We start from the raw sequence: 57671 nt of genomic DNA on the forward strand, positions 1-57671 counted from the left end.
TCATAAGTCTTACTTCGTTTCCGGGGAAAAGACGGAAGTACTTCTTGGGAGGCTCTTCCATAAAGTCTTCTCTCTCGATGTATAGTTCTCTTCCGAAAGGAATCTGTCTTGTGCCCATCTCGGGAACTTCTTTGTTATTCTCAATTTCAAGGTACTCGATCTGTCCCTCGGGATAGTTGTCGATTATAAGCTTAACGGGATTAAGAACCGCAAGCATTCTCTTAGCCTTGAGCTTAAGGTCTTCTCTTATGCAGTACTCAAGCATTGCGTACTCGGCTGTGGAATGAGCCTTGCTGATACCGCACATATCAACAAACATCTTGATAGACTCGGGTGTAAAGCCTCTTCTTCTGAGCGCTGCGATAGTAACAAGTCTGGGATCGTCCCATCCGTCTACTATTCCGTCATCTACAAGTCTCTTGATATATCTTTTACCCGTTACGACGTTGTTGAGATAGAGCTTTGCAAACTCGATCTGTCTGGGAGGATTGGGATATTCACATTCCTCTTTTACCCAGTCGTAAAGCGGTCTGTGATCTTCGAACTCAAGTGTACAGAGCGAATGAGTAATACCCTCGATCGCATCCTCAATGGGATGAGCAAAGTCGTACATTGGATAGATGCACCATTTATCGCCTGTTCTTGCGTGTGTCATGTGTGCAACTCTGTAGATGATGGGATCTCTCATGTTGATGTTGGGAGATGCCATATCGATCTTGGCACGGAGTGTCATTGCTCCGTCCTCGACCTTGCCGTTCTTCATATCCTCAAAAAGCTGAAGATTCTCTTCTACGCTCCTGTCTCTGTTGGGGTCATTCTTACCGGGCTCTGTGAGTGTTCCTCTGTACTCACGCATCTCATCTGCGGTGAGCTCTGAAACATATGCCTTGCCCTTCTTGATAAGCTTAACGGCGCACTCATACATCTGGTCGAAATAGTCCGATGCATGATAAAGATGCTCGCCGTAATCGGCACCAAGCCACTTAACGTCCTCGATTATGGAATCCATAAACTCGGATCTCTCCTTGGTGGGATTGGTGTCATCAAATCTCATATTGAACTGGCCGTTGTATTCCTTGGCCATTCCATAGTTAAGAAGAATACTCTTGGCATGTCCTATATGCAAAAAGCCATTGGGTTCGGGCGGGAATCTTGTGCATACGTGGTCGTATACCCCCTCCTGAAGGTCCTTATCAATAGCCTGCTCAATAAAATGCCTTGAAGGAGCAGCGTTTCCTTCCTCTTCTTCGTTTATATTCTTTACTGTTTCTTCTGCCATTTCCTCAATAAAACCAACTTTCTAATTTATTCGGTATTTTTAAGTATACCATAATTCTAAACACGAAAAAACTATCCCGGTCCCTAGTTATATACATACTTCTCTTCGAAGGCTGCGCGTCTCATGGGCTTATCATAGTAGAAGCCTTGCACGTACTTAACTCCCATGCCTTTTAGGGCATCGAGCTGGGCCTGTGTCTCAATTCCCTCAACACAGATATCTGCGCCGATAGCTCCTCCAAGCTGAGCCATCATTCGGATAAAGGCCTGAGAATAATCGTCTTCCGCAAGATCTTTTACAAAGTTCTGATCGACCTTTATTATGTCAAAAGGAAGAGCTCTGATACTGCTGAGCGCCGAATAACCCGTTCCGAAATCGTCGAGCGCAAGTCTTACGCCGAGCGCCTTTATATCAAGAAGCGTCTGCTTGGTTCTTGCCAGATCGTTGATAGCAAGCCTCTCCGTAAGCTCCAGAACAAGATTGTGAGGATTTATATTATTGTCCTCTATATTCTTTTTGATAACATCTACAATGTCGTTCTGCATGATCTGCACTACCGAGAGGTTTACGCTGACGGAATACTCTCCCGTGCCTGCTTCGTTCCACATTCTAAGACACTCACACGCCTTCTTAAGAACATGATTGCCGATAGGCGTGATTAGACCAAGGTACTCCGCAAGCGGTACAAACTCATCCGGATTAAGGAAGCCAAGCTTGGAGCTGTTCCACCTGACAAGTGCCTCCGCGCCAAGATGCTTATACTGCTTGACGCCTCTGTTGAAATCTATAGGCTCGCTGATAACGGGCTGGAAGAAAACTTCAAACTCGCTGCAGCTCTTTTTGATAGCATCATACATGCTCTTCTCAAGGTCGAGTCTGTGTACAGATGACGAATCAATATTGTCAGAGTACTCCGCGATCCTGTTTTTACCGGATTTCTTAGCTTCGTACATCGCAACGTCGGATTTTCTTATAAGCTCGGAAACATTGTCTCCGTGGTCCGGGAATTTAACGATACCCATACTCATAGTGCAGTAGTAATCGCTGTCCTTGAGGTACCACGGCGTAGCAAAGGTATTTTTTATCTGCTCAATTATAGTTTCCAGCAGCTCAAAGCTCTGCGGCGGAACAATAATAACGAACTCGTCGCCGCCCATACGATAACAGGAATTGGTGATTCCGTCTATCCTGCTGATCGCTTTCGAAATATCCTGAAGGAGCACGTCTCCATACTGATGTCCCAAGCTGTCATTGATATGCTTGAAATCATCAAGATCAAGATACATGAGCGCTCCGTGAGTGCCCTTCTGATGTGCCTCATCAACATACCTCGCAAGGTCTTTTTCGCAGCACATTCTGTTGTATAGGCCTGTCAAGAAGTCCGTATACGCTTGCTGCTCAATCCTTCGCTGGTAAAGCTTTTTCTCTGTAATATCATATATCGCGCACAAAGACACAGGGCGTCCGTCCACCCATTTGATCCTTGTGTAGTAGACGTCATACCACTTTTCTCTGTCTTTGTGATGAATCTCGTAGTTACCGCTCCTACTTCTGGGCGGAATATTTGATTCAAAGAGCTCTGCGATCGAATTCTCAGAAAGCTCTCTGCTAAAGTTCTTTTTAAAGCTTCTGTTTGCAAACAAGATCACGCCTGTGCCGATATCTCTTACGTAGATCGAGCTTCCGACATTATCAAGGACCGCTTCCAGCGAGGCAAAAGAGCTGGCTAAGGAATTCTTCTGAAGTCTCTTTGTGATAATACTCTGAAGCACCTTGATGGCGTCGTTGACGAATTTTACATCATCAATCGACCATATCCTGCTCTCATTGTTCTCAGTCACGCATACATAGAAAAGAGCTGAATCATTGACTATAACAGGCATTGAAACAAGTGCTTTTATCCCCAGTTCATCGAGCTGTTCACGTTCTCCGGCGTTCATCTGAGTATCGCTTGATACAACAACCGCTTTTTCGGAACCCATAAACCAGCACAAATCCTGATCGGTGGTCTCCGTAAACATCTTTTTTGCCCCGGGCGCAGTCCATTGAACGACTATATCCATGAGCGTATTATGATGCTCCTTGCAGGTAAAACCATTGCTTACTTCAAGGTAAGCGCAGAGCTTCTTAAGAACATCAGACATGATCTCTTCTATTCCGTCATCGCTGTCAAGGAGCGATACTATCTCGGTCATGGTCTCCGCACGCCTGAACGAGTTGGTCATCTCAAGCTCCTGCTGCTTACTCTCTTCACTTATGGCAACAGCCTGAGACCTTGATGTCTCAATGTTGATAAGTATATTAAGTGTCTCCCTGAGAAGGTCCAATGTCCTATAAAATTTAGTCTCTGTGGTCTTATACCCAAAAGAATCTATGGGCGGAAGATGAAAATATTCTTTATCATAGTCATAGTCTGAGAAAATACCGCAGACTATCCAGACTGCCGACGTTCTTTGTCCGTCTTTGACAGCTACGGCGGCAAGCTTAAGATTTGGAACTTCCGTAAGTTCCACTGCCTGATCTTCCAGATCGCTTTCCGACACTCTTCTGAATATTTCCTTTATTCTGGCGTCGGTAACGTACTTTTTGATTATATCTACTTCACTCGGATTGCCCGAAAAAGAAGTAAAGGGATTGCCCGTATTGTCGAGACAATAAGCGTAGACTCCTGCCATGGCGCAAAAATCGTCCTGCCATCTTTGCATTTCTTCGGCATTTTTGAGCGCAAAATCACCAAGAGCTCCACTTGCTGTTGAAGAAGAGCCCTTGGCTGCTGCATTTATAGATTCCGCTTCAATAATCGTCTCTTGCAAACTTCCCCCTCTCTCAAGAGCAATTACAATTAATGGTCATCTACGCTATAGTTAGGTGCTTCTTTTGTGATCTGAATATCATGAGGATGTGACTCACGAAGTGCTGCTGATGTCATCTTGATGAACTTGCCGTTCTCCTTAAGCTCTTCGATAGAGCCGCATCCGCAGTAACCCATTCCTGAACGAAGTCCACCCATCAACTGGAATACTGTATCTTCAACTGTTCCCTTGTATGCAACACGTCCCTCAACGCCCTCGGGAACAAGCTTCTTGGCATCTTCCTGGAAGTAACGATCCTTAGAACCGTTCTCCATAGCTGAAATAGATCCCATTCCACGATATACCTTGTATTTTCTACCCTGGAAGAGTTCGAAGTCTCCGGGAGCCTCGTCACAACCTGCAAACATTGATCCCATCATAACGAGGTTACCGCCTGCTGCGATAGCCTTGGTAATATCTCCTGAATACTTGATACCACCGTCTGCGATGATCGGGATGCCATACTCCTTGGCAACATTGTAGCAGTCCATGATAGCTGTGATCTGAGGAACACCGATACCTGCAACCACACGTGTTGTACAGATGGATCCTGGTCCGATACCAACCTTAACGGCATCAGCACCTGCTTCGATAAGATCCTTTGTAGCTGCTCCGGTAGCGCAGTTACCGGCTACAACCTGAAGATCCGGGAATTTCTCTTTTATCATTCTGAGGCACTTGAGTACGTTCTCGGAATGTCCGTGAGCCGAATCAAGTACGATAACATCAACCTTAGCATCAACAAGGGCTGCAACACGGTCAAGGCAGTTAGCTGAGATACCAACGCCGGCGCCGCAGAGAAGTCTTCCCTGATCATCCTTGGCTGCAAGGGGATATTTAATAGTCTTTTCGATATCTTTTATAGTGATAAGTCCAACAAGATTATAGTCGTCGTCAACGATAGGAAGCTTTTCCTTCTTTGACTTAGCAAGGATGCTCTTTGCTTCCTCAAGAGTGATGCCTGCTTTGGCTGTGATGAGGTTCTCGCTTGTCATTACATCCTTGATCTTCTGAGAAAAGTCTTTTTCAAACTTAAGATCTCTGTTAGTAATGATACCTACAAGCTTTCTGCCCTCTGTGATGGGAACACCCGAAATACGGAACTTAGCCATAAGTGAATCTGCATCTGCAAGTGTATGCTCCGGTGAAAGTGAAAAAGGATCTGTAATAACACCGTTCTCAGATCTCTTAACCTTATCAACCTCTTCTGCCTGAGCCTCGATCGACATATTCTTATGAATAATACCGATTCCGCCCTGTCTTGCCATTGCGATAGCCATTCTGTGCTCTGTAACAGTGTCCATTCCGGCACTCATCATAGGAATGTTAAGTCTGATCTTCTTGGTAAGCCATGTTCCTACATCAACCTGATTAGGAATAACCTGTGAGTAAGCAGGTACCAACAACACGTCATCAAAAGTAATTCCTTCGCCTATAATCTGTCCCATTTCAAAACTCCAATCTACTATAATCTTGTTTACTAGGTATATTTATTAAAAAGAAAAAATTAATCCGTGAAAACCTTACGGGGAGCCACGTTCTTGATTGCCTGAACAAACTCGCTTGAAGGCTCGATGATTATCTTTTCTTTTCCGTCATAGATAAATGTATAAGTCGGATCAGGTTGCGCATCTTTGTTCCTTGAAGAATAATCGTGAACATTGAGCGTCCTGTTTTTATACTCATCAAGATGATAGGATTTAGAAGGTGCGAGCACCTCTATCTTATCAACAGAATAATTGCAGATATGCTTACGGGAAGCTTTATTAAGAACTTTATCAACCGTGATCTCTCTGTCACAGTACTGATACTCGAATTCGATGTCGGCATTGAGCTTAAGGAAGTAATAGCCAACGCATGCGGCTATGAAAAGAATCAGTCCGATAATTCCCATATTTACCAATACAGATCCTGCCAGAAAAAAGATTGCCAGAGCAAAACAGACGTACTTGCCGATAACAACAAGGGGTGAAGCCTTGCTTGGAACCAGGCACTCTACATAATTAGCATCGTTAGACATGTCAGATATCATCCTCCTATAGTCTTGGCTTCTCGCCATTTTATCGACTATCTTATATTAATATTTCAAATCTTTCAAGGTGTTTTTTAAACAAAAAAATTGACAATTATACCCCAACGTTTATATCATTTAATAATCTGAAAAACACCTATTTTCATTATATATGCTTTTCAGGGCAAAAAATATTATTTTTCTGTTAATTTAAGGAGCAGTCATGTCAATTTATGAGGAAATAAGAGATCAGCAAAAAAAGCTGAAAGATAAGGATTTTAAGACCAAATGGAATTACTTCTGGGATTATTACAAGATTCACGTTATAGTCGGTCTTATAGCCCTCATAGCTATAATTTTGACCGTAAGGAGCTTCATCCTTACCAAGCCGAATGCAATATATGCGGTCATGTTAAACAGCGGATACGAGGTTTCCTCACAAGATCTGGAAAACGGTTATATGGAGTACGCTGACGTCGATCGTTCCGAATACAGTTGTCTTATAGACGCCTCTTCATCATTCGATCAGACTCATATTGACCAGATGACGCTTGCAACAAGCCAGAAGATCATGGCCAATGTCGCAGCACAGGAGATGGATGCACTTGGTGCCGACGTTCCTACATTTGCTTATTATGCCGCACAAGACGTCTTCAAGGATCTCAGAACCGTTTTTTCCGAAGACGAGCTTAAGGCATTCGGAGATGACATCTTCTATATAGACGGCGCATACATGGATTACATTGCGTCCGACGAATACCAGAAAGACATTATGGACGGCAACTACAACAAAGACAACAAATACGCCGTCATCGCACACGAAGCAATGACCGAAGGCAAATTCGACATCATACCGAAAGAGGAAATGGAACGCCCCATCCCCATCGGAATTATCATGAAAGATTCCAATGTATTAAAAAATGCCGGTGCTTATGAAAACAGTGTTCCGGTTGTCGGAATAATTGGAAATACCACTAGATTAGATAACACAATAACATTTATTAATTATCTTTATGAATAATCATTATTACCGGATAATGGTATTTGTCTATAATTTCTTTAATATGCACAATTTTAACGGAGCGGCCGAGCATGCATTGGTCTAAAATGCATGCTCGGCCGCCCTGATCACAACTGTACCGTTACAAAGATATCATAGATGGCACGGATCGCCTTTTCGAAGTCGCGATTCTCTACACCGATGATGATGTTAAGCTCGGATGAACCCTGATCGATCATACGAACGTTTACATTGGCATGAGCAAGAGCCGAGAAGATTCTTCCCGCTGTTCCTCTTGTTGACTTCATTCCGCGTCCAACAACCGCGATAAGCGCAAGATCCGACTCAATCTCAAGCATATCCGGATGAGCAAGTCTGTGAATCTCTGATACAACCGACTGCTCTTTCTCAATGAACTCATCCTGCTGAACAAATACAGTCATCGTATCGATTCCTGAAGGTACGTGCTCGATCGAGATCTCCTGGTCTTCAAATGCCTGAAGAACCTTTCTTACAAATCCAACCTCGGAGTTCATCTGATCCTTAAGGATATTTACGCAGCAGAAGCCTTTTTTACCTGCAATACCTGTGATAACGAACTTTGACTTCTTGGCTGTTGATTCAACGATCCATGTTCCGGGATCCTCGGGCTTGTTGGTATTTCTGATATTGATCGGAATACCCTCTTTACGTACAGGGAAGATAGCATCTTCATGAAGAACCGATGCTCCCATGTATGCAAGCTCTCGAAGCTCTGTATATGTAATGGTCTCGATGTGAGGAGGTGTGTCGATGATCCTGGGATCCGCTACAAGGAAGCCTGAAACATCAGTCCAGTTCTCATACACATCAGCCTTAATAGCTCTTGAAACAATAGATCCTGTAATGTCGGATCCGCCTCTTGAGAATGTCTTAACGCTTCCGTCGGGATATGCGCCGTAGAATCCGGGCACAACGGCCTTAGGTGTATTCTCAAGCTTTTTAGCCATGAGCTTATTGGTCTTCTCACCGTCAAACTCACCGTTCTTATCAAAAGCAACTACTGTAGCCGAATCGATAAACTCATATCCGAGGTAGTTGGCCATGATGATACCGTTAAGATACTCTCCGCGGCTTGCTGCATAATCGTTACCCGCTTTTTCCTTGAAGTTCTTTTCGATAGTCTTGAACTCATCGGAAAGATCGAGCTTGAGCTTAAGGCCGTCTATGATCTCATCGTAACGCGCCTTAATATCGGCAAGCTGCTTCTTAAAGTCCTTACCGGCTTCAGCAAGAGCATATGTCTTGTAAAGCATATCGGTAACCTTGGTATCTTTTGAATTTCTTTTTCCGGGTGCGGAAGGAACCACATAAACTCTGTCGGGATCTGCCTTGATGATCTCTCCGACCTTCTTGAACTGCTCTGCACTTGCAAGTGAGCTTCCGCCGAATTTAACTACTTTTTTCATTTCATTTGATCCTTTTCTACATTAAATTTATTAGACAGACCGTTATCAATACAGTCTTAAATATCCCTTTACGCTGTCAAGCTTCCAAAGCTTCTCTTCAAAGTCTTTCTCTGAAGTAAGGTCTGTGATAAATGCAAACTCTCCTACCACTTCCTCACACTCTATGATCTCAACATTGTGTCCGAACACTTCAAGAGCCTGATCCTTAAGATCCTCGGTAACTCTTACAAAGAACTTTCTTACAGCGTTGTCCTTTGATGTAAGAACAGCCTTCTCTGCGTTAAGATTAACTTCGATATGCTTACCTTTGTGCTTTAAGATATCTACAACATCTGCAACTACGGCACTTGCTGTAGCATTCTTGCCGGCACCCTTTCCGTAGAACATAACGTCGCCGAGCATGTTTCCGTGAACATTGATAGCGTTGAATACGCCGTTTACATTGGCAAGAGGATTCTCATAAGGGATCATGAAAGGAGCAACGAGAGTAAAGAATCCGTTCTCGTTCATCTTGCACATTCCAAGAAGTTTGATCGCCATATTGAGGCTCTTTGCATAAGCGAAGTCTTCAATATTTATCTTGGTGATACCCTCAGTGTAAATATCCTCATAATTAACGTGCTTTCCGCTCATAAGGCTTGAAAGGATAGCGATCTTACGGCACGCATCATAGCCTTCGATATCGGCCTCAGGATTTCTCTCTGCATATCCCTTATCCTGTGCTGCCTTTAATACTGTAGCAAATCCAATACCTTCTTTATCCATCTTGGTAAGGATATAGTTTGTAGTTCCGTTTAAGATACCTGTGATGGCATCGATCTTCTCGTGCTTAAGTGAATCGTTGATGCTGCGAAGAACGGGAATACCACCGCCTACGCTCGCTTCAAACAAGTAGCTCACGCCGTTTTTCTTGGCGATCTCTACAAGCTCGGGGCCCTTTGCAGCTACAAGCTCTTTATTTGAAGTACATACGCTCTTGCCCTTCTCAAGTGCCTGCTTTTCAAATGTAAATGCAGGCTCGATTCCTCCCATTGTCTCACAGATAACATCAATCTCGGGATCATCTAAAATAATGTTGATATCATGTACTACCTGAGCTTCATGCTTATCCCCGGGAAAATCGCGAAGATCGAGAATATATTTAACTTCAACCGCTTCTCCCGCGCTCTTTGCTACTTCTGCGGCGTTGGTGTCGATAACCTCAACTACTCCGCTTCCTACTGTTCCATATCCCAAGACTGCTATTTTTGCCATGATTTCCTCCAAAATGTGTATTTATTCATAATGCCTACATATAGATCACGCTATATGCGGCAGATCATTCATTAGAATGATGCACTTCTTCCTGTGATGTGCACCTTATGTATACCCTCTTTTCCCTCCATAATGGAGATCATCTCCATTATGTCCTTTGTAGCTTCCAAAACCTGAATTGTGATTGATATGGATGCCACTCCGTTAAGTGGAATTGATTGGTGAATCGTAAGAATGTTGGCTCCGAAATCCGCTATCAGATTAAGTACATAAGAAAGAAGTCCGACCTCGTCGTTCATCTGGAATGTAAGCGTGAACGTCGTTCCCTGCAAACTGTCATGAAATTCATAAATATCTTCTTTGTACTTATAAAAAGAGCTACGACTGATCCCAAGCATTGCTGCCGCTTCGTTGACCGTCTTGACCTTACCGGACTCAAGCAGCTTCTTGGCTTCGACAACCTTAAGCAACACTTCCGGAACGGCCTGTCTTCGCAGTACATAGTAAGCTGTATCCTGTTGCATGTTCTACCTCTTTTTGTCAAAAACGTGTATCTCTGCTGCGGACATTTGTGTGCACCGTAAAGAATTTTAGCATGGTAAAGTTATGAAGACAAGCACAATTTTCTATAAAAAAACGCATTCCATGCCACTGTACTTTGGTAAACATGCTATAATCGCAATTGACTGCGGAATGTCTTTTCCGCCTCATAATATGCCCGGTATCGATACTTCCATACCGGATGTCGATTATCTTATAGAAAACTCAGATAAACTAAAAGGTATCGTTCTCACTCACGGACACGAGGATCACATAGGAGCAATCCCTTATATTATCGAGTCATTAAACGTTCCCATCTACGGAACTCCGCTCACTATTGCTCTTGTTGAAAAAAAGCTTAACTATCTCAATTATTCAGAGGACGTTCTTATAGATATAAAAGACGTTCCTACTTATGAGAGTAAAGAAATAATCTTCCTCACCACCGGAAACCATGGCGAACCCATCAACTGTCTTACAGAAATTGCCGAAGGAACACATGATGATATAAAACTTCTTCCCGGCGATACCGTTTTATTCAGTTCAATCGCCATTCACGGAAGCGAAAATCTTTTTTCAAAAACAATGAATCTATTGGAGGAACAAGGTGCAAATATTATCTTCCAGGACATTCATGCAACAGGCCATGCCTGCATCGATGAATTAAAGCTCATAGATCATATTTCGTTAAAAGAAGTCCTTATAGACGGTCTGGGCATTGGTAATATCGGAAAAAATATCATAAGTGATAGAACCAAGATGGGAAAGAACGGTGTCGTTATAATTGAGACCTGCTTCGGTGCGAGCTCCGGACGACTCGTAGCCCCCACACGCATCACCACAAGAGGTTTTGTAAACACCAAACTTTCAACAGATATCCTTCCGGGACTTGAAGATGCCGTTAAATCTGAAATAGCAAGACTTATCGCTCAAGGAGTGACCGGTAATAAATTTGATTCTCTTGTACAGAAGGCTGCGGAAAAATATATTATAAATGAGTGTGATCAGCGCCCTCTTGTCATTGTACTAACTAATGAAATTGTGCTATAATACGGGCGATGTAAGACTTATTTACATCGGTGATCTACCAATCACATAATGTTGTATTTGTTGTTTGTTTCAGCCAATACGGTTAACGCTTTTATATCGCTTCCGTGGTCATGGGCATATTCTTGGGATCAATCCTTGAAAAAGTCATGAGACGTTAGCTTTGTGAAAAGAAATGATATCAAGCGGCAGAATATGAAATTTAGGCATCTTTAGATGTCTGTTTTTCACATTCTGCCGTTTTTTTATTGGGAGAATTATGAGAGATTATTTTAAAAAAAATTGGCATTTCATTATTGTTTTCGGAATTATTATTGCGGAACTGATAACCTTTCTCTGCGCAGGCGAGATGGGGACATACATAGGTGTACACGATAATCTTGATATACACATCACGGATTACAAACTTCTTAGGGATAACCACGCTTTCTTTTCCCACGGACAGATAATTCCTCTTCTTGGCGGTATAGACAGAAATTTCCTCCTATCGGAGTTCTATCTTTATTCATTACTCCACGCCGCGTTACCGACTTACACCGCATATATCGCGGGACATTTTATAAAAATACTTATAGCACTGTTCTCGGGCATTCTTTTGGGAAAAGACATCCTCAAAGATTCATACAAAAAGTACGATAAGGCCGTTGTTCTGTTTAGCTTTATCTATGGTCTTTTGCCGCTTTATCCCGCCTTCTCCTTCTCTTTTTCATCAATTCCGCTTCTTGTGTGGCTCATAAGAAAAATCGAAAGGCGCGAAGGTAGGCTTTATTATTTACTTTTATTCTTATATCCGACGCTGTCTTACTTTACGTTCTTTGGGCCTTTCATTCTCGGATATGTGTTTATTTACTTTGTTTACAGATGGATCGTGTCAAAAAAGATATCGCTCCCGCTCTTATCATCAGTATTCATCCTCGCTTCCGGCTATGTCCTTATTGAATACAGGCTTTTCCTTATCATTTTCACATCCGGGCAGGCGACAATACGAGATACGATGGTTGTCGATAATGCTACGCTACCTGAAATACTGTCAACTATCGCGGATGTTTTCGTAAACAATATGTTCCACTGCGACGACCTTCACAGATTCTTTGCTTTGCCGGTCACAATAGCAGCTTTCTTTGTGATCAACTTTCTACACATAAAAAACAAAGAATTAAAACAGCTTATTAAAGATCCGTTTAATCTCGTCCTTTTGTTTATACTCCTTAATTGCACTGTGTACGGCCTTTACAACAGCTTTTTTGTACGCACCCTATTTGAAAAAATAGTTCCTCCGCTTAAAGGCTGGCAATTTAGCAGAACTTTGTTCTTCAACCCTTTCTTATGGTATCTGGAAGTATTTATCGTTATAAAAAGGTTGATCGATGACAAAAAGAAGAAATTTGCCGTAACACTGACCGCATTTACCCTTATCTCCGTCTTAGGTGTTCAATCTCTTTACAATGACTTTTTTAACACTCTGTACGTCAACGCCTGGCAGCTTGTTAAACACGAAAAATCCGAGACACTCTCTTACGGTGAATTCTTCTCGGAAGACCTCTTTACGGAGATAAAAAAAGACATTGGCTATAGCGGAGAATACAGCATAGCTTACGGTTTCCATCCCGCCGTACTATCTTACAATTCGATCTCCACACTAGATGGGTGCCTAAGCTACTACTACCAGTCCTATAAAAACTCTTTTAGGAAGGTAATAGAACCGGCGCTGAACGAATCTAAAGAAGCCAGAAAATACTATGACGAATGGGGCGCAAGAGCATATATCTTCTCAGGAAGTGTAGAAAGTATCTGGAATCCCGAGCGAACCAAAGATCCCGATGACAAACGCCTTCTGATCGATACCTCTTCGATGAAAGCACTGGGCGGCAAATATATCTTTTCAAGGATAGAAATATCCAACGCAAAAGAGCTGAATGCAAGCCTGATAGGAAAATATAAAAACGATTCATCACCATATAGCATATGGGTTTATGAAATTTAACACTTGGAGAAATAAAATGAAGAATTACATTAAAATAGCAAGACCCGATCACTGGATAAAAATCTGTTTATTTTGCCCGGAACAATAATAGCCGTGCTTCTTACGAAGCATTCTCCGGCCGATATCAACCTACTTTATCCGTATTATACAGCCATGTCACTGGACCCTGATTCGGCTGTTCAACGCCCCGAAAAGCTCTATAAAGAGAAAAAACTAATGTTTATTCTGCTTATTATGCTCATTGTATTTATCATATTTACATTCATAGACGTTGAATTTCTACATATCCTCACGTCTAATGCCCTTGTAAGCATCCCGATTGAATAATTTTTCAACAACATATTTTTAAGCAAGCGAAAGACCGTGGTATGGGGAAATACCACGGCCTTTCTTAACGCTTATAAAAGGAAAGAGTATCTCCTCCCGTGTTGCCACGGAAGAAGAAGAGTAAATAACAAATTCAATTATCCCTTAACACCGCCGAGTGTAAGACCACCAACGATATTCTTGGATAGTATCAGATATACAATTATAACAGGAAATATGGAAAATGCAATCATCACATAAACCTGTCCCATATCAAACTTAAGCCAGTCAGCACTACGCAGCTGAGCTATAAGGATAGGAAGTGTCTTCTTGCTATCTGTATGTAATACAAGTGCCGGAGTAAAGTAGTTATTCCAGCTTGTTACAAAACTAAATATTGCCTGAACCGCAATAGCAGGTTTCATAAGAGGAACCACTATTGAATTAAAGGTTCTAAGCTCACCCGATCCGTCAATTCTTGCAGCCTCAACAAGTGAAAGCGGAAGAACGGAATCCATGTACTGCTTCATATAGAAGAATACTGCAGGTGAAGCAATTGCAGGGACGATAAGAGGTGTAAACTTATCGTCAAGTCCCATTTTACCAATGAGCTGGATGAATCCAAGAGCAGTTACCTGAGTTGGTATCATCATTACCATTAGTATAAATGTAAACATGAATTTTTTCAATTTAAAATCGTAAGCATGTATAGCATAAGCAGTCATTGTCGAGAAATAAGTCGCAAGAGCTGCTGTTAAAGTTGCCACGATTAATGAGTTTACCATACCTGAGAAGATTGGTAAAGTACCATTTTTAAGATTTATCCAGTTTGTTTTTAAATATGTACTTGGGAATGGTGTAAATCCCCTTGTAAGCTCTGCATTTGATCTGGTTGAGTTAATAAAAAGAAGATAAAACCAGAACAGACACAAAAAAGATACCAAAACAAGTACTGTATATGCAAGAACTCTTCTCGCATGTACGGAAGCACCGTTGTTCTCCGTACTCATCATATAATTATTCTGATTGTTCGCCATATTCTCTCTCCTTATCTCAATTCTTCTCGCCGGAATTGGTGAACTTAAACACTATAAGACTAAGAATACCTGTAATAATGAACATAAATACGGAAAGCGCTCCGCCAAGTCCATAGTTCTTACTATATAAGTGTTTGTTCAAATACATTATCAGTGTCATTGATGATCTCATAGGATCACCTGTTCCGTTAGTTAAGATCTGAGGAACATCAAACATCTGCAATCCGCCGATAAGAGATGTGATCATAACATAAATAAGAATAGGTCTGAGAAGTGGCAATGTGATCTTATAGAAAATCTGAGTAGCCGTAGCACCGTCAACCTGCGCTGCTTCAAAAAGCGAAGGATCGATACCCATCATACCGGCCATCAGAAGAATTGTCGTATTACCAAACCACATGATACAGTTCATGAAAGCAACAAGCCAACGAACTGACCAAACGTGTGCCATAAACTGGTACGCTTCCTTGATCACTCCGATCTGTAAAAGAATGGAATTGATAGGTCCGGAAAGCGAAAACAAAGTAAAGAACAACATCGCAAAAGCTGATGCCATAATAAGGTTGGGAAGGTACATTACTGTCTTGAAGAATGCCTGTCCCTTAAGTCTGAGTGATGGATCTGTGAACCATGCACCAAGTACAAGCGAAATGATGATCTGAGGAACAAATCCCATTATCCACATGATCATTGTGTTCTTAAAGTATGTCGGAAGATCTCCGTTTGTAATAATAGTTATGAAGTTCTGTATACCTACAAAATTAGGTCCGATTATCTTAAGGCCCGATCTGTAGTTTTCAAAGAATGAATTATAAATAGTTGTTACTAAGGGTATCATCTGAAAAACCAAATATATTACAATAAAAGGTATCAGGAAAATATATCCCCACTTATTGTATCTAACTACTTTGCTTGTTTTCTTCATAAGCGCTCCCTTTTCTTAATATATGGGGCGCACTAACCCTAATGCGCCCCGTAATACCCTCTAATAAGAAATAACTTAATAGATTACCTCTAATCTATAGATTAGTCTGTTGTTACGTCAGGATACTTCTCTTTGATAGCTGTCTTGAATGCTGCAAGTGCCTCATCAAGAGTAGCGTTTCCGTCGAAGTAGTTCTTCATTGCTCTCTGGAACTCTTCGTTACATCCCTGATCGTATGCGCACTGATTTGAAAGATCACAGCTCTCAGCGCCCTTTGCGAACATTGCAAGAGGATTCTGTCCACCAAGTACATCAAATGCGAACTCATCCTTGCCTGCTGCCTCTTCCATAGCAGGCTTGTTGTTTACGAAATCACTGTCAGCTGTAACGATATCAAGCATGATATCCTTGTTTGTTGTAAGAGCCTTCATGATGTCTGCGATAAGAACAGCGTTATCTGTTCCCTGAGCTGCGCAGATCCATGTTCCGCCCCAGAAGAAGCCCTGAGGTCCCTCTGTTGCTCCCCAACCACCTGCATTAGCGATTGAGCCTGCCTTGTCAGCAGCCATTGAGAAGTTGATCATCCAAGCGGGTCCAAAGTAGCAGAATACCTTTCCGTCAGGATAGAATCCCTTGTTCCAGTCTTCGCTCCAAAGGTCTGAAGTTGAAGCAACCTCACCCTTGTCAGCCATATCCTTAGACATCTCAACCCACTTCATGATGTTCTCGTCGATAACAACCTTGCCATCCTGTACCCACTTACCTGATACGTTGTTAGAGAATACACGATAAGCATCGTTTGTTGTAGCTGTCATGCTGTATCCGGCCTTCTTCATCTCAGCAGCTGTCTTTGAGAATGCATCCCAATCAGCTACAGCCTTCTGAACTTCTGCAGGATCGTCTGATCCGAGAACTTCCTTAGCAGCCTCACGGTTGTAAATAAGAACACCGGGGCAACCCTGCCATGAAAGTCCCTTAAGAACGCCGTTAGAATCTGTCATAACATCCTTTGTGTATTTGTACTGATCAGCGATATCAGCATCTGTGATACCAAGATCAGCTACAGGCAATGTAACGTCTTCATCTACATATTTAAGAGCATAGTCTGCTTCTACAAGGAATATATCAATCTTATCATCTGCTGCTGCATCAGCCTGCTTGAGAAGGTTCTCATCGAGGTTGTTCTGATAAGCATTGTCCTGGTTAGGAGTAATGTTCCACTTTACAGTTACATCACCGATTGTACCTGTGGTAGCATCTACCTCAGTATATCCCGGATAGTGATCCTTAACTCTTCTCTGGAACTCGTCATTCCAACAATAAATGTTGAGTACCTTTCCCTCATCTGCTGCAACTGCTGTTGAATCAGCTGCAGTTGTTTCTGCTGCGTCTGTTGCTTCTGCTGCAGGTGCATCTGATGTAGGAGCTGTAGCAGCTGTGTTACCACATGCTGTAAGCATTCCGGCTACCATAGTTGCAGAAAGAACTACGCTAAGAAATTTCTTCTTCATAACCTTTAATACCTCCCTCTTTATTTGAGTTTGTCATTGTATGTATTTAAAACAGCTCTCCGCCGTCTTAAACCTTAATTAAGTTTTTTGACCGAAGCTCCCGGTTCAAGTGTTCCCTTAACAACAATCTGTTCTATAAGTGTTCCCTTAGGATTGTTGATAAGATCTATAAGCTTGGTGGCTGCGATCTTACCGATCTTCTCACTGTCCTGAACAATGGTTGTCATCTTGGGTGTGAGGCGGCTTGAAATCTCAAGTCCGTCGTATCCTACAACGGATACATCATCGGGGATCTTAAGTCCTCTGTCTCTGATGGCATTGATGCCACCGAGCGCGGCAAAATCATCCGGGTAAAAAATACATGTCGGAGGATCCTGCAGATTCAACAATTTATTGGTAGCTTCATAAGCTGCATCCGTATCACGATACGGAGCTATTACTACATATTCATCGGGAATATCTATTCCGTGTTCCTGCAGTGTCTTATAGAAGCTTGCAAGTCTGCTCTGTGTAACGGATGATTCAACGCCTCTTACATATGCTATCTTCTTGTGTCCCTGACTGCACACATATTCGGTGAGTTCTCTCATACCGTTAACATTATCCGATATAACTGCGATTCTGTTATAAAAGATATGGTCGATAGTAACAACGGGAATACTACTCTTGACCAGCTCGTCTACTTCCGGATCGAAGAAATCCACACAAGCGATCACCACTCCGTCAAAGCCTCTGTATATTGCATGAGACAAATATGACATGTTGTTAATCCTGGCCTTACCTCCATTGATGAAGGTAATATCAAATCCATTCTCCTCGGCCGTGTTCTTAAAGCTGTTAAGAACGTGATTAAAGTAATCATGAGTAAGACCACTGTTAGCCTCATCCACAAACAGCACTCCGATATTGTTGGTCCTGTTCGTCTTAAGAGCCTGTGCTGCAGCGTTGGGTCTGTACCCCAAACTCTCGGCAACCTGTCTTATATGTTCCTTAGTTTCCTGACCGATGTCATGATGATCATTAAGTGCTTTCGAAACAGTCGCAACCGACACCCCGCAGGCTATGGATATGTCTTTTAGTGAAACTTTCCTCTTAGCCATATCAATTTCCCGTCTCTGTACTTAATCGTTTTCGTGAAATCAATATACATCATTTTCCCGTCAAAAGCAATATGAACGGCTTGCTTTTTTGTGCATCTTATACATTTTTGTCTGATTCTACCAAAAAATCTTTTGGTTTTTTATCTATTATTACGATTCCTTTTTATGTTCATCCCCGTTTTACCACCATTTTAATTAAACGTTTTCGTATTCATTCCCTGTAATCCTCATGGTTGACGGCATTTTCGGAGTGTTTTCTGTAACATTCAGTATCTATGCGGTTTTCAAGCTCTGTTTTTTATCAATTTTTATGTTGCATTACTGCAGATTACCATATATAATGTGCGTATATATTTCCGAAAACGTTTAAGTTAACTGGAGGGTAAGTATGAAATACGGATTTTTTGACGATCAGGCGTGTGAGTACGTCATCACAACGCCCAAGACTCCTCTTCCTTGGATCAACTATCTCGGAAACAAGGAGTTCTTTACACTTATTTCCAACACTTGTGGCGGATACACATTCTTCAAGGATGCCAAGCTTTTAAGACTTACAAGGTATCGTTACAACAATGTTCCTTATGACAACAACGGTAAATACTTCTATATTAAGGATACAACCGATTCATCTAATGAAGTTATTTGGAATCCGGGATGGCAGCCCGTTAAGACTGCTCTTGACAGCTATGAGTGTCGTCACGGACTTGGATACAGCAAATTCACTTCTACCAAGAACGATGTTAAGGCAGAACTCCTTACTTTCGTTCCCATGAATGATAACTGCGAAGTTTCCAAGATCACTGTAACCAACAACAAGAACACTGCTGCTAAGCTTTCTCTTTTCTCTTATGTAGAATGGTGTCTCTGGAATGCAGACGATGATATGAAGAATTTCCAGCGTAACCTCAGCATCGGTGAAGTAGAGGTTGTAAACGGCGGTTCTGCAATTTTCCACAAGACAGAATACAGAGAGCGTAGAAATCACTATGCCGTATACGGTGTTAACACAGCCGTTGACGGATTTGATACAAGCAGAGACGCTTTCCTCGGTGCATACAACGGTCCCGACAGCCCTGATGTGGTTGCTGACGGCAAGTGCACAGGTTCAATCGCAAGCGGATGGTCACCCATCGCTTCACAGCAGATCAACATTGAGCTTGCTCCCGGCGAGTCCAAGACATTTATCTTCACTCTCGGATACATCGAGAATCCTCAGGATGAGAAGTGGGAAGCCCCCGGCGTGATCAACAAGAAGCGCGCATTCGAGATGCTTGACAACTACAAGACTGTTGAAGCTGTAGACAAGGCTCTTGCAGAGCTCAACGATTACTGGAAGAATCTTCTTACTATTTACCATGTATCATCTTCCAATGAGAAGGTTGACCGTATGGTTAATATCTGGAACCAGTATCAGTGCATGGTAACATTCAACATGTCACGTTCTGCTTCTTATTATGAGTCAGGTATCGGTCGTGGAATGGGATTCAGAGATTCTTGCCAGGATCTTCTCGGATTCGTTCACCTTATTCCCGACAGAGCAAGACAGCGTATCATTGATATCGCTTCAACTCAGTTCCAGGATGGTAGCGCATATCATCAGTACCAGCCTCTTACCAAGAAGGGTAACTCCGACATCGGTTCAGGCTTCAACGACGATCCTTTATGGCTCATCGCAGGTACAAGTGCATATATAAGAGAAACAGGTGACCTTTCTATTCTTAAAGAAATGGTTCCTTTCGATAACGATATGAGTGTTGCCAAGACACTTATGGAGCACCTTAAGTGCTCATTCAACTTCACCGCTACTCACAAGGGTCCTCACGGTCTTCCTCTTATCGGACGTGCCGATTGGAACGACTGCTTGAACCTCAACTGCTTCTCAGAGCATCCCGGAGAGTCTTTCCAGACATTCGGTCCTTCAGAAGGTCCTGTTGCCGAATCAGTATTCATCGCAGGAATGTTCGTTAAGTACGGTGAAGAGTATGCTCAGCTCGCAGAACTCCTCGGCGACAATGCAGAGGCTGAAAGAGCTCGTGCTGAAGTTAAGAAAGTTTATGATGCTACATGCACAGCCGGATGGGATGGCGAATGGTTCGTAAGAGCTTATGATGCATATTCCAACAAGGTTGGTTCAAAAGAATGTGAAGAAGGTCAAATCTACATCGAGCCTCAGGGCTTCTGCGTACTTGCAGGAATCGGTGTTGAAGAAGGTCTTGCAGCCAAGGCTCTTAAGAGCGTTGAAGAAAGACTCGATACCAAGTACGGTGTAATGATCTTCCAGCCCGCTTATACCAAGTATCACCTTGAACTCGGTGAAGTTAGCTCATATCCACCCGGATACAAGGAGAACGGCGGTATCTTCTGCCACAACAATCCTTGGGTATCAATTGCCGAGACTGTTCTCGGACACGGTAACAGAGCATTCGAGATTTATAAGAAGACATGCCCTGCATACATTGAAGATATCAGCGAGATTCACTGCACAGAGCCTTATGTATATTCACAGATGGTTGCAGGTAAGGATGCTAAGTTCTTCGGTCAGGGTAAGAACAGCTGGCTTACAGGAACAGCAGCTTGGACATTTGTCAACATATCACAGTATATCCTTGGCGTATATCCCACACACAACGGTCTTTCAATCAATCCTTGTGTGCCTGCTGACTTTGGTGATTTCTCACTCACAAGAAAATACCGTGGTGCAACATACAACATCAGCGTTAAGCAGAACGGTGCCGAGAAGGGCATCAAGAAGCTTGTCGTAAACGGTAAAGAAATTGAAGGAAATATCATCCCTTACGATGAGAGCGTTAAGGAATACACTGTAGAAGCTATCATGGGTTGATCTTAACAACCGGTATTTCGATATTTTTACTCTTGTTTAATACATTTTGCCCTGTCGGATCTCATAAATTCGGCAGGGTCTTTTTTTGCCCGTAAGCCCGCTAAAATACGCCTTTCCGCGGCCTTCTCTTTTGACCCGAAGAGTCCAAAAGTTGCGAACACCCTTTCAAATATGGTAAAATACGTTGTTGAGTCGGAGGTGAATATGAGCGCAGATATGACTAAGCCCAGAAAACACAGACACAGAAGAAATTATACTTTTATGGTTATTTCGGGAGACTCAGATGGAACGACTAAGCGTCTCCATTTAGACCATTTCAAGACTCAGGTTTTGGCTTACTCAGCCTTTGCCATCGGTCTAATCTTGATCTGCTATATAATTTTTTCCGCGATGACCATCAGCAACCTCAGATCGATCCAGGTCGATCAGAAGTCACAGATTCAGACTCTTACTACAGAGAATGAAAGACTTACAACCACCAATGATACTCTCAGCAATGAGGCAGAACAGCTTCGTGCAGCACTGAACATGAGACTGGAAAACGAGCAGCAATCCGCTGAAGAAGCTGAGAACAATGCCATCCCTTCAGGCTTCCCTCTTACAGGAAAAGCTAACATGGATCTGGCTGTCGATAACGTTGATTCCAACAATATCACTAAATTCGAAGACAGAGCTTCCAATGAAGAAGAAGGCAATCCATTGGTTCTTTTCTCCGCTGCAGAAGGAAACAATATTATCGCTGCAGGAACGGGAACGGTGCTGAGTGTCACATCAGATGCCAAATTCGGCAATTACGTATCCATAGATCACGGCAACGGATATATTTCCATCTATCGCAATTCAGGTACACCGATCGTTTCTGAAGGCGATGAAGTTGATCGTGGCGATATACTTTTTGTTATAGACGGTAACAACACCAAACTGGGTTATCAGATCCAGAAGGATGATAATTATATAAACCCGGAGGAGCTCATAGAGATAAACGGTTAAAATGGAGGATTTACGAATGTTTGGAAATGCAAAAAAAGAAACTGACATACCTGAGAGCACATTACTTGAACAGGTTGGAACCATCATCGGTCCCGGTGCTGTGATCGACGGTCCGCTTACCACGAAGGACTCTACAAGAATTGACGGAACAGTCAAGGGTAACGTTACAATAAGCGGTGCTCTCATAGTCGGACAGACCGGCAAGATCATCGGCACAGCTTCAGGTGTAAACATCTATGTCGCAGGTGAGATAAACGGAAACGTATCTGCACCCCAGGGCAAGGTTGAGATCAGTGATACCGGTAAAGTTATCGGAGATATCACATGTAAGGGTATCATCATTGATGAAAACGCTATCTTCCAGGGAAGATGCGATATGACAGGCCTTGATAAGAGCTCTGCAGAGATTGCAAAAGAAAGAATGGCATCCGATAAAGAATCATCAGATGAAAACTCTTCAGACGATGAGAACAAGGATAAATAATAAAGATATCAGAATATAAAAAAACGCCGCTATGGAATATATCCACAGCGGCGTTAATTATTAGCTCAATCCTGTAATCTTCCGAATACCAACTCATATCCGTCATCGCCATAATTAAGTGAGCGATTGACTCTGCTGATAGTTGCGGTTGAAGCACCTGTCTTGTCGGCAATCTCAAGATATGTCTTATGCTCTCTGAGCATCGAAGCAACCTCAAATCTCTGTGAAAGAGACAGGAGCTCGTTTACCGTACACAAGTCTTCAAAAAAGCTATAACATTCCTCTTTATTCTTTAGGCATAAGATTGCGTCAAACAGGTGATCTACTGCATCTGTTCTGATTTTTTTATTCATATCTGCCGTTTCCTCCAAATTTGGTTTGTGAAATTAACTATATTACGTTAATAAAACTTTCACACATAAACATTTTATCACTCTAAACTTTTAAAGTAAATAGGGGAAGATTTATATTATCTGCTTTACTTTTGTACATATGTTTGATATTATAAATTTGTTGTCATAGACAACTGAACGATTATTTTTTTATTTTTATGTGGAGGTATTACAATGAACAAAGGTACTGTTAAGTGGTTCAACAACCAGAAGGGTTACGGTTTCATCTCAGACGAGGCTGGAAATGATGTATTCGTACATTATTCAGGACTCAACATGGAAGGTTTCAAGTCTCTTGAGGAAGGCGCTTCTGTAGAGTATGATGTAATCCAGGGTGAAAAGGGACCTCAGGCCGTAAACGTAAACAAGCTTTAATTCGAGATTTAAAGCTTAATTAATCAGACTACAAAGTGCCTTATTTAAAATAGATTTATTTTGAATTCGCAAGATTGTAACAATGATTAATCATCAGAGCCATCCGACAAATGTCGGATGGCTCTTTTGCGTTCTATATTTATTCAATAAAACGATAAATCTTTAATATCAATCAGCACAAGCATTAATAACATCTTCAAGCTTGAGGTTGCCACCGAAGAGCTCCAGTGCGCTTCCCACGGTAACATCGACCTTGCCGTTACCGATCTTATTAAGCTTCTTTATATCGTCTATACTCCTTGCGCCTCCGGCGTAGGTTACGGGTATCTTGCTCCAGTCTCCGAGAACCTTAGCAACGTTCTCTTCTATACCATTTTGCTTACCTTCCACGTCAGCAGCATGTACCAGGAATTCGTCGCAGTACTGCGAAAGTTCATCAAGTGTATCCTTGCATAGCTCAACATCTGTAAGCTTCTGCCATCTGTCGGTAACTATATAATACTTACCTTCAGATAATTTACATGAAAGATCCAGAACAATCTTTTCTTTTCCTACAGCCTTGACCAGTTTCTTCAGATTGGTATAGCTGATCTTGCCGTTCTTAAATACATAAGATGTCACGATCACATGTGTTGCTCCGGCTTCGATAAACTCTGCTGCGTTATCGGCAGTGATACCGCCTCCTATCTGAAGGAAACCGGGACAGGCATTAAGTGCTTCGATTGCTTGCTTTTTGGTATTGTTGTAAAAAGGACTTCCCACGGGGTTAAGAAGGATAATATGTCCTCCCGTAAGTCCGTGTTCTCTGTACATTCTTGCATAAAAGACGGCATCCTTGCTTGATACGTAGTTTTCGGAAGCAGAGTCTTTTTCATCTCTCAAACTACTTCCTACTATCTGCTTTACTTTTCCGTTGTGAATATCAATACAAGGTCTGAATCTCATAGCTTAACTCCTTACGCAAGTACATCTGCCATATCATACATTCCGGCAGGTTTTCCTGCAAGGAACTTGGCAGCCTCAATGGCGCCCTTTCCAAATACCGCTCTTGAATATGCTCTGTGAGAAAGAGTTACTACCTCATCGTGACCCGCAAAAATAACATCGTGGTCACCTACAATAGTACCACCTCTGACAGCAGAGATTCCTATCTCCTTCTTGGGTCTCTTCTCTCTTCTCTGACTTCTGTCATATACGTAATCGTACTCATTGGAAAGAGACTCGTTGATGCTGTCTGCAAGTGCAAGAGCTGTTCCGCTGGGTGAATCAAGTTTCTGGTTGTGATGCTTCTCTACTATCTCAATATCAAAGCCTGCTGCCGCAAACAACGGAGATACCTCGCTGAGCACCTTAAGAAGAGCGTTGATTCCGACAGACATATTTGCTGATTTAAGAACAGCTACCTTAGCCGAGCTATCTTTTACCTTGGAAAGCTGCTCATCCGAAAGTCCTGTAGAGCACAGAACAACAGGTACGTTCTTAGCTACGCAGTAATCAAGAAGTCCGTCCACTGCTGAAGCATTTGAAAAATCTACAATAACGTCGCAGTCCACATTGCAGTCGGAAAGGCTCTTGAATGTGGGGAACTCATAATTGTTCTCGCCGAAAGCATCTATTCCTGCAACTACTTCTATATCATTATCTTCTTTGACAAGGTCGATGATAACTCGACCCATACGGCCGTTGCAGCCGTGCATGATCATCTTAGTCATCTTGCATTTCCACCTTTATAAACATTATTCAGTACCGGTATGACCGGCAAAAATCAATCTCAGATAAGTCCGTATTTCTTCATCTCAGCTTTGAGCTTCTGGACATTCTCGGGCTCCATCTCTGTAAGAGGAAGGCGAAGAGAGCCTGCATTGAAGCCGATAAGCTTAAGTGCGCTCTTAACGGGAATGGGATTAACTTCAGAGAAAAGAGCTTTCACAAGTGGATAAGCCTTGAACTGGAGCTCTCTGGCAGTCTCATAGTCACCCTCAAAGCATTTAGCACAGATCTCGTGAGTCTGTCTGGGTGCGATATTGGAAAGAACAGAAATAACACCCTTACCGCCAACTGCCATAATGGGAACGATCTCATCATCCTCTCCGGAATAGAGATCGATGCAACCCTCAGCAAGCATCATCATCTTTGTTGTCTGAGAAATATTACCTGTAGCATCCTTGATACCAACGATGTTCTTATTCTCCTTGCAGAGCTTAACGGCTGTCTCGGGAAGAATATTGCATCCTGTTCTGCTGGGTACGTTATAAAGAATGATAGGAATATCAACAGCATTGGCAATAGCTGTGAAATGTGCAATAAGTCCGTTCTGAGTCGCCTTGTTGTAGTAAGGTGTAACAACAAGAAGTCCGTCAGCGCCGTATTCCTGAGCAAGCTTGGAAAGCTGAATTGCTGTCTCAGTGCAATTGGAACCTGTTCCTGCGATGACAGGTATTCTCTTTGCAACCTTGTCGATACAGTACTTGATAACGTCCATATGCTCTTCTTCTGTCATTGTTGCGGACTCACCTGTAGTTCCGCATACGATGATGGCATCTGTTCCGTTCTCGATCTGGAACTCAATGAGTCTTCCAAACTCCTCGTAGTTAACTTCTCCGTTGTCTTTAAATGGTGTTGCGATCGCAACGCCGGCTCCCTTAAATATAGCCATATAATCCTCCTTCTTGGCTAGGTTCTGAACGCTTTTATCCGTGTTTAGATAAAAAAACCGACTCAGAATGAGTCGGTAACATAATCTCTTTTGATAATAAAAGAAAAATGTTGATAGCGCCCCATCCTAATGATGACAGTTATGCAGCTCTTAACTGCATACCCAAGGCCTCGGTTATCAGGTCCCCGACCCTTTCGGCGTATTCTCCTTTCGCTTAGCTTCTCCTGTGCCTGACACATCCGCAAAACTACTGATAAAACACGCAACCTCTATCTAACTTGCTTAACCTATACTACACCAGCGAGAATGCTATGTCAACAATATACATTACAATAAGAAGATATCTCTCTGAGTAATTTTATATTGAATATGAAAAAAACGCGTGTTATACTTTTTTAGTTTGAAAAGTAAACGATATGTTTTTTCTTATATAAAGGAGTTATTTATGAAGCAAACGAGAAATGATGTAAGAAACGTTGCAATTATCGCCCACGTTGACCACGGTAAGACAACGCTCGTAGACGGTCTTTTGAAGCAGAGCGGTGTTTTCCGTACAGGTCAGGACGTTGTGGAAAGAGTTATGGATTCCGGCGATATCGAGAGAGAACGTGGAATTACCATCATGTCCAAGAATACAGCAATTACATATAAGGATATCAAGATCAATATCATTGACACTCCCGGTCACGCTGACTTCGGTGGAGAGGTTGAGCGAGTTCTCAAAATGGTTAACGGTGTTATCCTTGTTGTTGATGCTTTCGAAGGCCCCATGCCCCAGACTAAGTTCGTTCTTGGTAAAGCAATGGATCTTGGACTTCCCGTTATCGTATGTATCAACAAGATCGACCGTCCCGAGGCTCGTCCCAACGAAGTTATCGATGAGGTTCTTGAGCTTCTTATGGACCTTGGTGCAGACGACAATCAGCTTGACTGTCCTTTCGTGTTTGCTTCCGCAAAGGCCGGAACATCTTCACTTAGTGTCGACGAGCAGGGCACAGATATGAAGCCCCTTCTTGATACAATTATCAACTATATTCCCGCTCCCGTGGGTGACCCCGAGGCGAGCACACAGGTTCTTATCAGCACCATCGACTACAATGAGTACGTTGGACGTATCGGTGTAGGTAAGGTTGATAACGGCGTAGTTAAGGTTAACCAGGAGGTTGTTGTTGTTAACCACCACGAGCCCGAGAGACGTATCAAGACCAAGATCAGTAAGCTTTATGAGTACGACGGACTCGGAAGAGTTGAAGTTCAGGAATCCAAAATCGGTTCTATCGTTGCCATCTCAGGTATCGAAGATCTCAAGATCGGTGATACACTTTGCTCTGTTGACAATCAGATCGCCATTCCTTTCCAGAAGATCTCAGAGCCCACTATTTCAATGAACTTTATAGTAAACGACTCTCCTCTTGCGGGACAGGAAGGTAAATACGTTACATCACGTCACCTTCGTGACAGGTTATATAAAGAGCTTAACACCGACGTTTCACTTCGTGTCGAAGACACGGATACAACAGAAACCTTCAAGGTTTCAGGCCGTGGTGAGCTTCACCTTTCCGTTCTTATTGAGACAATGAGACGTGAAGGCTTTGAGTTTGCGGTAAGTAAGGCCGAGGTTATCTATCACACAGATGAAAACGGCAAAAAGCTTGAGCCTATGGAGAAGTGCTACATCGATGTTCCCGACGAATTCTCGGGAAGTGTTATCCAGAAGCTCGGCGAAAGAAAAGGTGAGCTTGTAAACATGGGTGCCGGAAACGGCGGATACACTCGTATCGAGTTCAACATTCCTTCCCGCGGACTTATCGGTTACAGAGGCGAATTCATGACCGACACCAAGGGTAACGGTATCATCAATACTATTTTTGACGGATATGCTCCTTACAAGGGAGATATGAACTACAGAAAAACAGGTTCTCTTATCGCTTTCGAGACAGGCGTAGCTACAGCATACGGTCTTTTCAATGCTCAGGACAGAGGACAGCTCTTCATAAAGACAGGCGACAAGGTTTACTCAGGAATGGTAATCGGTACCAGCGGTAAGACTGAGGACGTTGAGGTTAACGTATGTAAGACCAAGCATCTTACCAATACAAGAACTTCTTCATCGGATGAAGCACTTCGTCTTGTTCCGCCTAAGATCATGTCTCTTGAGCAGGCAATCGAGTTTATTGATAACGACGAGCTTTTGGAGGTTACACCTACAAGCCTTCGTATCCGTAAGAGAATCCTCGATCCCACTCTGAGAAAAAGAGCCGGTTTCAAAAACAAACAACAGTAAAAAATTAAACACGTGGAAAGATTGATCCTTCCACGTGTTTTTTATATTCATCTTTGTCAGAAGATATAATATCCTTTATCTCCTTCTGTTATCTTTATTCTTCCTTCGCACTTCTGCGTGAGGCCGTCTTTTATCCTATCAGCATCCTCTTCTTTTACACAGATATCATACTGTACGTTTTCGGCATATCTAGGTTCATTTATCTTGATATCGTTCTGCGTTAGATAATACTGAACGTTATTTATCATATTGTAATCGACCTCGAGAGTAAGTAGCTGCGAGTATATCATCTCTCCTACTTCGGATGCCGCGATCCCTGCTTGTGCCGCCTGTGTGTAGGCTCTTACAAGTCCGCCCGTTCCAAGAAGCACTCCGCCGAAATATCTGGTCACGATAATGAGTGTATCCGTAAGCCCTGCGCCCGTTATAACTTCCAATATCGGTTTGCCGGCCGTTCCGGAAGGCTCACCGTTATCGCTACATCTCGTGTTCTCACTGTTCTTTCCTATAACATAGGCGTAGCAGTTGTGACGCGCATCCCAATACTTCTTGGAAACCTCTGCGATCTTCTCTTCCGCCTCGGAAACCGACTTAACTCCGAATACGTGCGCTATGAATCGCGATTTCTTTTCAACGATCTCTCCCGTGCCGTCTTTAGTTGTGATTTTATAGGATTTTATCTCGCTCATAGGTATCAGTATATCATATTTGTTCTCATTTCTTTATTATATGTGGATTTCATGGTATAATTACCAAGTTAAATTGGATTTACAGAGAGGTTATCATATGAACTATGGAAAGAGAGGTATCGTGAATCAGGCGAAAGCCATCAGTTCAGGTACCAATAGATGGGGAAAAAAGTTCAGTCTTTTCGGATTTTGTTTCCTCTTGGCAGCAGTAATAGGAGTAATGATCATTGGAGCAAGTGCCGGCATAGGTATGTTTAACGGCATCAAGGATACTGCTCCCGATGTTGGTGATATCGACGTTTCTCCGAAGGGAATGTCTACTTTTGTTTACGATAAAGACGGTAATGCCACTCGTAAGCTTGTAGCAAAAGATTCCAACAGAATTCCAATCGGCAGGGAGCAGATTCCCGACGATCTGGCACACGCTTTTGTTGCGATCGAGGATGAAAGATTCTACGAGCATAACGGTATTGATATTCAAGGTATCATTCGTGCCGGCTTTAAGGTAATTACTTCCGGTAATGCTTCACAGGGTGCGAGTACCATTACTCAGCAGCTCATTAAGAATAACGTATTTACGGATTGGGTTACAGAGACCAATCTTCTTCAAAAAGGAAAACGTAAGATTCAGGAACAATATCTTGCTATGCAGATTGAGAAAGAATATAGCAAAGATGAGATTCTTACCGAATACTTAAATACGATCAACCTTAGCCAGAACTGTCTGGGTGTTGAGGCGGCAGCAAGAAGATATTTTAATAAGCACGCGGAAGAGCTCACTCTTTCTGAGTGTGCTGTAATTGCAGCTATTACCTCTGCTCCCACAAGATACAATCCTATCAACAACCCGGATAATAACGCCGTAAGAAGACAGATCGTTCTTCAAAAAATGGTTGAACAGGGTTATATCACTCAGGTTGAATACGATCAGGCCAAGGCCGACGATGTTTATTCACGTATTCAGACCGTAAACGAAGAATCTAATGAAGACAACGCGGTTAATACCTGGTTTGATGATGCTCTTATCGATCAGCTCCTTAAGGATTTCCAGGATAAGCTTGGAATGACCAAAGAGCAGGCTACAGCCAAATTGTACAGCGGCGGTCTTAAGATCCTTTCAACACAGGATCCTCATATTCAGGAGATCTGCGACAGAGTATATGCAAACGAAGAGATCTATCCTGCGGGAACCAAATATCTTCTTAACTATGCTCTTACAGTACAGAAGGCAGATGGCTCTACTCAGAATTACAGTTCTGAAATGCTTGAAGTTTACTTCAAAGATGAATCACATGATACTCCATATACAAGCAAAGGCTTTAACAGACTCTTTGACTCAAGAGAAGCTGCACAGGACTGTGCTGATTATTACCAGGAATGTGTAGTTGAAGAAGGCGATGAAGTAGTAGGTGATCCTCACGTAAGAATTATTCCTCAGCCTCAGGTATCGCTGACCATTGAGGATCAACATACAGGTCATGTAGTTGCTATCATCGGAGGAAGAGGTGAAAAGGAAGATAACAGAGCTTTCAACAGAGCAACCGCTTCTCCGAGACAGCCGGGATCTACATTTAAGATCATGTCAACTTATCTCCCCGGTATCGACAGCGGTAAAATCACACTTGCTTCTGTATTCCAGGATGTTCCTACGGCATACTCCCCCGGCGGAAAAGTTGTAAGAGACTGGTGGGGATCCTCAAACGGTGAATGGTACACTGCAAGACGTGCGATCGCAAGATCCGCGAACGTTCCGACAGTTCAGATGTATGCAGTTGTAACACCTGAGCTGGGATATGAATATCTTAAGAAATTAGGCTTCACTACAATAGTCGGAGAAGAAGGCTATAAGGGTGATAAAGCCGTCAACGATATTCACCTTGCAACCGCTCTCGGAGGACTTACCAAAGGTGTCCTTAACGTTGAACTTAATGCCGGCTTTGCTACTATTGCTAACGGCGGTGAATATATTAAGCCTAAGCTTTATACAAAGGTATTACAGCCTGATAAGAACGGCGGATATGAGGTTCTTCTTGATAATGAAGCTCCCGAATCCACACGTGTAATATCAGAGGCAGCCGCATACATACTTACCGACGCAATGAAAGGCGTTGTATCGGGATCTCAAGGTACCGGTACTTCAGTTAATTTCGGAACTACTCCTATAGCAGGTAAGACGGGTACAACAACCGATTATAACGATGTATGGTTCGCAGGTTATACAAACTATTACACCGCAACTACTTGGACCGGCTTTGATAATAATGAAAAGCTTAAATCTTCAAAAGAAAAGAACTTTTCTAAGGAGATGTGGAGAGCTGTAATGGAAGAGATTCACAAAGATCTTCCTTCATCAGATTTCCCTCAGCCTTCATCAGGCTTGGTTAAAGCAACCGTTTGCTCCGAATCCGGAAAGCTTCCTATTCCCGGCGTTTGCGACGGAACACTCACTACCGAGTTGTTTGTAGAAGGTACAGAGCCTACGGAAACCTGTGATGTTCACTATCAGGGCGAGATATGTGCTTTCGATGGTCGTCCCGCTTCAGAATGGTGTCCGTTTAAGACTCAGGGTGTTGTTGCAACTCACCCTGCTCCTCCACCGGAAGTTGCAAGGCTGTATGTAAATGGCGTTCAAGATAACTCTGCATATACTACAACAACTGATGAAGAAGGTAACACGGTTCAAGTTCCGAACACTTGTCACCACACGCCTGAGTTTATGCAGCAAGATGGTATAGACGGTATACTCGCAGGTGAAAGAGCCGAAATGGAGCGAAGAGCCGCAGAAGCAGCCGCTGCTCAAGCCGCAGAAGGCGGAGATCCCAACGGAGCTCCTCCGGCACCGCCCGGACCCCCCGGACAACCTGCACCCGCACCTATCCCTGAGGATGTTGCCGCAGGTAACTAAAAAGCTTTAATTTCAGTTGCAAACATAGTTCAATCTATGTATAATCAAATATGTTGTCGCCCGAAAGGGCGACAATGAGCGGATGTGGCGGAATTGGCAGACGCGCTAGATTTAGGTTCTAGTGTCTCCGACGTGCAGGTTCAAGTCCTGTCATCCGCAGTAAAGTGGAAAGCATATATACAGCTTTCCACTTTTTTGTTACAATTCTTTATTACAGACACCATTGTTTTTTCAATGAGTCGGGGAGATTTCTTTTATGAAAAAATCTAATAACAATCAGATAACTCAAGGCCCTATTTTTAAGGGGATGCTTGTCTATTTCGTAACCCTTTTGGTTGGCGCTTTTTTTCAACAATTTTACAATACGGTCGATGCCGTTATAGTAGGTAACGTTGTAGGCCCGGACGGACTGGCAGCTGTTGGCGGATCGGCAGCAACTATCGTAAATATATTCGTAGGCTTTTTTATGGGACTGTCTTCGGGAGCAACCGTTGTCATCGCTCAGTTTTTCGGTGCCAAGCAGGAAAAAGAGGTTGAAAAAGCCGTTCATACCGCCATGGCAATTGCAATCGCCGGCGGCATTATAATAACGATTGTCGGCTTTGCTATCACCCCAAATGTCATCTCGCTTATGAAGACCTCAGAACGAATAAAAGAGCCTTCTATCGTTTATCTAAGGATCTTTTTCCTGGGTATGACCGCAAACCTTGTCTACAACATGGGAGCCGGTATCTTAAGAGCCGTAGGCGATTCCAAAAGACCGCTTATAGTTCTTATAATCAGCTGCTTTACCAACGTAGGTCTTGACCTGTTCTTCGTTGTTGTCCTTAAAATGGGCTATATGAGCGTCAAAATGGGCGTTATCGGCGTTGCCGTTGCAACTATACTATGCCAGCTCCTTAGCGCCGTTATTGTCGTTACAATGCTAATAAGGAGCAATGATATTTATAAGCTGACCTTGCACAAGATCCGCTTTGACAGACAAATGTTCACCAAGATAATCAGGATAGGGCTTCCGGCAGGCTTTCAGTCAACAATGTACACTTTTTCAAATGCACTTATACAGACTTCGATCAACGAACTCGGAATTGATTATACCGCTGCGTGGGCAGCCTACGGCAAGATTGATGTTGTATTCTGGATGGCTGTAAATGCGATCGGAACTTCCGTTACAACCTTTGCGGGGCAGAATTTCGGAGCCGGCAAATACGACCGTGTAAAAAAGAGTACGGGATACGCCTTTGTCATTGCTCTTCTTATTACCATACCGCTAAGCACAGTTATGTATTTTTACAGTGAGATACTGCTTAGGATATTTATTAAAGACAGCGCCGAAGTCATCCGGATCGGAATTCAGATGGTCAGATTCCTGGTTCCTTTCTATGTAACGTACATATCTGTTGAGATATTCTCAGGTGTACTCAGAGCCATGGGTTCGGCACTGATTCCAATGATAATTACGCTCAGCGGAATATGCGCACTTCGTGTTATATGGATATTAACGGCCTTCCCTATATTCAAGACGGTTGAAACGGTCGAAGCCAGCTATCCCATCACGTGGATCGTAACTTCCATACTGTTCCTAATTTACTACCTTTACTTTACAAAAAAGCGCATCAAAAACGCGGCATAACGAAGCGCAAAAACTGAGATATTTAAGTCATAAAGTAGTTAGTGCTTTCTTTCTTCTTTTGGTACAATGGATAAATGAGAAGCATTCTCATAATTTTATTTACTGAAACAACACCGCACAGACAGCGGTCTGAAAGGAGAAAGCATGAAAATATATAATGTTACTGATCCCGAGTTTACAAACTACGGAAGGATCATCGAGGGTTACGAAGAAGAAAAGAAGCAGATCATGGAGGCTTTAAGAGATAAGACTCCTATCCCGGAGGGCACAGATTATGTTGCTGAGGAGCCCGCTCTTCAGTCACTTCCTGCTGCAGATGTCATCACAAACAGCCTTTTCGGCGGATCACCCATGCAGTTCGGATGGTGCAACGGACACAACACAAAGCTCAACTGCCTTGAGTATCATCGTTCAAGCGAGATCAACATGGGAACTACAGATTTCATCCTTCTTCTTGCAAAAAGAGAAGAGATCGTAGACCACATGATCGATTCAAGCAAAGTAAAAGCATTTCTTTGCCCTAAGGGAGTTATGATCGAGGTATACGCAACAGCACTTCACTATGCTCCTTGTCAGGCAAGCAAGGATTCCGGTTTCCAGGTTCTCGTAGGACTTCCTAAGGGAACAAACGTAGGAAAGCCTGATTTCAAGCCTGCAAATAAGGAAGATGCTCTTCTTACAGCTACAAACAAGTGGCTCCTTCCTCATCCTGATTCATCTGAGGCTAAGGGCGGCGCTGTAGTTGGTATCACAGGCATCAACATCGATATCGCTGATGATCTTAAATGATCAGTAGCTGAATATAGCATAAAAGCCTTGAGAACATAATGTTCTCAAGGCTTTTTTATGTAATAGGGATCAATTTCCCATTAAACAAAAACGCCCGATCATAAGATCGAGCGTTAAATCATGAGACATGGGGGATTCGAACCCCCGACAACTTGATTAAAAGTCAAGTGCTCTACCACCTGAGCTAATATCCCATATATTATGCAATTGCGCGACGAGATTCGACGCTAACTGGGCTAGCGGGATTCGAACCCTCGTATGCAGCAGTCAAAGTGCTGTGCCTTACCACTTGGCGATAGCCCAATGTTGTAAAAGCATAGTAGCATATTCCGCTGTAGCAATTACAAGCGGGTGGCTAGAGGGACTCGAACCCTCGGTCTCCAGAACCACAATCTGGCGCGTTAACCAACTACGCTATAGCCACCATGTATGGTCACACATGGTTTACTGCAATGTCATGTGTTCAATTTGGAAACATATAATGCTCCCTGTTTAATAAAAAAGAAGTGTGCCCGAAGGGATTCGAACCCCCGACCCACGGCTTAGAAGGCCGTTGCTCTATCCAGCTGAGCTACGGACACACGGTAAAAGAGCAATGCTTGCTCTGCATTGGGATTCTCACTAAACTCGGCTGCGCCTCGTTAAGTGTTCACCCATGGCTCACACTAGGCTCGAAAGAACCTCGCCAAGTGTTCTGCGCAAGCGGGTGATGGGAATCGAACCCACGTATCTAGCTTGGAAGGCTAGTGTTCTACCATTGAACTACACCCGCGTGTATTCTGTCTGCGATACGGTGGCTTCCTAATCGGGGTGACAGGATTCGAACCTGCGACCCCCTGCTCCCAAAGCAGGTGCTCTAGCCAAGCTGAGCCACACCCCGTCTCTTTCGCCGTTGTGGCTTAAGCCGTAACGCGAGATTTATTATATAATGATTCTCGATAGCTTGTCAACAACTATTTTATCAATTATAAATATTTGATTTCAGCGTCAATTCGGTCTCCGTCTATGGTTAGGATGATGTAACTCGGTCTCCTTCCCTCCTGTCTCGGATAAGACAAACTTCCGGGGTTAAAGACGTAAACTCCGCCCATAGTCTTGGCTACAGGCTTATGTGTATGCCCAAAGCATATTATCTCCGCTCCGCGCGACAAACCTTCAGCTCTGATATTCTCAAGATCCATGGATACAAGGTACATATGCCCGTGTGTTAGGAATACTCTGTGCCCATCCAGCGTAAAATCAAGCTCTCTCTTAAGCGTAGAGAAAAAGTCGTTATTGCCGGATACGAAATACACCGGACAGTCTGCGGCGATGGCAAACTTGCCCTCTGAGCCTTCAAAATCGCCGCAATGGATTATCCCGTCAAGATTCTCCTCTATATCAAGGACCTTATAAAAATTGTCATCTCTTCCGTGAGTATCACTCACCATCAAATACTTGTGCATACCGTTCTCCCGTTAAGGATCTTAAGCAAGCTCCGCCTTCAAAAGCTCAGCCATCTCTCTAAGTGCTTTTCCTCTGTGGCTTATGGCATTCTTTTCATCAGCAGATATCTCTGCGCTTGTCTTTCCGTACTGCGGAAGAAAGAATATCGGATCATATCCAAATCCGCCTGTTCCGGCGATTTTGTGGCCGATTATGCCTTCCATGTTGCCTATTGTAGACAGTTCTTTTCCTCCGGGTAAAACCGCTGATATCGCGCATACGAATCTGGCTGTGCGCTTCTCATCCGGCACTCCGTTTAGTCTTTCGATAATATTGTTGTTCTTCTCGGTATAGGAAGTATCTCTTCCCATATATCTGGCCGAATAGATACCGGGCTCTTTATTGAGATAGTCAACCTCAAGTCCCGAATCATCTGCAAGAACTATAGTCTCCTGCGCTGCCTTGGCATCCGCATTTTTAATAAGCTCGTACACTCCCCTAGCTTTTATCATTGAATTTTCTGAAAAAGTCGTGCCGTTTTCCTCTATATCTCCGTCAACACCGGCCTCTTTCATCGAAAGGATCTCTGCTCCAAGTCCGCCCAAAATCCCACGTATTTCTCTCATTTTTCCTTCATTTCCGGTCGCAAATACTATTCTCATTCCATCTCCTCAAATGCTTCCAAAACGGCATCATATATGCCTTCTGCAGCTTTTTTCTTATATCCTGCGGATTCAAGGAACTTGCTGTCCATGGATCCGACTTCTATCCTAGCTCCCGGGACGGTCGATTCCATCAAGAATCTGTCGTCATCCTCGAGGGCGAATATACCTATGGCTTTCGCACCTGTTTTTTTGGCGCAGTTTCTTTCAAGCTTATCCGCAAATGCAGCGTTGTTTAATCCTCTGGTAAAAAAGATATCGTTGTACCTGGAGATAACACCCTCTTCCGCATAATCTCTGCCTGTTCCGATCTCAACGACCAGATCTGCTTCCGAAGCCTTTATCGCATCAATTCTTTTCTGCTCGGTGGCGGCAACATCTGCCGTTCTTGTAAAAAAGAATTTGATATTATTATCACTGTCTTTTTCAGAAAGCTCCTTAAGTGTCATAGCAACATCAAGTGCAGCGTCCGAAGAGGAAGTATTCGATGTACTTTCCTTGCTTTCTCCGTCATAAACAGGATTGACCAGAACTATCTTATCATATTTCCGCGAAGGCCTTGCAAACTCAATCTCTATAGTGTTTGACTCTGTGAGTGAGCTTTCATTGACATAAAAGTCATCCAGCTTAAAATCAAGGCATACACTGCCCGTATCGTTCTCTTTGTAGCATATCGCACTTTCAAAGATATCCAGATCCGTCACCACAGCATTATCCAGGTAGAAACCTTCCTCCCTGCTGTCGATGTGTATCAAAAGCTCGTGATCCATGTATCCGTCCTCAAGCACGATATCATCGGAGCTTACACTCTTAGAAAGAGGAATCGTAAGCTTTCCTTTTTGAGAATCCGAAACATTCCTGTCAACAAGTATCTTATAGGCATCCTTGGCAGTTCCGCGGTCAATCGTCACACCTGACGCATCGGTTATCATAATGTGCTTGGTAGCCGATCTCTGAAGCATGACCGCAATGGATATAACGCCGAATACCGTCGCCTTTATGGCAAACCTTTTCATCGCTGCATTATCCATAGCTTATCACTCGCTTCTTCTTGGTGGCTTGGGCCCCATGAACTGATAAAAATATGTCTTCAACATTCCGTTATATATCTTTCGATTCTTATCGGCTTTCCTTCCGATATACTTTTCCGCCTGCTCATATCCGCTGATAAGATACATTGACCACGAATCAAGGCTCTTGTATCGCTCGCCGATTGTCTTATAAAGCGCAGGAAGCTCGCCCCCTTCACCGATTCTTTCGCCGTACGGAGGGTTTGTTATGATAAAGCCGTATTTCTTCCTGTGACTGAGATCCGCTATATCCCTCGCCTGGAAGTGGATCATATTCTCAACGCCTGCCTTAGCCGCGTTTATCCTTGCTATATCAACCATTGCCGGATCAAGGTCATATCCCTGAATATCGGTATCAATATCGGTTATGATCTCATCCCTGCACTCATCTCTTACATCCTGCCAGTTCTGAGGCGTAATGATATGCGTCCAAGCCTCGGCTGTAAAATGCCTGTTCATGCCGGGCGCGATGTGCGCAGCCATCATAGCCGCCTCGATAGGAATAGTTCCGCTTCCGCAGAAAGGATCAACCAAGATCCTGTCTCCGTGCCATGGTGTAAGCATGATAAGCGCAGCCGCAAGATTCTCCGCTATGGGAGCCTTGGACTCAAGCTTTCTGTAACCTCTTTTATGAAGTGAATCTCCGGTCGTATCAAGCGCCACCGTCACTTCGTCTTTCATCAAAAAGACTCTGATTGGATAGCTCTCGGCATCCTCCTTAAACCAATCGGTGTGGTAGCTCTGCTTCATTCGCTCAACAATGGCTTTTTTTACAATTGACTGAATATCGGAAGGGCTAAAGAGCTTACTCTTAACACTTGATGCCTTTTTAACCCAGAACTTACCTCTTTCGGGAATGTATTCTTCCCACGGGAGTTCTTTTACCCCCTGGAAAAGTTCTTCAAAAGACTGCGCTCTAAAGCTTCCTACCTTTATAAGTATCCTCTCGGCAGTTCTCAACCCAATATTGGCACGGCATACCGCGTCCGGGTCTCCCGCAAAGGTGATCCTACCGTCGGAAACCTCTGTTATATCGTATCCGAGATCTATTATTTCTTTTTTAAGTACTGCCTCCAGTCCGAAATGGCACGGGGCTATCAGTTCAAATTTTCTCATAGTTAAAAGTATACCATATTTCCTATCACATAATAAAAAAGAGAGAACAGCAATCTGCTCTCTCTTAGCTTAGATGTGAGTGACAAGATTCGAACTCGCGACCTTCTGGTCCGTAGCCAGACGCTCTATCCAGCTGAGCTACACTCACATAATGTCGCCTGCGGCAACAAAGTATATTATATGCACCGCAGGCGAAGTTGTCAACACATTATTATTGTTTGCGCGATGTGCGCGTTTACTGTCAGCTACTGTACGGAGAATAGCTTCCCTTCATAGCAGCTTCAGCTGCTTTGGTCTGAGCTACAAGCTTCTCCATATCAGGTCTTGCAAACTCAAAGCACGCAAGTAATGTAGGTGAAAAGACTCCGCACTCGCCGTTCTTTATCATCTCATAAGCCTTATCAACAGGATAAGCAGATTTATAAACACGATCACTTACAAGTGCGTCATATACATCGGCAAGAGCCGTAAGCTGAGCACCGATCGAATTGTCTTCTCCTACGAGTCCGTCGGGATATCCGCCACCGTCATATCTCTCATGATGATGCCTGCATATATCAAGACACATCTCATAGTACTCCTTGTCCTGAATATCCTTGAGCATCTCTATTACTTCGCAGCCCCTTGTAGTGTGAGACTTCATTACCTCAAATTCTTCGTTTGTAAGTCTTCCGGGTTTCAAAAGAATGGAATCCGGAACAGATATCTTACCTATATCATGCATAGCCGATGCCTGCGTGATAACGTCTATCAGATGAGGAGTAAGCCCAACCTTGGGGTAGTTATTCATTGCGGTAAGGGCAAGAATTCTTACAAAGCCCTTGATCCTCTTAAGATGATAACCTGACTCCATATTCCTGAACTCAACGATAGTCGCAATGGTATCTATAACTTTTTCATTGCTGTAACGAAGCTTTTCTTCCTGCTTTTTGAGATAGATAAACTGTTTCTTTAAGACTCTCGTCTGATCGTCAGTCTGCTTCTCAAGATTATTCTTGCGGTCGAAAAGTTCAACCGTTCTAGACACTCTCCTGTTTACGATAACAGGATCAAAAGGCTTGTGAACAACGTCAGCCGCTCCGTACTGGTAGCTTGTACGTTCAGCTTCCGTAGAAGTGTCCGCCGTTATCATGAGAACGGGAATAGTCTCATTGAGATTATCCTTTTGCGCCATTGCTTCCAAAACCGCATAGCCATCCATTTCAGGCATAATGATATCGAGCAAAACAGCGGCAAGATTGTCCTTGTTTTCCTCAATCATCTTCATAGCTTGCACGCCATCTCCGGCTTCAAGGATATTATATTTATCTTTGAATATTTCTCCCAGTATTCCTCTGTTGATCTCGTTATCATCAACGACAAGGATTGAGCGTTCTGCCATAAATCCTCCTAAAATAGGGATATATTAATTGCTGTATTTTTCTACAATTGCTGCGCAGCCCATTCCACCGCCTACACACAATGTTGCAAGTCCTTTTTTGGCATCTCTTCTCTGCATCTCATAAAGAAGAGAAACAAGAATTCTGTTTCCTGAGCATCCAACGGGATGTCCGAGTGCGATAGCACCACCGTTTACATTAAGAACATCATTGGAGAATCCAAGATCGTGCTGTACAGCTACAGACTGTGCGGCAAATGCCTCGTTAGCCTCGATAAGATCAAAGTCTCCGATTGAATATCCTGCTTTTTTCATTACTTTATTGGTAGCAGCTACAGGTCCGATACCCATGATGCTGGGCTCTACGCCTGCAAGCTCACCTGCGATCCATGTTCCGAGCGGCTTTACTCCAAGCTCTTTTGCCTTCTCTTCACTCATTACGATGATAGCTGAAGCAGCATCATTGATTCCTGATGAATTGGCTGCCGTAACCATACCGTCTTTTTTGAACGCGGGCTTAAGATGTGAGATTCCCTCTGCAGTTACTCCGCTTCTGGGGCCTTCATCCGTATCAAAAATAATTGTCTCTTTCTTTTTCTTGATCTCTACGGGAACGATCTCTTCCTTGAACTTGCCGTCGGCAATAGCCTTCTCAGCTTTGTTCTGAGACCAAGCCGCAAACTCGTCGAGTTGCTCTCTAGTAAGATGCCACTGCTCCGCAATATTCTCGGCTGTGATACCCATGTGATATCCACCGAAAGCATCTGTGAGTGCGTCCTTGATCATAGCATCCTGAAGCTCTCCGGAGCCCATACGATATCCGTAACGTCCCTGCTGCATAAGATAAGGAGCCATTGACATATTCTCCATACCGCCTGCTACGATGATATCAGCGTCGCCCATAGAAATAAGCTTAGCTGCAAGGTTTACACAATGAAGTCCCGATCCGCAAAGTACGTTGATTGTTGTTGCGGGAACTTCTACGGGTATTCCTGCATTTAATGCAGCCTGTCTTGCGGGATTCTGTCCAAGTCCTGCCTGGATAACGCATCCCATATATACTTCATCAACCTGCTCGGGTTTAACTCCCGCGCGATTTAATGCTTCCTTGATTACAATTGTTCCGAGTGCCGGAGCGGGTGTTGTGCTGAGTGCACCTCCCATTGTTCCTATTGCTGTTCTGCAGGCACCTGCAAGTACTACTTTTCTAGCCATTCTTACCTCCGATTTTATACACTATACCAATTATTATTTTATCACTTTAATGATTAGTGCTCAACGTATTTGTGTGAACACAATTTCTCATTAAAGGCCGTGAGCCTCTAGTAGTTCACTGTTTCCAAGGACATCTTCAGTCCTTCCGTCCGCGACAATCGTTCCATTGTCCAAAAGAATCGTTCTATCACAGGTCTTACTGACAAAATCAAGATCATGCGATGCAATTATCTTAAGTCCGCCGATGCCCTTTAAAACCAGAATCAGATTTCTTCTGTTCCTCGGATCCAAGGCCACTGAAGGCTCATCCATGATTATTATATCAGGTTTCATCGAAAGAATCGTAGCAATTGATGCAAGTTTCTTTTCTCCGCCCGATAATTTGTACGTCTTATTATCTCTAAGATTCTCTATTCCGACAAGTCTTAAAGCTTCGGAAACTCTTTCTTCCACCTCTTCTTCCGAAAGCCCGTAATTACGAGGCCCGAAAGCCACGTCGTCTTCGACTGTTGTTAAAAAGAGCTGGCTGTCGGAATCCTGAAAAACATATCCGATGTGTTCTCTTATGTGATCCAGATTCTTTTTGTTCATCTTATGCCCGGCAACCGTTATATCACCTGTATAATCAAGAAACAGACCCACCATCAATTTCATGAGTGTGGATTTTCCTATTCCGTTTGCGCCGACAAGCCCGATACTTTCACCGTAATTCGCGGTAAAAGAAATGTCTTTTAAAACAATAGAATCTTTTTCATATGAAAAACTAAGTCCTGAAATATTCAGAAGTTCTCCGCTTACTCCGGTCTTCATAAAACACCTCTTCCCGCATAAAATCTAATAAACAAAAGTATAAGCACCCACACTATCGGATAGATAACGTCGATCTTTTTTACTCCCTTTTTCTTGGGAATGAAATCTCCTTTGAATCCGCGAAGGTGCATGCTCTCATACACAATCCTCGCTTTATCCATGCTTCGAAGAAGCCACTGTCCGACGAGCGTTCCCCACGATCTGTATTCTATTCCTTTTTGCCCCGGAGCTCTAAGCCTGTAAGCTGTATATATCCTGTCCGCTTCGTTCGACATAACATCAATGTACCTATATATCAGCATTATGACAATTACAATTATCTTGGGAACTTTGACCGTTCTTAGTGCGTAGCAGATATCGTCTATGGATGTTGTTGCTATGAGCGCATATACCGCCAGCACGGTGTACAGGCCTTTTATCATAAGAGTAAGCATCGAGACCATTCCGCCGCTTACCGAATATCCCGCGATCATAACCGTATTCTTATCCAGGAATGGATTAAATATTCCCACAAAAAGAACCAGCGGAAGGATCAATCGCATTCTATAGATTCCCTCTCTAAAAGAGAGCTCACCTATGATATAAGTAAAGATAATATATACAGACAAAAGAATCAGCGGAACAATCTCATACTTTCCGACTGATGTGACCAGAAAAATATATATAACGCTAATAAGCAGCTTCCCCAAAGGATGAAGGTTATTCATCCAATGGGAACGCTGCTGAAGATCCTGAAGTTTATTTAATTCAACAAGTCTTTTTTCAATTGAATTCATTAAGCTGTTTTAGTCTCTGTCTTTTTCCTAAAGAATCTGAAAACATAGCAGAATACAGCTGAAAGTGTTGCAACAAGGATAGCTCCCACTATGCCGGAGAAGCTTGTTCCTACGGCTGCTTCACTGTCAGGGAATGCATAGTCGGGTAAAAGAGATGTCGTCTCCTGAATGGATTCCGCAGTCTCATATACCGTTCCTTCCGCCTCAAGCTCTGATGTTCCGGCAACCTGCTCCATAGACCATTCAAGTCCGTCAGGGAATGCCGATGCATAAAGTGATACAAATCCTCCGCAGATAAGCGCTGCCACTGCCAATACTATGATTGTTTTCTTTAAGGATAACTTTGCTTCCTTCTTTTCCGAAGCCTCGCCAACGCCCCAAAGAAGCTCAGGTCTTGCTTCATATATAAAAATAAGAACTGCTGATGTAATAAGTCCTTCAACAAAGCCGATAGCAAGGTGAATCGGCTGCATTGTTGCTACAAAAGTCGAAAACGGAAGCTCCGTAATTCCCGATATCAATGTTTCAAGTGTAACCGAGAATGCACCAAGCTGCAAGGTAAGAACGCATCCCAATATCGATGCGAGAATTATCTTGGCTCTCGAAGCTCCTTTCTTCATTATCGGACGCCATATGAGCAATGCTCCTATAAAGCACCCGTAAAAAGCCATATTCCAAACATTACATCCCAGCGCCATAAGTCCGCCGTCAGCAAACAAAAGACACTGGACCAGAAGTACTCCTATCATAGTAAGGAATCCCGCATAGGGTCCCAAAAGTGCGGAAAGCATCATTCCTCCGCAAAGATGTCCCGAAGAACCTGTTCCGGGAATAGTGAAATTAAGCATCTGTGTTGCGAACACAAAGGCTCCCATGACGCCCATTACAGGAATCTTGGATTCGTCGCTTTCCTCTCTTACTTTCTTTACAGAAACGCCTGCCGCTCCCGTAGATAAAACATACATTGTTCCGGCAACCGCAGGAGCAATTAAAGCATCCGCCATATGCATGATATTTTTCCTCCAAATACTTTTCTGAGTTTAGTTTTAATCTCATCAAAAGTATAGTTATAGAAAAATATCGCCGCAACCCCCCTAGGGGGATTGCGGCGCTATAAAAATCACGCTAAGTGATTACTTTTTTGCTGCAAGAGATTCTTTGATCTTCTTTGTAAGAGCGGGAACGATCTTGTTAAGATCTCCTACTACACCATAATCAGCTACATCAAAGATAGGAGCATTCTCATCCTTGTTGATAGCGATGATGATGTCTGACTCTTCCATACCTGCTACGTGCTGGATAGCACCTGAAATACCGATAGCAAAGTAAAGTGCGGGACGAACTGTCTTACCTGTCTGTCCAACCTGAAGATCCTTGGGCTTCCAGCCTGAATCTACAACTGCACGTGAGCAGGAAACTGTTCCGCCAAGTGCCTCTGCAAGATCATCAAGAAGCTTGAAGTTCTCTGCTGAACCAACTCCACGTCCGCCTGATACAAGGATCTTAGCTCCCTGGATATCAGCTACGCTTGAAGCCTCCTTAACGATCTTAAGGATCTCTGTATAGCAGTTGTTCTCTTCGAATCCGGGATTGAACTCAACTATCTCAGCCTTAGCGCCCTTGATAGGATCAATCTTCTGCATAACACCGGGACGAACCGTAGCCATCTGAGGACGGAAGTCAGGGCATGCAATTGTAGCGATTGTGTTTCCACCGAAAGCAGGACGTGTCATAAGAAGCTGTTTGTGCTTCTGCTCCTGTCCGGGAACAGCATTAAGCGGGAAATCACCGATATCAAGACTTGTACAGTCAGCTGTAAGTCCTGTATGTACTCTTGAAGATACTCTGGGGCCAAGGTCTCTACCAATGGCTGTAGCACCTACAAGAAGGATCTCAGGCTTAAACTCGTTAATAACAGATGCAAGAGCGTGTGTGTAAGGCTCTGTTCTGTAATCTTTAAGAGCAGGATCGTCTACTACGATTACTCTGTCTGCGCCATACTCGGCAAGCTTGTCTGAAAGTCCCTTCACACCGCTACCAAGTAATACAGCAGTTACTTTTTTCTCATCAAGATCTTCTGCAAGATTCTTTGCTTTGCCCAGAAGCTCAAGTGCAATGCTTGAAAGTTCATTGTCTACCTGCTGAGCAAATATAAATACACCTTTATATTCTTCTAAAGACATGACTCTTCTCCTTATCTTTTAATAAATATTAGATTACGTGTTTCTCTGTAAGTTTACCTACGATATAATCAACTGCCTCATCAACTGAGTCGGGAGCAACCTTTTCGCCCTGTCCCTTCTTAACCTTATCTGAAGCCTTTGCGATCTGTGTAGGTGAACCCTTAAGACCAAGGTTTGAATCGTCAACGTCCTTAAGGTCATTTCTGCCCCATACTGTAACTTCCTTCTCGAATGCATCGAAAATTCCGCCGGGAGTCATATATCTGGGCTCGTTAAGCTCTGAAAGAGCTGTTACAAGGCAAGGCATCTTAGCCTTAACGATGTGATATCTGTCCTCGAACTGTCTCTTAACTTCAACAGTCTTAGCCTTCTCGTCAACTTTGATCTCTTCTGCGTATGAGATAACAGGAAGGTTAAGGTGCTCAGAGATCTGAGGTCCAACCTGAGCTGTATCTCCGTCGATAGCCTGACGTCCTGTGATGATGAGATCATACTCAAGATTTCTGATAGCACCTGCGATTGTAGATGATGTTGCCCATGTGTCGGCACCACCAAGTACTCTGTCTGTTACAAGGATTGCCTTGTCGGCACCCATTGCAAATGCTTCTCTAAGTACAGCGTCAGCCTTGGGAAGTCCCATTGTAAGAACTGTAACCTCTGCGCCATACTGATCTTTTAATCTGAGGGCTGCCTCAAGTCCTGCTTTGTCATCAGGATTCATGATTGCAAGCATAGCACCTCTATCCAATGTTCCATCGGGTTTGAATTTAACGCCGCCCTTTGTATCGGGAACCTGCTTAATGCAAACAACAATTTTCATTATTCTTTTCTCCTTATATTTTTCGTCAAATAATTACTTCAAAAGAGCTCCAGAGATAACCATTCTCTGAACTTCGGATGTTCCCTCGTAGATCTCTGTGATCTTAGCGTCACGCATCATACGCTCAACTTCGTACTCTCTGATGTAACCGTAACCACCATGGAGCTGTACAGCCTTGGTAGTAACATCCATAGCAACTTCTGCTGCGAACAACTTAGCCTTAGCAGCCTCTACGCCGTAGTAAGCCTGGTTCTTCTTAGCATCTGCAGCCTGATATACAAGGAGTCTTGCTGCCTCGCACTGTGTAGCCATGTTAGCAAGCTGGAACTGTGTGTTCTGGAAAGCGCCGATTGCTCTGCCGAACTGCTTTCTCTCTTTTACATACTCAACTGTTCTGTCAAGAGCGCCCTCAGCGATACCAAGAGCCTGAGCAGCGATACCGATACGTCCACCGTCAAGAGTGTGCATAGCGATGTTGAAGCCCTTTCCTCTTGCACCGAGAATGTTCTCAGCAGGAATATGGCAATCCTGGAAGATAAGCTCATATGTAGAAGAACCGCGGATACCCATCTTGTTCTCCTTTGTTCCGAATGTAAATCCGGGAGTTCCCTTCTCAACGATGAATGCTGAGAACTTCTTCTGCTTTCTTCCCTTCTTGTCTTCTACGATATCTGTGTAAGCGATGATGATGTAAACATCAGCAACCTCACCGTTTGTGATAAAGCACTTAGAACCGTTAAGGATCCACTCCTTACCGTCTTCTGTAAGAACAGCCTTAGTCTGAACGCCCTGAGCGTCTGTTCCTGCCATGGGCTCTGTAAGACCGAAAGCACCGAGCTTCTCACCCTTTGCAAGGGGAACAAGGTACTTCTGCTTCTGCTCTTCTGTACCATAAGTCATGATAGGATCACAGCAAAGTGATGTGTGAGCTGATACGATAACTGCGGTTGTTCCGCATACCTTAGCAAGCTCCTCTACACACATAGCGTATGTAAGGGGATCACATCCCTGTCCGCCGTACTCCTTGGGAATCGGAATACCCATGAAACCGTACTTCTGCATTTTCTTTACAGTCTCGATAGGGAATTCCTCTGTCTCATCAACGTCTATTGCATGTGGCTTAACTTCTTTTTCTGCGAATTCTTTGAAAAGAGCTCTCGCCATTTCATGTTGCTGATCAAGCTGAAAATCCATTATTATTTCCTCCAATTTAAATATATATATTTGTTAGCTGATAAAGCGGAAGTTCCGCTCTCGCTTTGCTCGCCGGAACTAAGTAGTACACCAAGCTCGAAAAAACCTCGCTAGGAGATTACTTATCTGTTGGTGTTTTATTTCCGTCTGCGTAATTGTAGAATCCGATTCCGGTCTTAACGCCGAGCTTCTTACCGCGAACCATCTTACGAAGAAGAGGGCAAGCACGATACTTGGAATCACCTGTCTCTGCATAGAGAACGTCCATGATAGCAAGAACGATATCAAGTCCGATGTAATCACCGAGCTCAAGGGGTCCCATAGGATGGTTACATCCAAGCTTCATAGCTGTGTCGATACCCTGGATATCTGCAACTCCTTCTGAATATACGAAGATACCTTCGTTGATCATAGGAACAAGAATTCTGTTAACAACGAAACCTGCTGCCTCGTTAACCTGTACAGGAGTCTTGCCAAGGTCTACTGAGATCTTGTTGATCTTCTCAACCATGTCATCGGGAGTGTTGGCACCCTGGATAACCTCAATAAGCTTCATAACAGGAGCGGGATTGAAGAAGTGCATTCCGATGATGGGCTTTGAAAGTCCTGAACCGATCTCTGTGATTGAAAGTGATGATGTGTTTGATGCGAAAATGCAATCAGGGTTCTTAACGATGTTATCCTGAAGCTCCTTGAAAAGGTTCTTCTTAATATCCATAACCTCAAGAGCAGCCTCTACAACAAGATCTGCATCAGCACAGATGTCGTTAAGACCTGTCTGAATCTTACTTGTGATCTTATCAGCCTCTTCCTGAGTCTTCTTTCCCTTAGCAACCTGCTTATCAAGACCCTTCTTGATCTTAGCAAATCCACCTTCTGCAAACTCAGTCTTGATGTCGCAAAGATAAACCTTCTCTACGCTATCAGCCTGAGCAAATGTCTGAGCAATTCCTGAGCCCATTGTACCTGCGCCAATAACAGCTACCTTCATTTTAAAATCCTCCTTAAATTATCATTGTCTATGTTAATGTAATTGTTTCGCGTATTTATGCGTTCTTGAAGTCTACGACCTTAACCTTCTTGGGATCGTCTTTCTTTCTGAGGAAGTTAGCCATTCCCTCTTTCTGATCCTCTGTCTCGAAGCAAGAACCAAAGAGCTTCTCCTCGATAACAAGTGCTGCATCGATATCTGTCTGAAGACCGTCGTTGATAGCCTTCTTGCAAGCGCGTACAGCGATAGGTGCGTTTGCAGCGATCTGTGATGCCATCTTCTCAGCAGCTGCAAGGAGCTCTTCCTGAGGATATACAGCATTTACAAGACCGATTCTGTAAGCCTCGTCTGCCTTGATGTTGCGTGCTGTGTAGATAAGCTGCTTAGCCATTCCTGCGCCGATGAGACGTGCAAGTCTCTGTGTTCCGCCAAATCCGGGTGTGATTCCGAGACCAACCTCAGGTTGACCAAACATAGCATTCTCTGAGCAGATACGAATATCGCAGCTCATTGAGATCTCACATCCGCCGCCAAGTGCGAATCCGTTAACTGCAGCAATAACAGGGAGAGGGAACTCCTCAATCTTACGGAATACATCGTTACCCTTCTTACCGAAAGCCTCACCCTCAGCCTTAGTAAGTGTGCTCATCTCTCCGATATCTGCACCTGCAACGAATGACTTGTCTCCGGCACCTGTAAGAACAACGGCTCTTACAACATTAACGTCAATGCTGTCAAAAGCAGCGCCAAGATCATCAAGAACCTGTGAGTTAAGCGCATTGAGCGCTTCAGGACGATTGATGGTGATAACAGCGATTTTGTCTTTAACTTCGCAATTTACAAAACTCATGTTTTCTTCTCCTTTTTATTTTGAGCGCACAATAGTCTGCCCTGAAAACACGGCAGACTATCGCGTCATTGATTTATAGGATTATTCGTACTTCTCAACGATTGTAGCGCATCCCATTCCGCCACCGATGCAAAGAGTAGCAAGACCCTTCTTAGCATCAGCTCTTCTGCCCATCTCGTGAAGAAGAGTTACAAGAATACGGCATCCTGAAGCTCCTACAGGATGTCCGAGTGCGATAGCGCCACCGTTAACGTTAACCTTGTTCATATCAAAGCCAAGATCCTTAGCTACAGCAACAGACTGTGCTGCGAAAGCCTCGTTAGCCTCGATAAGATCGATATTGTCAAGTGAAAGACCTGTCTTCTTAAGAACCTTGTTTGTAGCTGCAACAGGACCGATACCCATAACCTCGGGCTCAACACCTGCAAGTGCTCCGCCTACCCATGTAGCCATAGGCTTGATTCCGAGCTCTTTAGCCTTCTCTTCGCTCATAACAACGATAGCAGCTGCACCGTCGTTGATACCTGAAGCGTTACCTGCTGTTACAAGTCCGCCTTCTTTTCCTGAGCAGCATTTAAGCTTTGAAAGAGACTCAGCTGTTGTGCCGGCACGAGGGCCCTCATCAACCTTGAAGTCTACGATTTCTTTTTTAACCTTTACGGGAACGGGAACGATTTCATCGTTGAATTTGCCGTCTGCCATAGCCTTCTCGCACTTCTGCTGAGAATTAGCCGAGAATGCGTCAAGCTCTTCTCTTGTGAGGTTCCATCTGTCGCAGATATTCTCTGCTGTGATCATCATGTGATAGTGATTGAATGCATCTGTAAGAGCATCGTTTACCATTGTATCAACAACAGTTCCGTTGTTCATACGATATCCGAAACGTGCGTTGGGAAGTGCGTAAGGAGCCATTGACATGTTCTCCATACCGCCTGCTACTACTATATCAGCCTCGCCTGCCTTGATAAGATCGGCTGCCATGTTAACACAGTTAAGGCCTGAGCCGCATACTACATTGAGTGTAACTGCAGGAGTCTCAATAGGAAGACCTGCCTTGATTGAAGCCTGTCTTGCAACGTTCTGTCCGAGACCTGCCTGGATAACGCATCCCATAAGAACTTCATCAACCTGCTCAGGTTTAACACCTGCACGATTAAGTGCCTCCTTGATAACGATTGAACCAAGTTCAGCTGCAGGAGTGCCACTGAGTGCTCCGCCCATTTTGCCGATGGCGGTTCTGCATGCGCCTGCTAATACTACCTTCTGTGCCATAACGTAATACCTCCGTTTGTGGGCGTTTATCGCCCTTTTTAATTTGTATTTTCTTATTTATTTTTCATTTTCGATCTGATTGACAAATTTTTATCAGAACAGGTTTATTTTAGCATACCACCCATTCAAATGCAAGGAAAATAAAGGGCTCTTCCCTTGCCACATCATGTTGTGAAATTTATCAATACAGTACAAAATCTTCCTCTAAATACTCTGAAATATATGCTCCTCTCTCTTTCAAAAAATCGTCCAGCTCAGAAAGATCTTTTTCATAATCTGCTTCGCTGTAATCAGGATTTTCAAACCTTCTGATCGTTTCGATGTTTTGCTTCCTATATATATGATCATATTCCATAAGCTGCTCATGCAGATTATCATATGAAAGTTCATTCTCCAAAAGCCTGTTCATCTCTTCTTTGAACTGCTCTTTAAAACCTTCTCTCTCATACATACATCCGGGAAGAAACATATTCTCTCCCTTATCTCTGTAATATGAGATCGTGTCAAACGATGGATCCGAACATGTTACATCGAGATCATATGCAGCCCAGTTCCACTTCCCACCTTTCTCCTTATAAAGAAGCTGGTTGTGATCGGGATCTATATCCTCATCGTTAAAAAACAGCAACGCACAGAAATAGTCGATCATGTTATCTATATTAATAGAAGATTCCACAAGACTATATTGTTTAGGGTCGGTAAGATCATAGTAAACAAGCTCCTCTATGGATCTGTGGTGATCACCCTCTGCGATCTCACCGCCAAACTCAGCGATATTGTTCTTGACCACATAAAGATCCTCGGGAGTAATTCCCAGATGATTTGCGAAATATTCCTCGTCATACTGCTCGCGAAGCGTATAAATGCCCCAGTATTCACCGTTCAAAAACAGCACACACGGGCGCGAAGCGTTATTGGCTATTCCGGCATCATCGAGAACGGAATGCAAAAACGCCTCTTGGAATACTATCCTTCCATCACCTTTGCGGAGTCTCATTTTCTTTTCATCATCATAGAATCCACAGGAAAAAGAGCTTTCGTCGGAATAAATATCTCTTACAAAAAGATTGAGCGATTTCTGGAAGACAAATCTTGTAGATTCACCCGCAATTCTTATTCCGATATCTTTTTTATCCGACATCTTCCTATCTTTATCGAACATAGTCATGGTCGCGGTTCTTTCCCACTCTCTTCCCATATATGATGAATTTGTATATTCCAAACGATGGACTTCTTCCCCTTTCTCATCCACAAAGCTTGGTGGGATCTCGTCATCCGGAAGATTCTCAAATCCGCCAAGCTTCTTGTACTCATCATATTTTTTCCCGAGTGTATATATACCTCTGTCGTAGTCAAAGAGATTTCCCGGGTCGGTTACAAGCGACATTATCTCAACATCCTTGTACTGTGGCTTGTTCTCAAAGCCCACAAAATATACATGACTTACAACACTACTCTTCTTACCCGTTATATTATTGACCGCGATAGCCTTGATGACATTCGCTTTGTCTATCTTATAATTCGGTGCCTCATAGATCGGATACATGATCTCATTGGCATAGATGTTGTCCTTACTGCTCGCATCAGACAATGTTATCGGCGCCCTATATTTTTTTGAATTCTCAGTAGGTTCACTTCCGTCATCTGTATAGTAGACAGTGTCAAACAATCCGGCGGAAAGCTTTAGCTTCGTCCCTTCTTCGTAAAAGCCGTCATCAATTGAAAACTCAGGTTCATTTATATGCTCGGTCTCAACAAAAAGAGCTTCATCATTAGTCTCTCCGGGTGTTCCGGTCAAGGTCTCAAAATCTCCCGTACCGTCTTTTTCTCTGGAAAAAGAGACATTGTAAGGAAGAAGCGGCACAGCTACAGCGTCAACTACTCGGCCGCCCTCGGTGCTCAGATAAACAGTCTCTCCGTTTTTATCAATATTAAAAGGAGCCTCATCCCCGGAAAGCCAGATAACTCTGTGCTCCCTCGGTGCGATCGGCGTCTCCAATTTTATCTTTTTAAGGTCCTTCTTGGAATCGGAAAGATAATAATCAGTGTAGATATCCTCATCGGACAGATTGCAGATCTCTATATAGTCAGAATAATTACCTTCTTCATCAGAAGCTATCGAGAAATTATAGCCGCATACCTCGTTTATACAAATAATAGGCTCATCATCTTTTTGCTCACAATAAAAAAGGGTTGCTGCGCCGGCTGTCAGCAACCCCATGAGTAAGCCTATCCTCTTGTATCTGTTAGAGAAAAATGTACGTATCATAATTCAGGTTCGATCAATCCGTATGTGTTGCCCTTTCTCTTATATACTACATTAACCTGATCGGTCTCTGCATTAACAAACACAAAGAAGTTGTGTCCCAAAAGTTCCATCTGTACGCATGCATCCTCAGCATACATAGGCTTGGGATCGAATTTCTTCATTCTTTCGATGCGAATGGCTTCTTCATCCATATACTCGCTCTCGATATATTCTTTTTTAAAGTTGCTGGCCTCAGCCTGCTGCTTGTCAACAAGTTTGCTCTTATACTTTTTGAGCTGTCTTTCAATGATCTCTTCTACAAGGTCAATAGATACATACATATCATTGCTTACCTGCTCGGCACGAATAATCTTGCCTTTAACAGGAATGGTAACCTCAATCTTATGTCTCTCCTTATCGACATTTAATGTGACGTTGGCAATAGTATCAGGAGTGAAATACTTCTCAAGCTTTCCGATTTTCTCCTCGACTGCTGCCTTCAATCCGGGTGTTACATTGATGTTCTTTCCAATGATAGTAAATTTCATGCAATCATCCCCTTTACTGCGGCTAAAAGAGCCGTTTTTTGTATATATACAGTATATCATTTTATGAAGCGGGTATGCAATTTATAAGAGCCATTTGATGCACAAACTTCCCCCTGAATATCGCTTTTTGTAAAAAATGCACAATAAAATATCCGCTGTTTTCCATTGTATAAAATATACTTTTTAATCAGCATGTTGTGGATAAAGTGGATAACTTCGTGTATAAGTTCATTTTTAGCCATTTTTTTCAAAAAAAATGTGGATAACTTTTCCAGAAAAATATGGTAAAAAACTTTGCAAACCCAGTTGACATTTGGCTTTATGTGCATAATGGAGAAAATATAGAATGTATGAATTTAGGACTTGAAAAAAGAGCTCCTTGTGTGTAACAAGGAGCTCTGATTATTAGAATATTCTTCTTACGGCAAGTACCGGACGATAGGATGCATCCGATATCTTGATACCTGTCTTGGCAGTTGATGCATGTACGATCTGTCCGTTACCGATATAGATAGCAACGTGACCTGAGTAGCAAACAATATCACCGGGCTGCGCATTGGCAAGTCCGTCGACCGCTGAACCCTGACTTCTGTCAGCACCGGAACTATGAGGCAGGCTGACACCAAAGTTAGCATATACACTCATAACAAATCCCGAACAATCGGTTCCGTTTGTAAGTGAAGATCCACCATATACATAAGGATTTCCTACAAACTGCTGAGCATACTGAGCAACGGCTGCACCGATCGAGCTGCTCTCTGTTGTGTATGAAGCAGCTGAATTGTATGATTTACCGGAATTTCCTCCATCTGCTTTGTCTTTGGAAGTATTGGCCTTAGCCGCTTTATTGGCTGCCTCTCTGGCTGCCTTCTCCTTAGCAAGACGCGCTTCCTCTTCTTCCTTGGATTCAGCCTGTACAAAGTCTGTCCAAAGTCTTACATAATCGGTGGAAACGTATCCTTCACCTTCCTCGACGTTAACCTTAACCCATCCGTCAAGTTCTTCATCTACAACAAGTTCATCATCTATAGGAATAAGTTCAATTACACTGTCATCGGTACTCGGGCCGCTTCTTACATGAAGGGTGGTTGTTGTAACGGTAGCCATTCTTGTGCCGACTTTCTTGGCAAGCTCAACAGCTTCATCACCTGTCACACAGAACTCTGCCTTAACATATCCCTCTACCTTACCTGACTTAATCTTGTACCAACCGTTGTCTTCTTCTATGAAAGTACCAACGGATTTATCATATAATTTACCGACTATGTCGCCTTCCTCACTCGGATTATCTCTTACATTAACATAATGATCGACCTGAGCGATAACAAGAGTCTTGAAAAGTTCTTCCTCTTTCTCTTCTTCTGACTTCTGCTCCTCTGTCTTCTTATCAATTACAGCTCCTGTTGCAGACTGAATATCTTTAAGGATGCTATCAGTAATGTTAGAAGCTGAAGGAGTCTCATCCGTAACTGCTTCAGAAGACTCTATGTCTTCCACAACGGATTTGCTGACACCTGAAATAGAAGTTTCAGCTTTAGAATCCTTGGTGTCATCTTCCAAAGACTGCTGAAGATTGGAAAGTGATACCTGATCGTTTCCTAAGGCGTATGTGATGCCCGCCTGTGGAAGAACGCTTGAAACCTTACCCGATGCCGCATATGAAACATTATTTATATTTGCAAATGTTATGATAGATGCGGCAGAAAAAACCGCGATCCGCATAGCTTTTTTACTCAATAAAAACCTCCAAACTATCTGCCAATTAAAAGTTGCACCCTTTTACAATACGTTATTTTGGCTATTATGTCAACTTTTGGCCTTTCCGACAAGGAAATCTTGTACACTTGTAACAGTATTTGCACCGTCCGCAACCGCTGTAACTACCTGGCGTAGTCTCTTTTTTCTGGAGTCTCCCGCAACGAAAATTCCGGGGGTATTTGTAGCTCCGTCTTCACCTGCGATCACATAGCCGTTTTCATCACATTTCACAATATCCGCAAAGACATCCGTAGAAGGATGTATACCGATCGCAACAAAGATACCGTCGACGGAAAGTTCCTTTTCTTCTTTATTATTAACGTTTTCTATAAGAAGACGATTAACTTTATCTTCGCCTCTGATCTCTTTTACCACACTGTCCCAGATCACTTCGATATTCTTTATGCCAAAAAGTTCATCCTGAAGTATCTTGGCCGCTCTGAGTTCATCTCTTCTGTGAATAAGATAAACCTTCTCTGCAAATCTGGATAAGAAGATCGCATCCTCAACGGCAACATCTCCTCCGCCGTTAACCGCGGTCACCTTTCCTCTGTAGAACGCACCGTCGCAAGTCGCGCAGTATGAAACGCCTTTGCCGATATATTCTTCCTCGCCGGGAATACCAAGCTTGGAATGATGTGCACCAGTGGCAAGGATTACTGTATGTGTCTCGTAATCTCCCGAATCCGTCTTAATCTTATAAACAGGAGCCTTGGTATCAGAGCCCTTTTCAACACATTCTATGCCTGTCACTGTTCCATCAGCAAACTCGGCTCCGAGCTTGTCGGCATGCTCTCTGAATTTCATGGCAAGATCAAACCCGTTGACACCCGGAATCCCCAGATAATTGTCAACCTCGTAGGTATCGATTATCTGTCCTCCGCTCACGGGATTCTTTTCTATTATAAGCATGTTAAGTCCGGCTCTCTTTGCATAAACAGCCGCAGAAAGACCTGCGGGGCCGGATCCGATTATTATAAGATCGTACATAATTGACCTCCTTAAACAATGAAACACTTCAAGAGACATCTTTTTCTCTTTTATTTAAATTGCGCACAATTTAATTGTGTCACTGTTTTGTTATTTGTAAAGTCTTTTTGTCTGTCTTATATAAGTTCAAATTTCTTCAGCGCATTCCAGATACCGTCATCCTCGAGATAAGTTGTGACGAAATCAGCCGTCTTTTTTACTTCCTCCGGAGCTCTTCCCATCGCAACACTCTTGCCGGCTACTTCAAGCATATCCATGTCGTTTACGCTGTCTCCGAATGCTATGGTATTCCCGATGTCTTCCGACAAAAGCTCGCATACCTTTTCAATTCCCGTTCCTTTGTTAAATCCCTTGGGGACCATCTCAACGATCGCCTCGTTATGGATAATGAAATCATAAAGATCGGAAAGCTCATCAAAGCAGCTCTTGGTATCGCAATCGATAGTTGCACACGATAGCTTGTTCATCTCCCACTTGCCCCAGTTATCGTTAATGCCTCTGAGTCTGTCGCCCATCTCGGCCATTACCTTTTCACCGTACATATCGCCTTCAAAATCACTTCGTTCAAGATAAAGATATCGCGGTCCTTCGAGAATGGATTTAAAGTTATAGCGGTTTACCGTCTCAACGGTTCTTATAGCATCATCACTGTTTATAAGTCTGTTGAAAATAATCTCGCCGTTGTTTTCTATCATGCATCCACATGCTGAAACTATTCCGTCAAAGCCAAGCCCGAGCAATTCTTTATTGCTGATAAAAGATCTTGCTCTTCCCGAGTTCAAGAAACATTTATGTCCGTTCTCTTTTGCTCTTCTTATTCCTTCCTTGGTAGTATCCGGGATCCAGTTCTTGTAATCCCAAAGCGTTCCGTCGATGTCAAAAAATAAAACCATTAAAAAATCTCCAATCAAATCCAACCGCCGTCTAGCGTTATTATCTGTCCCGTCATGTATGCGGGCGCATCGGCTATCAAAAGGGCAAGGTCCGCCACTTCCTTGGCCTCTCCCATTCTTCCCATGGGTATCTCATCTTCAAGCTCTTTAAGATCTTCTTCAGATAAATGTTTTCTGTTCATATCCGTGTCAACGACACCGCATGCGATAGCATTAACCTGTATCCCGCTTGGCGCCAGCTCTTTTGCAAGTGCTTTGGTAAAAGAATTAACGCCGCCCTTGGAGGCTGAGTAAGCAACCTCACATGATGCTCCGACGCTTCCCCACACGGAAGATATGTTTATTATCTTACCACAATGCTTTTTTATCATAAGGGGAATCGCAAATTTGGATGTATAAAAAAGAGAATCGAGGTTTGTAGACATAAGCCTATCCCAATCTTCTTTTTCCATATCCGTAAGCAGTCCCAAAAAAGCCACTCCGGCATTGTTTATAACAATATCGATGTCATTGATGTCGCCAAAGAGTTTTTTTACCGAATCGTAATCGCCCATATCGCAAGTACATGCGCGACATTTAATTCCATATTTTTCCGACAGCTCTTTTGCCAGCATATCAAGCTGTTCTTTACTTTTTATGCATGTAAGGATGAGGTCGTCTCCTGCCTTTGCAAAGCCTTCGGCCAGAGCTTTTCCTATTCCTCTGGCTGCCCCTGTGATAAGTACTTTTCTGTTCATTTTGTCACCTTTGTATAAAAAAGAAATACCGCCTTACATATTACTGTAAGGCGGTCATTAAATCAAATTTTCAGCATCTTGACAATGCATCGATGACGGTTTCCTCAATAAAGGGCTTCGCCACAAATTCAACCGCCCCAAATTTAACCGCCTCCAACATCTTCTCCTTCTGTCCCGCGGCCGTTATCATAACGACTTTTGCATCGGGATTGTTCTTTTTAATGAGTTTTAGTGATTCTATTCCGTCAACTCCCGGCATCGTTATATCCATCGTCACAATATCGGGATTAAGCTTGACGTACTCATCAAACCCTTCCTGTCCGTCCACGGCTTCTCCAACAACATTGAAGCCCGCTCTTTCCAGGATATCTCTGAGTATTCTTCTGGAAGTTCTTGAATCAT

Annotated in this window: 49 protein-coding genes, 8 tRNA genes and 1 riboswitch (2 of these 58 cut by a window edge); of the genes, 12 read left to right on the forward strand and 45 right to left on the reverse strand. The window is 43.3% G+C overall.

Annotated features, from left to right (window positions below):
- The 4 genes from D6856_RS08270 to D6856_RS08285 all read right to left on the reverse strand — a co-directional run.
- Positions 1-1279 carry the 5' portion of a glutamine--tRNA ligase/YqeY domain fusion protein gene (locus D6856_RS08270; protein ID WP_120686510.1) on the reverse strand. It extends 428 nt beyond the left edge of the window, so only the first 1279 of its 1707 coding nucleotides appear in the window; it begins with the start codon at positions 1277-1279; the stop codon falls past the left edge of the window.
- Between the two features lie 83 nt (positions 1280-1362).
- Positions 1363-4092 carry a putative bifunctional diguanylate cyclase/phosphodiesterase gene (locus D6856_RS08275; RefSeq protein ID WP_120686511.1) on the reverse strand — a complete coding sequence of 910 codons (2730 nt, stop codon included), beginning with the start codon at positions 4090-4092 and terminating at the stop codon, positions 1363-1365.
- A gap of 29 nt (positions 4093-4121) precedes the next feature.
- The gene (gene guaB, locus D6856_RS08280) at positions 4122-5579 is read right to left on the reverse strand and encodes an IMP dehydrogenase (RefSeq protein WP_092243986.1); all 1458 of its coding nucleotides are present in this window, start codon (positions 5577-5579) and stop codon (positions 4122-4124) included.
- Positions 5580-5638: 59 nt separating this feature from the next.
- Complete coding sequence (locus D6856_RS08285) at positions 5639-6151, reverse strand: DUF6106 family protein (protein ID WP_120686512.1); 513 nt, start codon at positions 6149-6151, stop codon at positions 5639-5641.
- Positions 6152-6365: 214 nt separating this feature from the next.
- On the opposite strand from D6856_RS08285, the gene D6856_RS08290 reads away from it, so the two are divergent.
- Positions 6366-7163, forward strand: a complete 798-nt coding sequence (locus D6856_RS08290) for a hypothetical protein (RefSeq protein ID WP_120686513.1) — start codon at positions 6366-6368, stop codon at positions 7161-7163.
- 107 nt (positions 7164-7270) lie between these two features.
- Here D6856_RS08290 and D6856_RS08295 read toward each other — a convergent pair whose 3' ends face one another.
- The 3 genes from D6856_RS08295 to D6856_RS08305 form a co-directional block, all read right to left on the reverse strand.
- Complete coding sequence (locus D6856_RS08295; protein ID WP_092243998.1) at positions 7271-8590, reverse strand: aspartate kinase; 1320 nt, start codon at positions 8588-8590, stop codon at positions 7271-7273.
- Between the two features lie 45 nt (positions 8591-8635).
- A complete protein-coding gene (locus D6856_RS08300) occupies positions 8636-9844 on the reverse strand; it encodes a homoserine dehydrogenase (protein ID WP_120686514.1) in 1209 nt (402 codons plus the stop codon).
- A 71-nt stretch (positions 9845-9915) separates the two neighbouring features.
- Complete coding sequence (locus D6856_RS08305; RefSeq protein ID WP_120656057.1) at positions 9916-10368, reverse strand: ACT domain-containing protein; 453 nt, start codon at positions 10366-10368, stop codon at positions 9916-9918.
- 121 nt (positions 10369-10489) lie between these two features.
- On the opposite strand from D6856_RS08305, the gene D6856_RS08310 reads away from it, so the two are divergent.
- Both D6856_RS08310 and D6856_RS08315 read left to right on the forward strand, forming a co-directional pair.
- Positions 10490-11434: an MBL fold metallo-hydrolase gene (locus D6856_RS08310; protein WP_158588879.1), complete on the forward strand. Its 945-nt coding sequence runs from the start codon at positions 10490-10492 to the stop codon at positions 11432-11434.
- A gap of 256 nt (positions 11435-11690) precedes the next feature.
- Positions 11691-13415: a DUF6044 family protein gene (locus D6856_RS08315; RefSeq protein WP_120686516.1), complete on the forward strand. Its 1725-nt coding sequence runs from the start codon at positions 11691-11693 to the stop codon at positions 13413-13415.
- Between the two features lie 464 nt (positions 13416-13879).
- Here D6856_RS08315 and D6856_RS08320 read toward each other — a convergent pair whose 3' ends face one another.
- The 4 genes from D6856_RS08320 to D6856_RS08335 form a co-directional block, all read right to left on the reverse strand.
- Entirely contained in the window at positions 13880-14758 is an 879-nt protein-coding gene (locus D6856_RS08320; RefSeq protein WP_330392940.1) for a carbohydrate ABC transporter permease, read from the reverse strand.
- Between the two features lie 16 nt (positions 14759-14774).
- On the reverse strand, positions 14775-15683 hold the full coding sequence (locus tag D6856_RS08325; protein WP_092244018.1) for a carbohydrate ABC transporter permease: 909 nt from the start codon (positions 15681-15683) through the stop codon (positions 14775-14777).
- Between the two features lie 101 nt (positions 15684-15784).
- Positions 15785-17194, reverse strand: coding sequence for a carbohydrate ABC transporter substrate-binding protein (locus D6856_RS08330; RefSeq protein ID WP_120686517.1), 1410 nt, complete (start codon positions 17192-17194; stop codon positions 15785-15787).
- A 74-nt stretch (positions 17195-17268) separates the two neighbouring features.
- Positions 17269-18294 carry a LacI family DNA-binding transcriptional regulator gene (locus D6856_RS08335; protein WP_092244024.1) on the reverse strand — a complete coding sequence of 342 codons (1026 nt, stop codon included), beginning with the start codon at positions 18292-18294 and terminating at the stop codon, positions 17269-17271.
- A gap of 388 nt (positions 18295-18682) precedes the next feature.
- On the opposite strand from D6856_RS08335, the gene D6856_RS08340 reads away from it, so the two are divergent.
- From D6856_RS08340 to D6856_RS08350, 3 genes are all read left to right on the forward strand, one after another.
- Complete coding sequence (locus D6856_RS08340) at positions 18683-21136, forward strand: GH36-type glycosyl hydrolase domain-containing protein (protein ID WP_092244028.1); 2454 nt, start codon at positions 18683-18685, stop codon at positions 21134-21136.
- A gap of 204 nt (positions 21137-21340) precedes the next feature.
- Positions 21341-22126 (forward strand): murein hydrolase activator EnvC family protein, encoded by a 786-nt coding sequence (locus D6856_RS08345; protein WP_158588880.1) that lies wholly within the window; start codon positions 21341-21343, stop codon positions 22124-22126.
- Positions 22127-22142: 16 nt separating this feature from the next.
- Positions 22143-22610, forward strand: a complete 468-nt coding sequence (locus D6856_RS08350; RefSeq protein WP_158588881.1) for a bactofilin family protein — start codon at positions 22143-22145, stop codon at positions 22608-22610.
- Positions 22611-22675: 65 nt separating this feature from the next.
- Here D6856_RS08350 and D6856_RS08355 read toward each other — a convergent pair whose 3' ends face one another.
- The gene (locus tag D6856_RS08355) at positions 22676-22963 is read right to left on the reverse strand and encodes a YerC/YecD family TrpR-related protein (protein WP_092244037.1); all 288 of its coding nucleotides are present in this window, start codon (positions 22961-22963) and stop codon (positions 22676-22678) included.
- 213 nt (positions 22964-23176) lie between these two features.
- Between D6856_RS08355 and D6856_RS08360 the strand changes: the two genes are divergently transcribed.
- Positions 23177-23377 (forward strand): cold-shock protein, encoded by a 201-nt coding sequence (locus D6856_RS08360; RefSeq protein WP_013281837.1) that lies wholly within the window; start codon positions 23177-23179, stop codon positions 23375-23377.
- A 168-nt stretch (positions 23378-23545) separates the two neighbouring features.
- Here the strand turns inward: D6856_RS08360 and hisA are convergent, their stop codons facing one another.
- Genes hisA through dapA form a run of 3 tightly spaced genes read right to left on the reverse strand, consistent with a single transcriptional unit; the run spans position 23546 to position 26033 of the window.
- Entirely contained in the window at positions 23546-24322 is a 777-nt protein-coding gene (gene hisA, locus D6856_RS08365; RefSeq protein ID WP_120686520.1) for a phosphoribosylformimino-5-aminoimidazole carboxamide ribotide isomerase, read from the reverse strand.
- An 11-nt stretch (positions 24323-24333) separates the two neighbouring features.
- On the reverse strand, positions 24334-25089 hold the full coding sequence (gene dapB / locus D6856_RS08370; protein WP_120686521.1) for a 4-hydroxy-tetrahydrodipicolinate reductase: 756 nt from the start codon (positions 25087-25089) through the stop codon (positions 24334-24336).
- A gap of 59 nt (positions 25090-25148) precedes the next feature.
- Positions 25149-26033, reverse strand: a complete 885-nt coding sequence (gene dapA / locus D6856_RS08375) for a 4-hydroxy-tetrahydrodipicolinate synthase (protein WP_120686522.1) — start codon at positions 26031-26033, stop codon at positions 25149-25151.
- Positions 26034-26139: 106 nt separating this feature from the next.
- Positions 26140-26313: riboswitch (Lysine riboswitch) on the reverse strand.
- A 165-nt stretch (positions 26314-26478) separates the two neighbouring features.
- Between dapA and typA the strand changes: the two genes are divergently transcribed.
- Complete coding sequence (gene typA, locus D6856_RS08380) at positions 26479-28317, forward strand: translational GTPase TypA (RefSeq protein ID WP_120686523.1); 1839 nt, start codon at positions 26479-26481, stop codon at positions 28315-28317.
- Between the two features lie 56 nt (positions 28318-28373).
- On the opposite strand, the gene D6856_RS08385 is transcribed toward typA, so the two are convergent.
- A complete protein-coding gene (locus D6856_RS08385; protein ID WP_120686524.1) occupies positions 28374-29006 on the reverse strand; it encodes a YigZ family protein in 633 nt (210 codons plus the stop codon).
- 97 nt (positions 29007-29103) lie between these two features.
- Here D6856_RS08385 and D6856_RS08390 point away from each other — a divergent pair, with 97 nt between their 5' ends.
- From D6856_RS08390 to D6856_RS08405, 4 genes are all read left to right on the forward strand, one after another.
- A complete protein-coding gene (locus D6856_RS08390) occupies positions 29104-31911 on the forward strand; it encodes a transglycosylase domain-containing protein (protein ID WP_120686525.1) in 2808 nt (935 codons plus the stop codon).
- 78 nt (positions 31912-31989) lie between these two features.
- Positions 31990-32070 (forward strand) — tRNA-Leu (locus D6856_RS08395).
- Between the two features lie 97 nt (positions 32071-32167).
- Positions 32168-33544: an MATE family efflux transporter gene (locus D6856_RS08400; protein ID WP_120686526.1), complete on the forward strand. Its 1377-nt coding sequence runs from the start codon at positions 32168-32170 to the stop codon at positions 33542-33544.
- Between the two features lie 144 nt (positions 33545-33688).
- Positions 33689-34333, forward strand: a complete 645-nt coding sequence (locus tag D6856_RS08405) for a DUF4867 family protein (RefSeq protein WP_120686527.1) — start codon at positions 33689-33691, stop codon at positions 34331-34333.
- A 121-nt stretch (positions 34334-34454) separates the two neighbouring features.
- Here D6856_RS08405 and D6856_RS08410 read toward each other — a convergent pair.
- The 29 genes from D6856_RS08410 to D6856_RS08550 all read right to left on the reverse strand — a co-directional run.
- Positions 34455-34527: transfer RNA gene (locus D6856_RS08410), tRNA-Lys, on the reverse strand.
- Positions 34528-34564: 37 nt separating this feature from the next.
- Positions 34565-34636 (reverse strand) — tRNA-Gln (locus D6856_RS08415).
- 47 nt (positions 34637-34683) lie between these two features.
- Positions 34684-34757: transfer RNA gene (locus D6856_RS08420), tRNA-His, on the reverse strand.
- 83 nt (positions 34758-34840) lie between these two features.
- Positions 34841-34914, reverse strand: a tRNA-Arg gene (locus D6856_RS08425).
- Between the two features lie 120 nt (positions 34915-35034).
- Positions 35035-35105, reverse strand: a tRNA-Gly gene (locus D6856_RS08430).
- 33 nt (positions 35106-35138) lie between these two features.
- Positions 35139-35213: transfer RNA gene (locus D6856_RS08435), tRNA-Pro, on the reverse strand.
- Positions 35214-35298: 85 nt separating this feature from the next.
- Positions 35299-35778, reverse strand: a complete 480-nt coding sequence (locus tag D6856_RS08440; RefSeq protein ID WP_120686528.1) for a metallophosphoesterase family protein — start codon at positions 35776-35778, stop codon at positions 35299-35301.
- A 21-nt stretch (positions 35779-35799) separates the two neighbouring features.
- Complete coding sequence (gene rdgB, locus D6856_RS08445) at positions 35800-36420, reverse strand: RdgB/HAM1 family non-canonical purine NTP pyrophosphatase (RefSeq protein ID WP_120686529.1); 621 nt, start codon at positions 36418-36420, stop codon at positions 35800-35802.
- On the reverse strand, positions 36417-37451 hold the full coding sequence (locus tag D6856_RS08450; RefSeq protein ID WP_120686530.1) for an N-acetylmuramoyl-L-alanine amidase: 1035 nt from the start codon (positions 37449-37451) through the stop codon (positions 36417-36419). Before D6856_RS08450 ends, rdgB begins: the two co-directional genes overlap by 4 nt.
- A gap of 6 nt (positions 37452-37457) precedes the next feature.
- The gene (locus D6856_RS08455; RefSeq protein ID WP_120686531.1) at positions 37458-38606 is read right to left on the reverse strand and encodes a THUMP domain-containing class I SAM-dependent RNA methyltransferase; all 1149 of its coding nucleotides are present in this window, start codon (positions 38604-38606) and stop codon (positions 37458-37460) included.
- A 74-nt stretch (positions 38607-38680) separates the two neighbouring features.
- Positions 38681-38754, reverse strand: a tRNA-Arg gene (locus tag D6856_RS08460).
- Between the two features lie 93 nt (positions 38755-38847).
- Complete coding sequence (locus D6856_RS08465; protein ID WP_092244079.1) at positions 38848-39987, reverse strand: HD domain-containing phosphohydrolase; 1140 nt, start codon at positions 39985-39987, stop codon at positions 38848-38850.
- Between the two features lie 24 nt (positions 39988-40011).
- Entirely contained in the window at positions 40012-41199 is a 1188-nt protein-coding gene (locus tag D6856_RS08470; protein WP_120686532.1) for an acetyl-CoA C-acetyltransferase, read from the reverse strand.
- Between the two features lie 90 nt (positions 41200-41289).
- A complete protein-coding gene (locus tag D6856_RS08475; protein WP_120686533.1) occupies positions 41290-42009 on the reverse strand; it encodes an energy-coupling factor ABC transporter ATP-binding protein in 720 nt (239 codons plus the stop codon).
- Entirely contained in the window at positions 42006-42785 is a 780-nt protein-coding gene (cbiQ, locus tag D6856_RS08480; protein WP_120686534.1) for a cobalt ECF transporter T component CbiQ, read from the reverse strand. Before cbiQ ends, D6856_RS08475 begins: the two co-directional genes overlap by 4 nt.
- Positions 42785-43795, reverse strand: a complete 1011-nt coding sequence (locus D6856_RS08485) for an energy-coupling factor ABC transporter permease (RefSeq protein WP_120656083.1) — start codon at positions 43793-43795, stop codon at positions 42785-42787. Before D6856_RS08485 ends, cbiQ begins: the two co-directional genes overlap by 1 nt.
- 123 nt (positions 43796-43918) lie before the next feature.
- Positions 43919-44968 (reverse strand): electron transfer flavoprotein subunit alpha/FixB family protein, encoded by a 1050-nt coding sequence (locus tag D6856_RS08490; RefSeq protein ID WP_092244093.1) that lies wholly within the window; start codon positions 44966-44968, stop codon positions 43919-43921.
- Between the two features lie 28 nt (positions 44969-44996).
- Entirely contained in the window at positions 44997-45788 is a 792-nt protein-coding gene (locus D6856_RS08495) for an electron transfer flavoprotein subunit beta/FixA family protein (RefSeq protein WP_092244096.1), read from the reverse strand.
- Between the two features lie 33 nt (positions 45789-45821).
- Positions 45822-46982 carry an acyl-CoA dehydrogenase gene (locus D6856_RS08500; protein ID WP_092244099.1) on the reverse strand — a complete coding sequence of 387 codons (1161 nt, stop codon included), beginning with the start codon at positions 46980-46982 and terminating at the stop codon, positions 45822-45824.
- 118 nt (positions 46983-47100) lie between these two features.
- Positions 47101-47973: a 3-hydroxyacyl-CoA dehydrogenase family protein gene (locus D6856_RS08505; RefSeq protein ID WP_120686535.1), complete on the reverse strand. Its 873-nt coding sequence runs from the start codon at positions 47971-47973 to the stop codon at positions 47101-47103.
- A gap of 55 nt (positions 47974-48028) precedes the next feature.
- Positions 48029-48823, reverse strand: a complete 795-nt coding sequence (locus D6856_RS08510) for an enoyl-CoA hydratase-related protein (protein ID WP_026514595.1) — start codon at positions 48821-48823, stop codon at positions 48029-48031.
- A gap of 81 nt (positions 48824-48904) precedes the next feature.
- A complete protein-coding gene (locus D6856_RS08515; RefSeq protein ID WP_120656087.1) occupies positions 48905-50095 on the reverse strand; it encodes an acetyl-CoA C-acetyltransferase in 1191 nt (396 codons plus the stop codon).
- A gap of 181 nt (positions 50096-50276) precedes the next feature.
- Positions 50277-52316, reverse strand: a complete 2040-nt coding sequence (locus D6856_RS08520) for a CotH kinase family protein (RefSeq protein WP_207667271.1) — start codon at positions 52314-52316, stop codon at positions 50277-50279.
- 44 nt (positions 52317-52360) lie between these two features.
- A complete protein-coding gene (hpf, locus tag D6856_RS08525; RefSeq protein ID WP_092244110.1) occupies positions 52361-52891 on the reverse strand; it encodes a ribosome hibernation-promoting factor, HPF/YfiA family in 531 nt (176 codons plus the stop codon).
- A 405-nt stretch (positions 52892-53296) separates the two neighbouring features.
- Positions 53297-54628 (reverse strand): C40 family peptidase, encoded by a 1332-nt coding sequence (locus tag D6856_RS08530; protein WP_243114058.1) that lies wholly within the window; start codon positions 54626-54628, stop codon positions 53297-53299.
- A 69-nt stretch (positions 54629-54697) separates the two neighbouring features.
- Positions 54698-55639: a thioredoxin-disulfide reductase gene (gene trxB / locus D6856_RS08535; protein WP_120686537.1), complete on the reverse strand. Its 942-nt coding sequence runs from the start codon at positions 55637-55639 to the stop codon at positions 54698-54700.
- 116 nt (positions 55640-55755) lie between these two features.
- The gene (locus D6856_RS08540; protein WP_092244116.1) at positions 55756-56532 is read right to left on the reverse strand and encodes an HAD family hydrolase; all 777 of its coding nucleotides are present in this window, start codon (positions 56530-56532) and stop codon (positions 55756-55758) included.
- A 14-nt stretch (positions 56533-56546) separates the two neighbouring features.
- Entirely contained in the window at positions 56547-57269 is a 723-nt protein-coding gene (gene ymfI / locus D6856_RS08545) for an elongation factor P 5-aminopentanone reductase (RefSeq protein ID WP_120686538.1), read from the reverse strand.
- 70 nt (positions 57270-57339) lie between these two features.
- Positions 57340-57671 carry the 3' portion of a response regulator gene (locus tag D6856_RS08550; RefSeq protein WP_092244123.1) on the reverse strand. The gene runs 22 nt beyond the window's last position, so 332 of the gene's 354 nt are visible here — the last part of the coding sequence; its start codon lies off the right edge, out of view — the gene reads right to left on this strand; its stop codon occupies positions 57340-57342.

This window comes from Butyrivibrio sp. XB500-5, from assembly GCF_003625505.1.
GTDB lineage: Bacteria > Bacillota > Clostridia > Lachnospirales > Lachnospiraceae > Butyrivibrio.

Excerpts from the sequence above, each read along its gene's own strand:
- D6856_RS08495 (WP_092244096.1), bottom strand. The coding sequence starts at position 45,788 with ATGAAAATTGTTGTTTGCATTAAGCAGGTTCCCGATACAAAGGGCGGC.
- D6856_RS08310 (WP_158588879.1), top strand. The coding sequence starts at position 10,490 with ATGCCACTGTACTTTGGTAAACATGCTATAATCGCAATTGACTGCGGA.
- hisA (WP_120686520.1), bottom strand. The coding sequence starts at position 24,322 with ATGAGATTCAGACCTTGTATTGATATTCACAACGGAAAAGTAAAGCAG.
- D6856_RS08335 (WP_092244024.1), bottom strand. The coding sequence starts at position 18,294 with ATGGCTAAGAGGAAAGTTTCACTAAAAGACATATCCATAGCCTGCGGG.
- D6856_RS08360 (WP_013281837.1), top strand. The coding sequence starts at position 23,177 with ATGAACAAAGGTACTGTTAAGTGGTTCAACAACCAGAAGGGTTACGGT.
- dapA (WP_120686522.1), bottom strand. The coding sequence starts at position 26,033 with ATGGCTATATTTAAGGGAGCCGGCGTTGCGATCGCAACACCATTTAAA.
- rdgB (WP_120686529.1), bottom strand. The coding sequence starts at position 36,420 with ATGAGAATAGTATTTGCGACCGGAAATGAAGGAAAAATGAGAGAAATA.
- cbiQ (WP_120686534.1), bottom strand. The coding sequence starts at position 42,785 with ATGAATTCAATTGAAAAAAGACTTGTTGAATTAAATAAACTTCAGGAT.
- D6856_RS08465 (WP_092244079.1), bottom strand. The coding sequence starts at position 39,987 with ATGGCAGAACGCTCAATCCTTGTCGTTGATGATAACGAGATCAACAGA.
- hpf (WP_092244110.1), bottom strand. The coding sequence starts at position 52,891 with ATGAAATTTACTATCATTGGAAAGAACATCAATGTAACACCCGGATTG.
- D6856_RS08290 (WP_120686513.1), top strand. The coding sequence starts at position 6,366 with ATGTCAATTTATGAGGAAATAAGAGATCAGCAAAAAAAGCTGAAAGAT.
- D6856_RS08385 (WP_120686524.1), bottom strand. The coding sequence starts at position 29,006 with ATGAGCGAGATAAAATCCTATAAAATCACAACTAAAGACGGCACGGGA.
- D6856_RS08330 (WP_120686517.1), bottom strand. The coding sequence starts at position 17,194 with ATGAAGAAGAAATTTCTTAGCGTAGTTCTTTCTGCAACTATGGTAGCC.
- D6856_RS08400 (WP_120686526.1), top strand. The coding sequence starts at position 32,168 with ATGAAAAAATCTAATAACAATCAGATAACTCAAGGCCCTATTTTTAAG.
- D6856_RS08390 (WP_120686525.1), top strand. The coding sequence starts at position 29,104 with ATGAACTATGGAAAGAGAGGTATCGTGAATCAGGCGAAAGCCATCAGT.
- D6856_RS08350 (WP_158588881.1), top strand. The coding sequence starts at position 22,143 with ATGTTTGGAAATGCAAAAAAAGAAACTGACATACCTGAGAGCACATTA.
- D6856_RS08500 (WP_092244099.1), bottom strand. The coding sequence starts at position 46,982 with ATGGATTTTCAGCTTGATCAGCAACATGAAATGGCGAGAGCTCTTTTC.
- D6856_RS08450 (WP_120686530.1), bottom strand. The coding sequence starts at position 37,451 with ATGGATAATGCAGCGATGAAAAGGTTTGCCATAAAGGCGACGGTATTC.
- trxB (WP_120686537.1), bottom strand. The coding sequence starts at position 55,639 with ATGTACGATCTTATAATAATCGGATCCGGCCCCGCAGGTCTTTCTGCG.
- guaB (WP_092243986.1), bottom strand. The coding sequence starts at position 5,579 with ATGGGACAGATTATAGGCGAAGGAATTACTTTTGATGACGTGTTGTTG.
- D6856_RS08300 (WP_120686514.1), bottom strand. The coding sequence starts at position 9,844 with ATGGCAAAAATAGCAGTCTTGGGATATGGAACAGTAGGAAGCGGAGTA.
- D6856_RS08325 (WP_092244018.1), bottom strand. The coding sequence starts at position 15,683 with ATGAAGAAAACAAGCAAAGTAGTTAGATACAATAAGTGGGGATATATT.
- dapB (WP_120686521.1), bottom strand. The coding sequence starts at position 25,089 with ATGACTAAGATGATCATGCACGGCTGCAACGGCCGTATGGGTCGAGTT.
- D6856_RS08490 (WP_092244093.1), bottom strand. The coding sequence starts at position 44,968 with ATGTCTTTAGAAGAATATAAAGGTGTATTTATATTTGCTCAGCAGGTA.
- D6856_RS08305 (WP_120656057.1), bottom strand. The coding sequence starts at position 10,368 with ATGCAACAGGATACAGCTTACTATGTACTGCGAAGACAGGCCGTTCCG.
- D6856_RS08355 (WP_092244037.1), bottom strand. The coding sequence starts at position 22,963 with ATGAATAAAAAAATCAGAACAGATGCAGTAGATCACCTGTTTGACGCA.
- ymfI (WP_120686538.1), bottom strand. The coding sequence starts at position 57,269 with ATGAACAGAAAAGTACTTATCACAGGGGCAGCCAGAGGAATAGGAAAA.
- D6856_RS08540 (WP_092244116.1), bottom strand. The coding sequence starts at position 56,532 with ATGGTTTTATTTTTTGACATCGACGGAACGCTTTGGGATTACAAGAAC.
- D6856_RS08340 (WP_092244028.1), top strand. The coding sequence starts at position 18,683 with ATGAAATACGGATTTTTTGACGATCAGGCGTGTGAGTACGTCATCACA.
- typA (WP_120686523.1), top strand. The coding sequence starts at position 26,479 with ATGAAGCAAACGAGAAATGATGTAAGAAACGTTGCAATTATCGCCCAC.
- D6856_RS08405 (WP_120686527.1), top strand. The coding sequence starts at position 33,689 with ATGAAAATATATAATGTTACTGATCCCGAGTTTACAAACTACGGAAGG.
- D6856_RS08440 (WP_120686528.1), bottom strand. The coding sequence starts at position 35,778 with ATGCACAAGTATTTGATGGTGAGTGATACTCACGGAAGAGATGACAAT.
- D6856_RS08295 (WP_092243998.1), bottom strand. The coding sequence starts at position 8,590 with ATGAAAAAAGTAGTTAAATTCGGCGGAAGCTCACTTGCAAGTGCAGAG.
- D6856_RS08315 (WP_120686516.1), top strand. The coding sequence starts at position 11,691 with ATGAGAGATTATTTTAAAAAAAATTGGCATTTCATTATTGTTTTCGGA.
- D6856_RS08470 (WP_120686532.1), bottom strand. The coding sequence starts at position 41,199 with ATGGCTAGAAAAGTAGTACTTGCAGGTGCCTGCAGAACAGCAATAGGA.
- D6856_RS08345 (WP_158588880.1), top strand. The coding sequence starts at position 21,341 with ATGAGCGCAGATATGACTAAGCCCAGAAAACACAGACACAGAAGAAAT.
- D6856_RS08320 (WP_330392940.1), bottom strand. The coding sequence starts at position 14,758 with ATGGCGAACAATCAGAATAATTATATGATGAGTACGGAGAACAACGGT.
- D6856_RS08520 (WP_207667271.1), bottom strand. The coding sequence starts at position 52,316 with ATGGGGTTGCTGACAGCCGGCGCAGCAACCCTTTTTTATTGTGAGCAA.
- D6856_RS08455 (WP_120686531.1), bottom strand. The coding sequence starts at position 38,606 with ATGAGAAAATTTGAACTGATAGCCCCGTGCCATTTCGGACTGGAGGCA.
- D6856_RS08505 (WP_120686535.1), bottom strand. The coding sequence starts at position 47,973 with ATGAAGGTAGCTGTTATTGGCGCAGGTACAATGGGCTCAGGAATTGCT.
- D6856_RS08285 (WP_120686512.1), bottom strand. The coding sequence starts at position 6,151 with ATGTCTAACGATGCTAATTATGTAGAGTGCCTGGTTCCAAGCAAGGCT.
- D6856_RS08510 (WP_026514595.1), bottom strand. The coding sequence starts at position 48,823 with ATGAGTTTTGTAAATTGCGAAGTTAAAGACAAAATCGCTGTTATCACC.
- D6856_RS08515 (WP_120656087.1), bottom strand. The coding sequence starts at position 50,095 with ATGGCACAGAAGGTAGTATTAGCAGGCGCATGCAGAACCGCCATCGGC.
- D6856_RS08485 (WP_120656083.1), bottom strand. The coding sequence starts at position 43,795 with ATGCATATGGCGGATGCTTTAATTGCTCCTGCGGTTGCCGGAACAATG.
- D6856_RS08475 (WP_120686533.1), bottom strand. The coding sequence starts at position 42,009 with ATGAAGACCGGAGTAAGCGGAGAACTTCTGAATATTTCAGGACTTAGT.